Here is a 53,839-nt window from a genome sequence, read left to right as displayed (position 1 = left end):
ACCCCGGTTACGCCCCTGCGTGACGTCATCGAACTGCGGGACGTGTGGTTCCGCTACGAGGAGGGGATGCCCTGGGTGCTGCGCGGCGTCGACCTGCGGATCGAGGCCGGAAAGGCCCTGGCCATCGTGGGGGTCAACGGCTCGGGGAAGTCGACGCTGGTGAAGCTGCTGTGCCGGTTTTACGACCCCACCCGCGGGCGCATCCTCTGGGACGGAACCGACCTACACGACATGGATCCGTCGGATCTTCGACGCCGTATCGCGGCCACCTTCCAGGACCCGATGCGCTATGAACTCACCGCCCGGGAGAACATCGGCATCGGCGACCTGAGAGCCCTCGACGCACCCGGACGGTGCGAGAAGGCGGCACGGCTGGCGGGCCTGCACGAGGACGTCGCACAGCTGCCGCACGGATACTCCACCCTCCTCAGCCGCACGTTCTGGGCCGAGGACGACAACGCATCCGGCGTGCAGCTGTCCGGGGGGCAGTGGCAACGGATGGGCCTCGCTCGTTCGTTCCTGCGCGCGGACGCGGACCTGCTGATCCTGGACGAACCCAGTTCCGGTCTGGACCCGGCCGCCGAGTACGAGATCCACGCCCGGCTGCGGGCCTGCCGCACCGGACGCACCAGCGTGCTGATCTCCCACCGGCTCGGCGCGATCAAGGACGCCGACACCATCGCAGTTCTGGAAGGCGGGCGGATCACCGAGCTCGGCGACCACGCACACCTTCTGGGCCGCCGCGGCACCTATCACCGGCTGTTCACGCTCCAATCCCGTGGTTACCGCGAGCGGTCGGACGACACCGCAGATGAGGAGTCGGACGTGACACTTCCCTTCTCCTTGCCCGGCCCGGGCTTGTGAGGCGGCCGGTGAAGAGGTGCTCCGTGCGCACGGTAGCGGTGACCTTCATCACGCTCGCGTCCCTGCTCCCGACGGCGGCGATCCTGCTCCGGCGTCGCTGCGCCCTTCTTGACGTCAGCGGCTCCAGCATGCATCCCACGTACCGCGATGGGGACCGGCTCCTCGCGTTCAGGGTGCCGGCCCGACTGGTGCGCCGGGGGGCGGTTGTCGCGATCCGGATGCGAGGGGCGGCCGACTCGGGCGACCCGGCCGGCGCGGCCGAGGAGGACGTCATCCCTGGAGACCCCCCACCCACCTTAATGATCAAACGCGTCGTCGCCCTTGCCGGAGAACGGATACCGGGGCCGCTGTGCTCAACGGGCGTTGTGCCGGCCCGGCATGTGTTCGTCGTGGGCGACAACCGTGAAGCCAGTTACGACTCCCGCCATACCGGGCCCGTGCCGGTCGACCTGCTGACCGCAGTGGTGCTCTGCCGGATCCGCCGCGACGCCACCACACGGATCGTGGACCACAGCGCAAGGTGAGTTTGACGGCCGCCACCCGCCGCTCAGGATCTCCCGGCTGCCCGCGGATACGGAGACCGGAGCCCGGCTTGCCGACGACCTGGTGGAAGTGACCTCGCGCCAGCGCAGGGCCGGGTGGCCCGCCTGATCGTGGCGGCCGGCGGGCACGCCGTCGACGTCGCGGAGCTGAACGACATCACGGCCAGCCGCAAGATCAACCGGACCGTGGCCGGGCAGCCACACCAGGCGGCGGCTGAGCCGCCGCTGTATACAGACGACCACAGAACCTGAACCTTGCGCAGCGTAGATGACACGACCTGATCAACCAACCAGCTGACTGACAAAGCCGCAGGCCAAGCCTCTGCTCCAGCACAGCGCCCACAATCACTGCAGCATTGGCACGTTGCCTCCCCCGCCCGCCGACGCACGAAGTACTGATCAGTGCAGGCCAGACCACCAACGGCTGATCAAAAAAACGAGCGGCGGGAACGCCCGCGATACGTCGCGTTCCGTTCATACCGCCGCGTCACGGCGGCACGGACCGCAACGTTCGCCCCCTGCTGGCGCTCGCTGGAGTTCCACGCCTCCACCATGCTCAGCCACCAGGCCGAGCATGTGCGTCCGGCCGAACTGTGCTCCCAGGCACGGGCCAGGGCGGCGGCCGCGAGCGGGCCGGCCGCAACGGCCGGCTTCAGCAGGTACTCCAGGGCTGCGATGGTGTGATGGCGCAACGCCGGGCGGACGGCGGTTCGCGGGTCGGGCTGGCCGGCTGACCCCAGTTGGCCAGCAGCGGTGCGGGCAGGGCCGGTGACCAGTTCCACATCCGCAGCCAGGAGGCAGCGGCTCGACCCGGCTGTCGGCCTCGCTACGTCGGGGACGGCGGGCGGGGCTTGCAGAGAGGGCCGGATCGAGATCCTTCATGACCACGAGATGTCCGTTCTCAGATCCTCAGGATCCAGTGTCTCGTAGGTCCAGGGTCCGGGGCCAAAGCCTGGCTTCATAGTAGGCACCGGCCTGGCCCGCGACGACCCAGCATTACTCCTGACGAGCCGAAGTCAGTGAAGTGATGCGGGGCCGACCACGCTCGTAGCCAGGCGCGACCACGCATCTTTCTGGAAAACCCGGCTCAGGTCCGTGCTCCGGCCCTTCGGCAGTCTGGTCGCGGAACTCACTCATGCGGAGTCGACGCGATTCGGCCTGGCCCTGAAGACGGCGAACCAGGAGAATCCGTGTCGTGTCATTACGTGTACATTTCACAGCGGAAGATCTGGCCCGTACTCGCCTGGCAGACGGCCCTCGACCACTGGTCGAACTGGGTTGCGCCGTCAGACGGCTCCAGACATCGACCCATCGAGTTCGTTTCGATGCATGGAGACAGCGGGCGTTCCTGCGTCTGAATCCGCGCACACGCATGCTTCTCGACCTGTTGCCTGCCACAGGGCGCACAGTTGGCTTCCTCACTCCGGCAGGGAGCGGCAGTCCAGCAAGCCTGATGGAGAAGGTGCGCTGCACTCCTATTGGGCGCGTTCGCGAGGACATGCAGAATTGGGCAGAAGGACAGCAGAAGGTGCCCCTGTGGGCCCAGCGTCTCGTAGACCAGGCTGCCTTACAGCGTCTGGTCGACGTACTCGACCACGCGTACGGCGAGTTAGTGGCACCGCTCTGGCCACAGATCGACCGTCTGGCGCGTGCCGATCATGCCATGCGCGTACGGAGCATGGCTGAAGACGGCATTGAAGGTCTCTTGAAAGGGCTCAATCCGCGCTACATCAAGTGGAATTCGCCCGTGCTGGAGATCAGCATGGCCTCGGGGCGCAGCGGTGACGTTCACCTCTGCGGCCGCGGAATTTTGTTGATTCCTTCATTCTTCGATGGTTCCTTACCAGCCATCGACGAGACCGCCGAGCCACCTTGGCTTCTCTACCCCGTCCACCTCAACGCATGCACGGCAATCCAACCTGTTGTCGTCTCCGCTGCCACGCGGACCGACGTCCCCCAGTCCCTTGGGGCGCTTCTTGGCCGTACCCGCGCCACCGTGCTCTATGTGATTGCTGACCATCCTGGCTGCACCACCACCGAACTCGGTCACCGTGCAGGGATCGCACCAGCCAGCGCCAGTGAACACGCCACCATCCTGAGGACTGCTGGCCTGATCACGACGACCCGTCACCGGAATAACGCCCTGCACACGCTTACCGAAACAGGGATCGCGCTCCTCAACACCTCGACTGCCTCGCCATGAAGCCGCCGCAATCGGCCAAAAAGCAGGCCCGAAAAAAGATCAGAACCGGTCGGTACCTCGACGACGTCGACGGCCGACATGCGAGGCCCCGGAGCAGGACCCCATCGCGGAAGGTATGGCGGCAGCCTCGCGTGGGGCACACCAGATCCCACACCCGCACACGGGCTACCACCGGTCGCCCGTCGACCGGAACGCCGGCCACCGTCCGCCAGTGATAGCCGTGCACCCGTCCCGACGAGGACCCGCACACCGGTCAGAGGCGGTATCCAGCGGCGTCCGGGCCCGCACCACGATCCTCTCACCCTTATCGGCCACATCCTCCATGACCAATGGGGTCACGACTTTCCGTGACCACCGAATATGAGACAGGGCCGAACGATTTATAGCCCCCTGCTCTGCTGGTCAAAGGCGCCTTCTCGTATCTGTTCGGCTGCCGTGGCGTCAGGTGCGGGAAGTTCGTAACCTCCGCCGTGGCGGCGCCGGTAGTGGCAGCGTCGTGCGAGTTCCTGGTGGCGGATCCGCCACCGGGACCAGCTCAGCGACTCTGCATCCGTCAGTTGCGTTCGCGTCACGGGAGAGTATCTGTCGGTAGGCCCCGTCGCGAGGGCGAATCCGAAGATTGATCAGGACTCGATACGCACCGTAGCGCGGCAACCCGACCCGGGACGGTAGTGCCGGGCGCGGCGGAGTGGGGCGCGGGGCGGTGGCGCTGTCGCCGTGCTTTGAACCGTGACCCCCTATCGGTCGATGAAAAGTGACCCCTTCCGTGATCAAGTGATCAGTCTGGCTCCATGGGAGGCTTCGGACGATCGGCCTCGAGCAGTATCTGGAAGCGCTCGCCGAGGAGGAACAGCCGGCCGAGAGGGTCGTTGGCCCGTCGCCGAGGAAGCCGGTGGGCCCGCGCCGTGCGGTGCCGCATCGCCAGAACGCGGCCGGGGTCGAGGACCTGTCGGTCGACTACCAGGCGGTGATGGCAGCCGCGGCCGGGGGTGACGGGCTGAGTGCCCGGCGGGCGGCCGTGGTGCTCGGCTGGGACAGTGCCTCGGCCTCACGCGTCGAGGGCGCGAGAGCACGGTTGAAGAGGCTGGTGGAACGGGGATGGCTGGTGGAGACAAAGCCCGGGAGGTTCACCCTGCCGGCAGAACAGCGCACTGATGAGGCTGTGCGGCCAGGCGGCGGTTCATGAGGGCGATCATCGACCAGCGGATGACGGCTTCGCTCGTGTCGGTGCGTCGTTCGTAGTCCCGGACCAGGCGTCGGCTGCGCAGGAGCCAGGCGAAGGACCGTTCGACGACCCAGCGGCGAGGCAGTGGCTGGAAGCCGCGGACGTCCTCGCTGCGGCGGACGATGTCGAGGACGAGCCCGAGATGCTGGCTGGTCCAGTCGGTGAGGTGGCCGGTGTAGCCGCCGTCGGCCCAGACCCGCGCCAGCCGCCGGAAGTGGCCCGCAGCCTGCGGCAGAAGGGACCGGGCGCCGTCCCGATCGGTCACGGACGCGGGTGTGACCAGCACGGCCAGGAGAAGTCCGAGCGTGTCGGTGAGCAGGTGCCGCTTGCGGCCGTTGATCTTCTTGCCCGCGTCGAAGCCCCGTGAGCCGAAGGTGACGGTGGCGTCCGCCTTCACCGACTGCGAGTCCACGACCCCCGCGCTCGGCTCGGCGCTGCGGCCTTCACCGCCGCGGACGGCTTCCCGCAGCTGGTCGTGCAGCTCGGTGACCAGTCCCGTATCCCGCCAGCGGGCGAAGAAGGCGTAGACGCGCGGCCAGGGCGGGAAGTCCGCGGGCATCGCCCGCCACTTGTTGGCATTGTCGACGAGGTAGCGCACTGCGTCGATCATCTGCCGGTGGCAGTAACCCTCCGGACGCCCGCCGCGGCCCGAAAGCCAGCCCGGAACCGGCAGCAGGTCCCTCACCACGGCCCACTCGGCATCGCTCATGTCCGAGCCGTATCGGGGCCGGCGCTGCGGCCGGTCGACCGCGTTCCCGAACCTGTGGGCGAGGCAGTCACACCCACGAGTGGACGAACTGGACTCGGCGACCACGACCACGCGACACTTCGACAACAGGGCCTCTTGCTTCTCGCTGGACTCGACATCCGCGAGCTACCAAGAGGCCCTTCCTTCATGCACCCACCCCGGACAACTCACCCGAACCCGGCCCCCGTTCGAACCTGTCCGACCGCGCGAGCGGATAGAGAACAGGCACTCAGGTGGCCTGGGTGGGGCCGTAGCTGTCGCCCGGCTGGCCGGCTGCCTGCGGGCCACCCGCGCCGGATCCGAGGACGAGGTAGCCGCGGGCCGCGTAGTAGCCGGTGCAGTCCGGGGTGCATGGCTCTTCCTGGTGGCCGAGGAAGTTGCCGCCGCACACGCAGGATTCGGATCATTCGATGACGATGAACTGGCCCGGGCGGGGGCGCTCCGCGGCGGCCAGAGTGCGCAGGATCCGGCCGACGGGACGGGCCGTATGTGCGTTGCGCGGGTGCTTGCGGGCATGGGCTCTCCAGCGGGCATGGGTGCGGGGGCGCCGGGTGGGTCGGCGCGGTGCGTGGTCGGAGAGTGCGGCTGCTGGGGGTTAGCACGGCAAGACGCGGGCGGGGTGACGCGGGCTGGTGCCGGATCGGTCGCGGCAGGTTGTCCGGGGCGCGGGGTGCGTGTGTTGCGGTCGCCGCGCGGCGTGGTCCGTGGGCGGGGGTCGGCACGGGGGCCGGAAGCTCGCGCGTGGTCCGCGCGTGAGCTTCCGGCCCCTGGGGGTTCTCACTCGGCGTCTTGTGCGTCCTGGTCGGGGCCGTCCTGGGCGGCCAGTTCGGCGGTTGCCTCGATGTCGATTTCGCCGGTGCCGTGGTAGACGATCGTGGTGCCGTCGGGATTGGTCTCGGTGTAGGGCGGGAGGGCGTCGTCGTCGCCGGGATCGTCGGTGCCGTAGGTGCGCCGGGTGCAGTCGGGCGCCGTGCAGCGCCAGACCCTCTCCCCCTCGACCTCGACCGGCTCGGTGGCGGTCGAGCAGTGCGGACAGGGGGGCGTCGCCCGCTCCTGCCACGCCCACAGGCCGCCGATCCGGTAGCGGCCGTCGGCGTCGGGGCGGATGAGGCGGCCCGGGCGTCCAGGGTCGATGCGCAGGCGGGGATCGGAGGAGATGAGCAGTGTGTCGTGCAGCCAGTGGCAGGTGAGGTGGCGGCCGGCGTGGGTGGCGGGCAGGTCGGCGGTGGCCCGGGTGACGCTGATGGGCTGCCACGGACCCCAGGCGCGGGGAACGGGCAGCGCCTCGTACGGGCCGTGCTCGCCGTCGTCGAGGGTGAACAGGTCCGAAAGCGGCGGGGTGGAGTGAAGGGGCGGGAAGCGGGCGGCGGTGTCGGCGGGGACGATCGCGACGGGCGTGTTGCGGAAGACGATGACGCAGTCATTGTGGTCGTCGGCGGGGTCGAGGCACACGTACCGGTCCGCGGCGACACCGCGGGCGCTGGTGTCCGCGCACTCCTCGCACCGTACCGGGCAGGTGCCGAAGCGGCGGGGATGCGCGGTGAACGCCTCGGGGATGTGCTCGGCGTGCCGGATACCGGGGCCGTCGGTGAAGAAGGCGGCGACGACATCGCCGGTGCGCACTTGGTGGGCGGGGACGACGATGAGGTGGGTGTGGTCCATGCCCTCGGGCAGTGGCCCGGTAACGGTTGGTGAGGGTGAGTGCGGGACGTTCAGTGAGCACGAACTGGTCGGTACTGCCAGGCATGGTCAGGATGCGCTCGGGCACGGCGGGAGCCTCTTTCGGGAGTCGTGGACGGTGACGGAATACGGCACGCGGGGCCGGTGACCGGGGCGCGCCGCGGGGTGCCGGGCCGCCCCCCGGGGGTGGGGGCGGCCCGGCGGGCCGGGGGCTCGACCGCACGGTGAGGGGGGTGGTGTGCGGGAACGCCTTCCGGCTGGACCGACACTGCCCCAGACCGGACCAAGCCCCGCAACCAGTGCGGTGGCGGGACGGGCGTGCGGGTGTGCGGGCGTGAGGCGGCCCCGAACCCGGGACGGGGTGCCGGGGGTTCGGGGCCGGGTGGTTCAGGGTGGTCAGCGGGCCGGGATGGACGCCGGGCGGTGGCCGTGGCGGGCAGCGTACGTCTCGGGGTCTGCTTCCGGGTCCTGAAGGAATGCGGTCTCCCACGCGTTGCGGCCTTCTGGGTCGACGTCGCCCCACTCCTGCAAGACGTCAGCCAGTTGGGAGGCGGCAACGGCCCGTTCGGCGGGCGTGAGCTCGACCGGCACGGGCTTGGTCCCGGCGCCCTTCGGATAGGTATTGCGCACCGAGCCCGCGCTGATGGCGTAGAGGAGGTCCTGCACGGTGCGGGCGATGGTCTGCGGGGTGCGGGGCAAGCTGGACATCAGGATGTACCTCGATCCGTAGGGTTGGGAAGGGCCCGGGCAGTAGACCGGGCGCACTATGAAGACGGGGTGCCGGGCCGCCCCGGGGGGTGGGGGCGGGCCGGGGGCTCGACCGCACGGTGAGGGGGGTGGTGTGCGGGAGCGCCTTTCCGGCCCCACCGACACTGCCCCGGACAGGGCCAAGCCCCACAAGGTTCGACCGCGTCACCGACATCACCCCGCTCAGATGCCTCCAGTGAGCTTCGGCTGACCGTCACCGATCACCGGGCCCGCCGATCTGACGGTCGGCGGGCCCGCAACACTCATGTCCCCGAGTGCAGTTGGTCCAGTTCGCTGCCGATCGCATCCCGCAGCGCGTCATGCTGCGGACCGAGCCTGAACCGTTTGTCGCTCCACTGTTCACGCGGATAGAGCCACACCGGCTTGCCCACCATGTCGGCCGGCTCCCACTCGAACCGCGGCCAGACATGCACATGCAAGAACGGGTCCGTGTTCCCCAGGATCTCCAGGTTGACCCGGCGGAAAGCCGGGTCCAGCCGCCGACAGGCCCGCTCGACCGCTTCGCCGAGCTGGTCCATGTCGGATAGGAACGACAGCCGCTTCGCCCTCGGCAGGTCCGACAGCCGCTGCACATCCGGCTCGTCCACGAGCAGAACCGAGTAGCCCGGCAGGAACTGAACGTCCCCGATCACCGCGAACCCCGACGTCAGGCGTCGCAGCACGGTCGGGTTCCCGCCCCTCAGCGCAGCCCCGATCCGGTCCATCCGCCAGTCACCAGTCATGGCCAAAACCTACATTCCGGTGATTAAGACGTTGTCTCACGTGGCAATTTTCGCGAGCTTCTTGCAGCAGGTCAGGGCGGCGGCCAGGCCGAGTAAGGCGAGGAAGTGCGAGCCCTTTTCGTTCGTATCGGACGGTGAGGCGGCGGTAGCCGAAGAGCCTGGCGATCGACCGCTCGACCTACAGCCTCGCCCGCAAGCCGCTCATCCGCGGCATACCCGCCGTCCGGTCCCGCCGGGGACCACGGCGGGACCGCCCCGTCAAACTCCCCGCGGACAAGGCGTACTTCTCCGCCGCACACCTGGCCTGGCTGCGCGAGCGCGGGCTCGTCGCACGCATCGCACGGCCCGGCATCGAGTCCGGCGAACGCCTCGGTCGGCACCGCTGGCGCATGTCACGGAGCACAGGGCGCCGACAGCGGCGCGAACAGGCTCCGATCCGGTCGGCGCCCGTCTTGGGTCCCAAAGCCCCTCCCCAGGGTGCGGCCCTCGTTGGCAGGTGCACAGTAGCCGCCACCACTGACAACGTGAGATGACAAAGCCCGAGGGCCCCCGGCTGGGCCGTCCCTGGGCCGTCCGAGGCCGCTCAACAGTGGCCGATGACAACCAACAATGGGGCCACGCTGAGTGAGCTGAGTGAGTGGGCCAGCTCGCGGGTGACCAATCCCAGTGGCGAGAACCGGCTGGTGGTCAGTCCCCTGCCTCGGCTGCCGGCCTCTTGCTGAGGAACTCCTTCGCGGCCTCAACCGCTTCCCTGTTGAGTTCCTCGATGGAGACTCCCCGGCTCTCCTCCCAGCCGTCCAGGTTGAGCGCGCAGTGGACGAGGGGCTGCAGTTCCACGGGGTAGCCGAGGTCATAGGCGATGTCTGCCCAGATGAGGTGGGTACCGACGGCGGGATCCAGGGATCCGCCGGCGATCTGACGGGCGACCCAGTAGGCCATGGCCCACTTCGCGGCCCGAGGGTCAGCGGGCGGGTGGAAGAGCAGTCCCAACTCTTCGAGCACCTGGTCGAAGAGTGCCGGAGCCTCGGGCTCTTCGCTCCCAAGGAGGCCGGCCAGCATGGCGAGGGAGGGACTCTCGACCCCGGCGATCAGCGCGTCCAGCCCAGCCTGGATGAGCCGGTCGGACCCGACGTGCCTGCCGAATGCCCTCGCGCGCGCGATGTGGCTGAACTGCTGGAGAGCGTCGTCGCGGGTCATCACAGTCTTCTCGGTCGGCCGTTTAGAAAGGAGACTCGCACATTCCCAGAACTCGGAGACCCATATGATCGCCGATGTTGACCGCTCGCCGTAGAGGGGGAACGTGTTGCGAGCTCGAAGGACGGTCCACGTCCTATGCGAGAACGGTCTGCTGGCGGTCGTCGACGTGGAGGACGGACAGGTGCTGGCGTACTGCACCGGCGGACTGATCCTGGACGTGCACGCCAAGACCCTTCCGTCCCTGGTGGACTGGACGGTCAAGGAGGCGAGGCTCGGGCAACCGAAGCTGTCCGGGCCGGGCAAGGACGCCGACCCGCTGCTCGTGCTCACCGCGGCCACGCTGCATCGGATTGGGTCGACGGATGAGGACCGCGTCCGGCACCTGACCGTCGCGCTGCCGCCACGCTAGCCGCTCGTCTCTCCGAGGCCCAGGAGGCCAGAGCCAGCGACCAGCAGCTCGTGACCGAAGGACTCGAGGTGGTGTACTTCCAGAACGGCGGCCGCCGCGCCGGCAGTCTGGAGGAGGTCCGGTTCACGGACGTCCAGCACTTCGGATTCGAGCTTTAGCAGCCGCCTGAACAACCCGCGGGTCCCGCACCTGTGAGTCGGGTAGCCGGATCACGTTGCCGTGATCCGGCTACCCGACTCACAGGACTAAAAGGGTTCGGGGCTCGCTCGCGTATCGCGGAGGCCGTCATGCCTGGAACGTCGTGTCGAGGCCGGACGGCGGGGAGCCGATACGGCGGCTCCGGTCTGCTCGGCGGCAAGCGCCTGGTCGTCGAACTCCCTTAAGAACGCCACAGTCTCAGCGACCGTGGCGACCTTCGTCCACGTCGCCTTGTGCCACCAGCAGGACAGCTCGAAGGGTACGCGCCATGGGGTGCTGGTAAGACTGCTGTTACCGATCCTGCTGGCGAATTCAGGTGGGTGTAGTCCTCTTGAAGGGGACCTGTTTGAGCTGGGGAGCTGCGGGCCAGGTTGCGTCCTGGACGTCGTGTCAGACAGTCTTGACGGACCCACCGTCGATCAGCAGGTCCGTGCCGGACATGCTGGCCGCCAGCGGTGAGGCGAGGTAGGCGACGGCCGTAGCGACCTCGGACGGTTCCAGGAGGCGGCCGATGGTCATGCCCATCGCGGCCGGGATCTGAGCCAGCAGCTGCTCCTGAGTGACCCCCATGGAGCGGGCCAGCTCCGCACCGTAGCCATCCGGGCTCTCCCACATCGCGGTACGCACCGGGCCCGGCGAGATGGTGTTGATGCGCACGCCCTGCGGTCCGAATTCCTCCGCCAATGCCTTGCCGAAGGCGGTCAGCGCGGCTTTCGCGGTGGTGTAGGTGACGGGCCCTGCATGTGGCATCCGGGCGCCGTTGGAGGAGATGTTGATCAGCGCCCCGCGGCGGCGCAGCAGGCTGGGCAGCGCCGCCCGGCTGGTCCGCACGGCGGCCAGGAAGTTCAGGTCGAGGGACTGCTGCCACTGCTGGTCGGTGAAGGAGAGGAAACCGCCGGTTTGGCCTTCTCCGCTGTCGCCGCCGCCGACGTTGTTGACGAGCAGGTCGAGGTCGCCGAGTTCGGTGGTGGCGCGATCGATCAGCCGGGCGGGGGCGTCGGGGGTCAGCAGGTCCACCGGTATGGCCAGGGCGCCGGTTTCCTTCAGCTCCGGGGTGATGGTGCGGGCGGCGGCTACCACGCGAACGCCTTCGGCGGCGAGCGCTTGGACGGTGGCCAGTCCGATGCCGCGGCTTGCGCCGGTGACCACGGCGGTGGTGTTCGTCAGCTGCAGATCCATGGATGTACCCCTGTCGTGGCAATGAACCAGTCGCGACTTCAATGACGCCACAAAGTTAGTAGATGCAACATCAATGATGCAAGTAATCCAGGATCAGCGTCCCTGATGTACTGTCTGGACTATGGAGGCAAGGGGGCGCGCGCTGCGTGCCGATGCGGAGCGGACGGTGCGGACGATCCTGGAGGCGGCCGAACGCGTGCTGGCCGCCGATCCGGCGGCAACCATGGAGCAGATCGCAGCGGCGGCCGGGGTGGCCCGCACCACCGTCCACCGGCGCTTCGCCACCCGCGAGGCATTGGTCGAGGCGCTGGTGACCTGGGCGACCGAGCGGTTCCACCAGGCCGTGGAGGCCGCCCGCCCGCTTACCTCTCCGCCGCTGGTTGCCCTGTACCAGGTGACCGCCAACGTCCTTCAGGTGAAGATCGGCTGGAGCTTCGCGATGAGCCGGACTGCTCCGTCCGACCCCGAAGCGGCACGAGTGCACGCCGACGTCCTGGCCCAGTGCGATCAGCTCTTCCGCCGCGCGCAGGAGGCCGGCCTGCTGTCTGCGGGCACCGATCTGGAGTGGGCCCGCCGGGTCTACTACGCCCTGATCCACGAGGCGGCCGAAGAAGGGCGGGAGGTGGTCGATATCGGCGCCGTCGACCAGCTGGCCGCACGTGTGGTAGACACCCTGCTGCACGGAGTCGGGGCACCGGTGTAGACCTCGCCACGAGGGCCGGTCGGGGGCGTCGGCCCATCCGGCCTTGATGCCAGCGGGCGCCCTCGATCGCGCCGACGCGATCGCCCGGGCCCGCCGCGGTCCGACCTGCAACCTCCCGGATCAACCAATCCCGTCGAGAGAACTGCACCTACTTCGGGTTATGCGACGAGAGAGAGGCCGAGGCGGGCGATGTGGCCAGTCCGGCTGCGGTCGAGCGGGTGGCCGTTCCACCAGGCGACGAGACGGAGCAGGCTCAGCGCGACCGCGGAGAAGGCGTGTGCGAGGTGACTTGGGCAGGCCGCGGTAGTGGGCCCGACGCATGCCGGTGACCGCGACGGCCTGGTGGATGGTGCCCTCGATGTCGGCGCGGGTGCCGTACCTGGTGCGCCACTGCTTGCTGGTCTGTTCGGCGCGAAGTTCCTCTACTTCACCGGCACCGCCGTTCCTCCCGCCCACGGCCTGCGGCCACTCATCCTCGACCGCGACTGGCCAGACGCCTGCGGCAACTGGCCGCTGCCGTCGGCCGCGAGGTCAGACTGGGACAGGGCCACCGTGCACCTCCTGGTCGAACTGGCCGTTTAACCAGGAGAGTTGCACGGTGGCCCGCCTGCTGGGCAGGTAGCGCAAACCCTGTCGCCACCCGCCCCAGGCGCACGCCCCCGCATTGATCGGCTACACCACGAAGCGGGACGCCATCGCGCCGCGCCTTCTGCTGAGCGGACGCCGGCACGGACGGCCGCAACCGGCCACCTCCCGCGAATCCCCGTACGCGGGCGAACGGTGCCGCGTAGGCTGGGAGTTGTCGTCCCGGTGGCCTCCCCCGTGCCACCGGGACGTTCCCTTGTCGGCAGCGGCACCTCTGGTGGATGCCGCCGACCGGATCGGAGCCTGTTCGCGCCGCTGTCGGCGCCCCGTGCTCCGTGACATGCGCGCTCGAGGAGTCCGGCTGGTGCCGCCCCGCAGGGCGGCTCCAAGCACACGCTGACGACCGGGCCACCCGCTCGGACGGCTGCCGCTGGCTGTCCCCCGGCCTGCCCAGACGCCGGCCGCGGGCGGCTATCCGGACGGCTGTCTCCCAGCACCGGCTGCCCGGACTCCTGGCACGCCGGCTCGTCCGGCGCCCGGCGCGGCATGGTGCGCCTTCCCTTCCGTTCCCACGACTGCGGTCATGCCGAGACCACCGCCGCGCGATCACGCCGTCTCACCAGACCCGGGGGTGACCAAGCCGCACAAGTCCCGAAGGCGGTGACGTGGAACGGCCCGCCTCCGGGTGTGCCGGAGGCGGGCCGTCAGGTGGCAGGCGGTGCGGGTCAGGTTGCGGGGCGCTCACGCGCGGACTTGGCTCTGCGAAGCATCCAGCAGGCGTCGTCGGTGTCGCCCCGGTACACCAGGTCAGTCAGCGAGTCACGGTAGGCGATGAGGCGGTTCAGCCTCCCATTGGCCAGGCGGAGTCCTTCCTCGGCGATCTCGCCCCTCCGCCCCTCGGCCTCCAGCCGTCTGATCGCATCGGGGAGCAGGAGGCAAATACCGTCCATGCTCACGCCGCCTTGGCACTGTGGTGGTCCGCTTCCTCGGCGTGGACCCGCAGCGCGTTGCCAAGGAAACGCAGCGGATCATCCGAGACATGCCACTGAGCCCTTTCCAACCTCGACGTGAGTCGGCCGGATGTAGGCTGCCCGCTCTGTCCGGCATGCAGGAGGAGGTTCGTTGGCAGGGGATGGGAGCGCACGGGTGACATCAGCGGAGCCCCAGTTTCCTGTGATCGTCGTGGATGACGATCAGTGGATGTATGTCATCGTGTCCAAGGATCTACTCGGTGAGTACCTTGAGCCCGCGTTCCTGGACGACATCACGGACGCCTTCGATGGGCTCGCCCGGCCCCTGGATTTCGCAGCGCATCCGATGGGAGCCGATGCTGAAGTCCGTGTTCGGGGAGTAGAGCCCGCCTTGGCGCGGCTTCAGATGTGCGCTGCAGCGTTCTTTCAGGTATGGACGCATGACGATCCGCCACAGTGTTCGGCCGATCCTCAGCATTACGTCCGGTCGCTGGTGGAGGCATATGAGCGAGAGCGGGAGCGCCGCAGGAAGCGCCGCTGATCAGTAGTGAAGCTGCAGTGCGAGGACAGCGTGCACTGAGCTTCTTCCAACGTCTCTGGGAATCAGTGCAGTTGTACGTCTGCTTGCTTGATGAGATCGATCGAGTGCTGCGTCGCACCCGAAGACTCAGCCTGGCTGCGCGGGACAAGGACACATGGCCGACCGCACATGGATCGCGCATACGCCAGGCAAGACAGGCAACGATGTGGGGGCGCACGATCGGTGCCACTGGCCTGGGCAGTACTTCCGGTTCGGGGATCTGCAAGGGATGATCAGGGGATTCCGTACACCCGCCCGGTCCAGCTCGCGCTCATCGGAGGATCCCATGTACCGTCGCGCCCTCCGTACACCCACGGCTCTGGCCGCCGTCGCACTCCTGACAGCCGTGGCACCGGCCTGCTCCGGCTCGGCCGAGACGCCAAGGGCTTCCTCGTCGAAGAAGACGACCGCCAACGCTCCGGCCGCATCCCCTGCACAGAGGGTGTCCCAGCCCGACCATGAGCGGCTCGACAACAAGGCCCGCCGCCTGCTCGGCAGCACCGGCCGTCCGAGCACGGACGGCGACGGCTTCATAGCGTCCGGGACGCTCGCGATCCCCGGACAGAACCTGGACGAGACCATCGAGTCCGGCACCGCGCTGCGTGTGGAGGTGGCCTGCGCAGGAGAGGGCACGGTCACGTTCACGGCCCTGTCCGGCACCGCCAGGGCCGTCAGGCGCGTCGACTGCGCGCAGCCGGTAACGAAGGGGTTCCGCCTCACCACGGCAGCGCCGCGCCTCGCGGTCCGGGCGGACTCCGCCACACCCGAAACGGTCGGCACCGCCTACGTGGTGCGCCGCGCCGACTGAGGCTGTCCTTCACTGCGCATCAGCGTGCGGGTGGAAAACGCTCACTGTTCTCCAAGCGGATAGGCTCGGCCAGGCACTGCCGGTGGGAGATGATGGTGTGGCTTCCTGGACCGTCGCTGCTGCGCGAGTCCAGGACGAGGGCGTCCAACGTGATCGGTTCACCACAAAAGTCGCAGCTCCAGACCAGCGATACCAGGTCGGCAGGTCGGATGGTGAGCCGCACTGATACTGGCGGATGCCAGCGGTGGATCTGCTCGATCACTGCATGGATCTGTGAACCGATGGGCGGAAAGAACGCGAGTAGTTCGTCGTGGCTGCTCGTGGTATGGGAGAACTGCTGGATCATGTCGATAGGGCAGTGGTGTTGCGACGACCCCTTGAACCCAAGCCGCGGGTGGGCCTCGTGCACGCGGGCGGGGGTGTCTGTCAGCTGGCGCGGATGCTCGCGGTTTCGGTGACGGTCAGAGTGTGCGCGGGCAGCGTCGCCCGTCCTTCGACCATCGCCTGGTACATGCGGTGGACGCCGTCGATCAGCAGGGCTGCCGGACGGCCGGCGAACTCCTTCGGGTGGATGCCGGGCCCGGGGCGCAGCGGGGCCTCGCCGGTCGGGGCACCCGGGGGGATCCTCGGCCGTGTGCGGAACAGGCGGCGCGGAACGGGCACCGCGCCCCCGTAACCGGCTAATTATCCTGTTCTGAGCGGTCGCTCGCGCGTACCCTGGCCGTCTTCCTATAGAGGCCGGGTGGAGGTTGCCACAGTTGAGCGACATATCAACTCTCCCTTGTTAGACAGGAGTTGCAGCCGATCAGTTCGTAAAGCCCGTAGTCTGAACTCCTTGTGACGGCCGGCGTGGAGTGCGTGCAGGTTGCGGGCGGGAGGGGAGGGCGCGTGTCGACGACCGTACTGTCCGGACGCTATCGGCTGATCGGGCGGGTCGGTGCTGGTGGCATGGGTGTGGTCTGGCGGGCTGAGGACCTGGTGCTCCACCGCGAGGTCGCGGTCAAGACCGTGGCTGGTCCCGGGGTCACGGACGACGCCGCCCAGCGGTTGGAGCGCGAGGCGCGTGCCGCGGCCGGACTCTCCGACAATCCGCACGTGGTCACCGTCCACGACTTCGGGCGGGACGGTGACACGCTCTTCATCGTCATGGCACTCGTGGCCGGCCGCCCGCTCGACCGAATTCTGGCCGCGGACGGTCCGCCCGCCGCGGCTCGTGCCGTCGACTGGGCCCGCCAGGTCTGTCTGGCTCTGGAGGCGGCGCACGCTCAGGGGGTCGTCCACCGGGACATCAAGCCGGCGAACGCGATCCTGGGGCCGGACGGCACGATCCGCGTGCTGGACTTCGGAATCGCCTGGTTCCATCCCGATCTGGGTCTAGACCGGCTCAGCAGGGCCGGCGGCGTGCTGGGCAGTGTCCCCTGGATGTCGCCGGAACAGGCACGGGGGGAAGAGGTGGGACCCGCCTCCGACCTGTACTCATTGGGCTGCCTTCTGTATCAGCTTCTCACCGGGAAGCCGCCGTTCGGCGACCGGGAGGCACTCGCGCAGATCGTCGCGCACGCGTCGGAAGTGCCCGCGCCGCCCTCGGCGAGCAGCCCAGGTGCCCCCGCAGACCTGGACCTCCTGGTCGCGGAGCTGCTCGCCAAGTCCCCGGAGAACCGTCCCGCCTCGGCAGCCGAGACCGCCGCTCGGCTCGGGGCGCTGGCTCGGCAACTGGGCGCGGAGGAGACGGTCGGCCGACGCCCCGTGGAACCGCCACCGGTCCCGCCTGCCCCGTCCGCCCCCGCTCACCTCAAGGAGCGGCCCGTTTCACGCCGGACCGTGCTCTTTGGCGTGGTGGGCGTCGCGACGGTGTCCACGACTGTGGTGGTTGTACCCAAGGTGCTCAAGGGCAGCGCCGGCGACGACGGGAACGGCGAGAACGGCGGCAAGTCCGGTTCCCCGAAGGCTCTCACGCCACGTTGGAAGCAGGCCGTGTCCGAGGTTGCGATCGACGTGATCGGCGGGGACGTCCTCACCAAGGCTTCTGGCGAGGACAGGTGGGTACTGCGAGACCTGGGAACCGGCGAGGAACGCTGGCGGACCGATGAGGGTGCGCAGGATGTGCTGACAGGCCCAGGTGGCCGCCTCTACTTGAACGATTCCCATGCCAGCCTGTTACAGGTCGACCAGGCCGACGGTTCCACCCGATGGATGTTCACTCCGCTCCAGAAGAGCGATGTGACCAGCGGTCTCAGCGCCAAAGCGGCCAGGGACATCGTCTACGTGGCCTCGGGCCAGCACGTCTACGCGGTGTCGGCGGAGTCAGGCACAGAGGTCTGGCGGCACACGGGACGTGAACTGAGCGCCTACCTGTTGTTGTCGCAGGCGGACGGGCTGATCCTGGTCTGTGACAACTGGCAGACCTGGGTTGCCCTGGACCTTGATACGGGAGACGAGGTCTGGTCCTGGCAGTTCGCATCGCAGAGCGAGCCCGGCGAGAAGATCCTCGGATTTCACGGGGCTGTCGACAACCGCATCTATCTCCGGCTCGGAAATGACACCAAGGTGCTCGATCCCGCTTCGGGCAAGGTGCTCGCCACCTACGCGAATTGGACGGCGGAGCTGGTACCCGAGCTGAAGCTGTTTCTTGCGAACGACAGTGGGGGCCAGGGGGCGGCCGCATGGCGGGCCGGCAGCAACAGAGCCCTGTGGTCGGTACCGGACGCCGTGATCGTGGCGCTGCGCGGGGAGACCGTAGTGCTGCATCAGTACGACACCAAGACCAAACAAGGATCTCTGTCGGGGCGGGACGCCACCAGCGGCAAGGAGCAATGGCGTCACCGCGATTTGTTCATCCCTGCCGCATACAGCGACTTCCCGCCGTACCTTCCGGGCGACGCGCCGCTGATCGTCGCCGCTCTCGATGGTGATCACGACGCTTTTCAGAGCCTCGATCCAGTTACGGGGAACCTCGGTCCATTGCGCACGGTGGCCGAGTCGCGCGTGACCGATGTGCGGACCCTGGGCGGCAAGGTCTTCTTCAACGGTGCTGATCCGGAGGAGAAGCCGAAGAAGAATCGGCCCCCGGAAACCCCGAGACCGCACCGGCTCTTTGCATTCGACCCCGGGCAGTTCACCTGACCTCGGTCGTCCGTAATGCCAGTTGACAGGGCCAGACCCACCGGAAGGAGGCGGGTGCTGCGGACCGTCCTGGGTGGATAGCCACAGTCGTCAAGGACATGGGAAAGACAGGCAGTCGAGGCCGGGCTTCGCCCGGCCTTGGTTCCTTTGGTGACCATCACGTGCGGGTTGGCCGTCTGCCATGCCTCGCGGTGGGCCAGGCAGCGTTGCAGCACCGTCCAGGAGGCGGGATCCAGCACGGGACGGGATGGGGTCGCTTGCCGAGCCGGATCGTCTGAGCCGCCCCGTGGATGTCGGTGATCTCCAGCTTCCGGAGCTCGGCGCTGGAGGCACCATGCAGTAGAGCGAGCATGCCGAGCAGAAGTGGCTGAAGATCTGGGCATCCACGCGGGGACGCTGCACAGCTGGGTGTCGCGGGCGCGGCGCAACAGGTCGTCGCCTTGGTCGTGTCGACGATCAAGTTTTTCCCCAGGTTGGGCGGTTTGAGCGTCATGTAATTCCCTATCCCGGATTCTCCTGATTGGCCATGGGTAGGGCGGAGGTCGGGATCGAGGGACCTGGTCGTCGCGGAGCTGGTCAAGTTCTGCGCCCCGTGGTTCGGATGGCCGATGGGCAGCCCGGATGGCGAGGAGAACGTTCGTCGTGGTCGACATCACCGAGATCTACGTCCACTGGTACGCGGGCCGCTCGAAGAGCGAGCCGGGCCGTGGGCTCGATCGGGGAAGCCGGACGGAACACGGGGCGGCGGGCAGAGCGGGCGCGGTGGTCGGCGAGGCGGGCCGATGCGGTACACGGGGTATCGCGCGCCTGACCCACGCGTATTGGAGCCGGTCTCCCCCTGCTGCGGGCAGACAGGAGGGGGCGGCACACAGCCGCCCCGGCCTACGCGGGCCGGGGGCCGGGGTTGGTGCTGCACTCGCGCGGTCAGGCGGCCTGGGTGCCGGTGCGGGCGGCGAGTTGGGGGGCCATCGCCCTTTGGATGACGGCCGCGGTGAACTTCGGCGGCATCGCGTTGCCGATCTGCTCGTACTGCTTGGTCCGGAGGCCCTGGAAGGGATGGCCGGGCGGGAACGTCTGGAGCGTGGTCGCGTCGACGACGGACACCCGGATCATGTCCTTGCGGCCGCCGCGGTAGGCGGGCAGTTCGTCGGCGGCCATCAGCCGGGTTCTGACGATCCAGCGGCCCGCGTCGCTTTCTCCGTACAGGGTGGCGCGGCTTCCGGAGCCGCCGACGCAGGAGGGGTCCGGGCCACCGGCTGCGGTGCCGATCGCGACGGTGAGCGCGGGGCGCTGGGTCATCCCCCAGCCGAGCGCCTGGGCCGTCGACACCCAGGGCAGCAGATCCTGGTTGCCGCCGTCCTGGTCGGTGGTACGGCTGGAGCGGCGGTGGGTCGGGGCGGGCAGAGCCGCCTCGTCGTCTCGGCGGACCACCAGCACGGCGCGGGCGCGGGTCTGCGGGACGCCGTACTCCTCGGCGTTCATACGGGCGGTGACCACCGTGTAACCCTCGTTGCGCAGGATGAGGGCCATCGCCTCCCACGGGCAGTACGGTGGGGCACCTGCTCCAGCATCACTAAAATTTGATCGGCTGATCGAGGAGGGGCTGTGTGCCAGTTAGCCAGCGACTTACAACCCGGAAGATCTTGAGATCCTCGCCGAATGGTGCGAGGACGCCGAGACGGCCGTCCCCCTCTAGCCGTTTCCTGCTCCTGGGGGCTGCTGCCCTGGGCCACGTCGAACCAGGGCACTTTCTCTGGACCACCGATGAGGCCGGCCCCGATGGGTGGACTGTCACTGTGGCCTCTCGCAATGGCGGCTGGTGGCACTACGCCGGAGGCGCCGTTCAGTTCCTGGCGGACCTGATCAGCGGGTCTCTGGAGCTGTGGGAGTTGCCGTCGATGCGGCCTTCCGTCGAGGCTTCGGAGCGAACTGAGACGGTCTGCATCTGTCCGGGCGGCGGCGCGAGACGAGGGCGGCGGCCATGCCGACGCAGACGAGGAAGTGCGCAGCCTTGCGTTCGTGGCTCGCGGTTGGCGTCCTCGGCGGATATGTGGTTCAGGGCGTGTGGACGATGGCTCCGGAGACGAACCACTGCGGCGGATCCACGGCTGGGGTCGGCTGGTGGTGGCCTCAGGCCGGCTGTTGACCTCGACCGGGTCAAGGTGCCGCAGCTGCGGTGAAACGTTCTTCCGCTACTCCTCCTCTGTTCGCTTTGCCTCGCTACTCTCCTCTCGCCCGGTCCTGTACAGGAGAGGTACGTCCATGAGCGCCCCGGTCCACCGCACCTCAGCACGGCAGTCCGGGACTGTCCTGACGCCGGGTCGGCAGCGCTCGGACCGGATCCGGGCCGGGAGCGTGTCCGGCACCTCGGCGGAGCGCGCCCTCCTCGCGGTCCAGTCCAGCGCCGGCAACCGAGCCGCGACCGCGATGGTGCAGCGCGCCAGGAACGCGGCGAAGGGCAAGGCGCCGGAGAACGGCGACGCGTCCACCGGATCGAAGAGTTATCGCGACCGGATCGCCGCGATCCTCGACAGGCTCAAGAAGAATTTCGAATTCATCGACACCTTCGTCAAGGGCGTCCAGGTTCCCGCCAACGCGGGCTTCTCCCAGCACGCCTCCGCCACGGTCAACGACAGCCTCAAACACTCCGCCGCCGTCTCGGGGGGCGCCGCCGGCTCGGAGAGCCTCGTCGCCGAGACCATCGGCGCCATGCTCGGTGGCATGGAGGCAGCCAAAGCCAAGAAGGACGCCGAGAAGCACAAGAGCGGGGCCGCCTTTCACGGGGCGGACAAGAAGTTCACCTCCAAAACGAGCGAGGCGGTCGTCAGTGCCGCCAGCGCGGGAAACAACGCCCTCGGTGTCGCCAAGGAGCTGACCAAGGCCGAGAAGGCGGCGCACGCCATGGAAGCGGCCGAGGTGAGCGGTATCGGCTCCAGTGTCGTCGGCGCGGTGAAGGGAGCGCGTGCCGCGCGCCGCTTCGGACTGACGGCCCGCAAATACCATGCCCTGCAGGGCATCGAGAAGCCCGACCGCAACGACGAGGGGGCCCTGGCCCGGCTGAACCAGGCGCGGGAGAACGCCGAATGGGCCGCGGCCGAGGCATACGTCGCGCTGGATGCCCAGTGGGGCCACGAGGGCGAGGACAGGCTGGAGCGCGTGTCCGAAGCCATCGACGCGGCCTGGGCAGCGATGGGCGACGCCCGTGACGCCGCCAGGGACGTCCGGCGCGCCGAAGACGTGAACACGATGAACACGGTGCTCACGTACGCGCTCGCCAAGCAGCGCAACAAGATGGGCAAGCAGGCGTTCACAGCCGTGGGCGAGTCCACCAAGGCCGCGGGCGGCGTTGTGACGGCGATCGCCGCCACAGCGGGAGGAGCCGGACTGGCGAGCAACCCGATCGGCTGGGGCCTCGCCGCGGGTGCGGCCGGCCTCATCCTCGGCGTCACCGCCTACAAGGCGGCCCGTGCGGGCATGAAGCGCTACGACGGGGCCCGCCACCCCGAACGCTGGGCGGCGGAGGGCGAGACCCCGGGGGAGCCCGCCTCCCGCGAGGACGCGCTGAAGGAGGCCCTGAAATTCTGGAAGAAGGTGGAGAACGGCGAACGCCAGGCCATGGCGCGCAGAATCTATGCCTTGGCGGCGGGTCCGGACATCAAGGGCAGCGGCGACACGACGGCCGAGATGCGCGAGTCGGCCAGAGTCCTCCTGATCGCACTCAAAGCAGGACCCGCCAACCAGCGACTGACCCCTGAGGCGTGGGAGGACTCTCTCAACGACCCGGCGAAGACCGCCGCTTGGGTCAAGGAGATAGCGGAACAGCTGTCCTCGGCGTGACCGGGAAGCACGACCGCGTCGCTCGCCGGGTGCGGTGGCCGCGCGCATGGGATCGCCGCGCGGCACGGACCCGGGCGGCCAGGGCTCCGGCGGCGAGGCGGGCCCGCTCGTACGGGGGCGCGGACCGCTTGCGGGTCAGCGGGCGCAGCACGGCCTGGTCCTCGGCGTCGGCCGGGCACAGGGCGCGCAGGTCGGCTGTCATCCTCCGGCCGCGTCCGACGGGGCGGGTGTGGCCGTCGACGGCCGCCTGCACGATCCGTTCGTCCAGGCCGGCTTCGTGGGGACGGCCTGGCAGGCCAGCGCGTAGGCGGCCCGCTCCCCTGGCGCGTGCCCGTGCTTCTCTTCGTACTTGGCGGTGAGGACGGGCAGCGCGTCCTCGATCTGCCGGCGGCGGGTGGACTGCCAGCCGATCCGAACAGCAGGAAGATCCTCTGTCCTGACCGGATCCACTCCGCGCCCGCCCAGCACGCTGCGGCGGCGTGCCGCTGCGAGCAACTCGTCACGCGCTCTGCGAACGACATGCCGGGACGACTCGCGGAGCGGGCAATCCCAGGTCGGTAGCCCGTGCTGAAAGGACTCGCGGTGCCCTCACCCACTAGGTCGCGGACACAGGCCGGACGCCGGTGCTACTGCAGATCGTCGAGGAGCCCGTCCAGGGCCTTCTTGAGGGCTGCGGCATTGGCCGGATCGAACCAGGTGGTGCGGATGCGCTCGTTGTTTCCTTTGGGTGTCTCGTGGTCGGCGGCGAGTCGGTGCAGGGGGCGGGTCTCGTCACTCAGGGAGCGGCCGACGTTCTGGAAGAGGCCGCGTACGTACCGGTCGGCGGCGTCGGGGGCGATGCCGTGGCCGGTGGCCCACTCAGTGAGCGTGGCCAGGTAGGCGTAGTGAGCGGTGAGTGTCCCGGTCAATGAGGAGAAGACGTTGAAGGCGTCCTCGTCCGCGGCGGGGAGCACTCCGCCCAGCTGTTCAAAGAGAGAGTCCACCACTGGGTGCGAGGGGCAGGTCACGGTGACGGAGCGGCGCTCGCGCACGGCAGGCAGCGGGATGGCGCGGACGATCGGGGCGCCGGTCGAGAGGGTTCCGCGCAGGTCGTCGGTGGCGACGCCGGCCATCAGGTTGACAACGGTCATGTCGTCGTCGATCTTCAGCCCGGCGAGTGCATCGAGGTGGTCCTGGCGCCGCACGGCGATGATCACCACCTCGGAGCGGTCCACCACCTCCTGGTTGCCGGCGCACACATGGACGCCCTCGAAACGCTCGGACAGTTCGGCGGCCGTGCGGGCCCCCCGGGGAGAGAGAAAGACGTCGGGCGACGCACCGCCCCCGTTGCGCAGGCCCTCGACGATGGCCCGGCCGATCTCGCCCACTCCGATGATGCCGATGCGCTGCACTGTGCCTTCCTCCATGGTGTGCGGTGGTTTTTGCCGTGTTGGTTCGGGTCTGTATGGTCGTGATGGTTGCCGTCGCCCTCGCTTGCGGAGCCGAACGGAGGCGGCGTCACGTCAGTCGCGGTCTTCTCCACAGCAGTGCGACCGCGACGTCGCCTGCCAGGCAGGGCATCATCCCAGCCCATCGCCAGCGGAAGGCCGGTCTCGCCTCAGGTGTCCCTGGTGAGCAGCCCGGTCAGTCCGAGGCCCGCGCCGATCACGGACATCACGGTCGCGGTGGGGCGGGCCCACCGCTTGCCTGCCCTGACAGCCCAAGCCGTCGTGAGCCAGGCGAGGACGCCGAGCACTCCGAGGACGGACAACACGACCAGGTAGGTGGTGACGACCGAGTCGACCCGCGCTCGGGAGTACGTGGGGTAGCCGGCCCGGATGTGGTCGGCCAGCAGATGGGTGGTGGCGCAGTCGACGTACGGGGCGATCGTCGCAAGGCAAGTCAGCGCGAGGCCCGCGTACAGTGCTCGCAGCGCCCCGCGTGCACAGGGTGGGTTCGTCATCAGGGTGCTTTTCTTCGTGGGCCGATCAGTGCGGTGCCGTGGTCGCTGTACCGGGCCTCGTGGCCCGCTGTCGGGCACGGCGGAGTCGATGTCGCTGAGGTTGTTCGCGATCAGGTGCAGATCGAGGGCAGCCAGTTGTCGCGCAGACGCGGGCAGCGGGAGCCGGGCCTCGACGGTACGGCGAACTCCGGACTTGGTGGCCGGCACGTTCCGGTCGTGGTAGGGCGCGGGGGTCTAACCGAGGAGTTCCTCGTTCACTCCGTCGCCGAAGAAGTCGCCGATGCCGCACATCGTGCCACCCGCATCGAGCGCCCCTCGTGCAGTTGCCGCGGCCTCGTGCAGCTGCGGTGCCGTAACTGCCGGTCATGTCCATGAACCGCGGGTGGGACGGCACGGTTCTGCGTCATCGGGTGCGACGGTGGGCACGCAGAGCATTCTTTCGTCACTGTGCCAGGGCCGTGCGGAGGAACTGGAGGATATCCGTCTGAGCGGCCTCGGCCTGGGGTTCCACGCCGGGCAGCGTGAGGAACGCGTGCTTTGCGCCCGGGTATTCGCAGAGTTGGACGGGCGTGCCGGCCGCACGCAGCCGATCGGCGAAGCGGCGGCCGTGGTCGGCGACCGCGTCCGAGGTGGGCACCACCACGAGCGCCGGGGCAAGCCCCCTCAGGTTGTGCGCGTACAGCGGCGAGACCGTGCGGGCGTCGTATCCCGGCGGGACGGAGAGCTGCCGGAGGAAGCGCAGTAGCGGCAGGGCCCGGGTCGGGCTGTAGGCGTACTCCGTCATCGAGGCGTAGTCGAACATCGTCCTCGTCACGTCGGTTACCGGGTTGACCAGCACCTGCGCCCTGAGCTCCATGCCCGCCTCTCGGGCCCGGACGGCCGTCAGGGCGCTGATCAGCGCGCCACAGCTCTCGCCGAACACCGCTGTGCGTGCCGGGTCGGCGCCCCACCGCGCGGCGTGCCGCACCACGTGCACGAGCACGTCCCAGCCGTCCTCGACGGCGTTCGCGAGCGGGCTGCCGGGGGCGAGGAGGCGGTGCTCGACGGAGACGACGAGCGCGGGCAGTCGGGCGGCGAGATGGCTGTTGGTCCAGTCGCACTGCGCCGCCGTGCCCACGAAGCCGCCTCCGTGGACATGGACCACGAGCGGCAAGTCGGTCCGGACAGTGGCCTCGCCGTTTCCGGTCAGGGCCGGCCGGTAGACCCGGACCGGTAGGTCGCGGCCGGGGAGCGCGATCTCCTGCCAGTCGATCGCGGCACCGGGGTGCGGCTCCCCCAGGATGCTTCGCGCCGCGCCCGAGGCCCGGAAGCGGTTCTCCGCGTCGCGATAGGCGAGCAGTTCCTCGGTTGTCATCGCCGAGAAGTCCGGCTCCGGGGGCCGTGTGACAGTCGTGGTCTCACCCATGTGTCCTTCTCCCCTCCCGGCCAAGTCCCGGGTCAGGCTTCGTGGTTGAAGTGCATCGCCCTTATTGTGCACGCACCGCGTGCATCGGCAAGTGCATAGGTTAGACTCAAGCTTGGCGAGAGGGGCGAGATGACGGGCCGACGGCGATGGTCGACCGAGGAGATCCTGGACACGGCGGCAGAACTGCTGCGCACGAGCGACGCCGAGTCGTTCAGCGTGCGCAAGCTCGCCGCGGCGCTCGGGACCGACTCCTCCAGTCTCTACCGGCACTTCCGCAACAAGACCGAGCTGCTGCGAGCGGTCGCCGACCAGATCCTGTTGGCCGCCATGGACGGTTACCAGTCCGAGGGCGACTGGAAGCAGCGCGTCACCGCCCTCGCCCTGCATCTGCGCGAGGCCTTCGGCGAGCAGCTCCAACTCGCCGCGGTGTGGGGACGCTACGGGTCGGGCGGCACCGGTTCCCGTCTGGTCATGGAGGAGTTGCTGCAGGCCCTGCGCGCGTCAGGCCTGCCCGACGAGGACGTCCCGGCACGCTACCACCGCATCGTGATCCTCCTCGCCGCGCTGATCTCCTCCGAGGCCGGGATCGGCACCCTCACCTCCAAGGAGTACGAACAGGGCATGGAGCAGTTCCGCGTCGCGGTGCTCGGCGCCGACCCCGAGCGCTTCCCCGCTCTCGCCCACTTCGCCCGCGACATCCGCCCGCTCGGAGCAGACCGCCGCGCCGCGTTCGAGGAGATCCTCGCCGCCCACCTCGCCGACATCGAGGCCCATATCCCCCTGCCGTGACGAACTACGGGTGCGATGCGGCCAGGCCAAGCCGCTGCCGCAGGCCGAGCCCCAGCCGCCCGAGCAGCGATCCGGAGAACACACCGGCCCGCCCGAGGCCGGTCCGCCGTTCGGCGAGCCGGGCCACCGAATACTGTGCCGGGTCGACGGCGACGGTGGCGTCGCCGGTCGCGCCGACGGAGGTGCCGACGACGAGGTCAGGGTGCATGGCCGCGGCGAACAGCGCCTTCAGCATGCCGACCCCATAGGCGCCGAGAGCACCGCCGGCGCCCAGTACGAAGGCACGGGTCGGCGGGCGGGCCGGGCCGGCTGTCCTTTGTGGACGAAGGGTGCCCCGGCCTTGCGCCGCCAATCGCCGGGGAACCATCCGGGCGGGAGAGCCGCGTTGCCCGGTGCTCCGCGGCGTACCGCTCGGCGGGCGCCATGGGGGCGGAGCCGCGGGAGGCAGGCGCGCCTCCTGTCAGCGGGGCGGCGGTCCCGGCAGGACGCGCTGGAGGGCTTCCCAGCTGATGTGGCTGGCTCTCTCGGCCGCTTCGGCCTTACCGCCGCCGCGCAAGCCGAACAAACGTTTGGCGATGAGCAGATAGACGCTGATCGCCGCGTTGATGATCAGGGTGAGCACCTTGGTCGGCGTGACGCGTCCTTGGGCCAGCTCGTAGATCTCCGGCACGAGCAGGACGGTGGTGGCTACGAAGGTCAGGTACTCCGCCCAGCGCTTGGTCAGCCACAGCCCGACCGCCTCGACGCCTTCGAGCACCGCGTAGGCGCCGAGAACGAGTCCGACAGCCCACAAGGTCGACGAACGGGTGGCGAAGGCCTTGCCAAGTTCGCCCAGCAGTCCCTGTCCGGCTCTGCCTGTCGGCCCGCCGACGCCGTTCTGCGGCAGGTCCATCGTCCGGTAGAAGGGGCCCCTCAGGTAGCGGCGTTCGTGCGCGAGGACGAGGACGGCGATCGAGAGGACAGCCAGCACCAGGAAGTGGACCAAGCGGTCGAGCGCGATCAGGCGGAGCACGTAACGGTCTCGCAGCGGCTTCCCGCGCAGCGGGATCTCGGTCTCCTCGCGCCCGGGTGGCAACTCCCGGCCCGAATGCGCCGCCGGCCGCACCACCGGCAGCCAGGCGTCACAGCGCAGGCACCGGTGCCAGCGAAGTCCGTCCCCGTAATCCCTGACCAGCAGCGCGTCCTCGCCGCGCACCTGTGCCGCGTCCGTTCCCTCCAGACGGTGGCCCCGCCGTGCGCACTCCAGGAGTTCGTACCAGAAGAACGCGTGTCGCAGGGGGGCGGAATCGTAGCGGGGTCTTCGGTCATGGACCGTATCGTCGCGCCTCAGTGGCACCGGCACGGCCCGACCGCGCCGTGGTTCACCCCGGCGCAGGCCAACGTCGCGAGGCTGCTGGAGGTGCCGGGCCGGCCCGAGCGGGGACTGCCGCGCGGGCGGGCAGGCAACGGTGGTAGGCCTCGCACCGCGCCGGCGGCGCCGGGTTCACTGCCGGGCTCCGGTCACTGCTGATGGTCATGGCTCAAGGGCAGGCGGTCCGGAAGACCGCCCGGGGCCCTCGCGCCGCGTCAGCGCGCGCTCACGCACCTCGCCGGCGGCGGCCGTGTCAGCGCCACATGTAACCGAAGAACCAGCCGAGCACCGAAACGGCCTCCTCCGTCAGTTCCGGGTGGCGCTTGTGCATCTCCCCGCGGAAGTGCGCGGTGCCGGAGGACAGGTTGTGGCCCGCCCACTCGATGTCGAACGCCGCGGCCTCACCGACGATCTCCTTCGCGTAGGCCACCAGCTCCGGGCCCTCCTGCCGTCCGAACCGGGCCAGCACCGCGCCTTCGTCCCGCTGTGGGGAGGACGACTCGCCCCGCCCCGGGAACACCGTGATCGCGGCGCTACCTTTCGAGAAGCAGGTCGGTGACGGGCACCATTCGGAGGCTGTTGTTTGGACCGACGATGACTTTGAGGGCTGGAAAGTAGTCAAGAAGGAGGCAGCGGCCACATGGGGGCACGACGCCTCGGCCGCGGCCACCGACGGCGACGATGGTGTCCAGGTCATAGGCGCCCTGGGCGGCAGCGGCGCCGATCAGGACCAGCTCCGCGCAGGGGCCTCCGGTGAAGTGATAGGCGTTCACCGCGGTGGATCGACGCCTTCGGCTTCGGAGGGATCAACGCCGTCGCGATCGTGGAGGCAGCCCGATGACCAGCACGATCACCGCGCACACCAGGAGGGGCCCGAAAGCCCGGGAGGTCGTCGTCACGGGCATCGGCTCGGCCCTGCCCGGAGTCGCGACGTACAGCGACCTCCTCGGACCCCTGCCGGGGGTGGGCGGCTTCGACCCGGCCACCGGACTCACCGGACGCGAGCTGCGCCACAAGGACCGTGCCTCGCGGCTCGCCCTGCGCGCCGCCGAGTTCGCCCTCCACGACGCGGGACTGACCGACGCCGACAGCACGTTCACGGGCGCTGCCGAGGCCACCACCGTCGTGGTCAGCACCAACCTGGGCAACGCGGACAGCATATGCAAAGCCACCGACACCGTCGCCCGAGCAGGCGTCATGGGCCTCAGCCCCTTGGGCCTCCCCCAGACATCCAGCAACGTCATCTGAGATCGAAGATCGACCTGGAGTCGTGTCCGCGTGCCACCCTGCCTGATCAACGTCCTCGCGTGCCACTGCGAAGACGCTGATGCATCCGGCCTGCCCGTCCGCGGCGCGGCCCTGCGCGCGGCCTTGGCGGCGGTTCAGGCGGCCGACGTGATCGCTCGGGTGACGGCCGTGATCGCCGGGGCGGGGTGGCCGGAGAGGCGTGCCACGAGCACCCGGCGGATCTCGGGGGGTGCGCCGTCGACGCGCAGCAGACTCACCCCGGGCGGCAGCACCGGTGAGAGCTCGGACGGCACCGTGGTCACGCCGAAGCCGCCCGCGACCAGATGGAGCTTCGTCAGCCAGTCGCGCGCGGAGTGGACGACGCGCGGCCGTCCGGGCAGGCCGGGCCAGACGCCGAGCAGCGGCTCGGAGTTCGACGACGGGGTGGCGATCCACGCGGCGTCGACCAACTCGTCGACGTGCACCGTGGTGCGTCCGGCGAAGTCTCCGGTCGAAGCCACCGCCACGACCAGTTCGGTGTCCGCGACGGTCTCGAGGTGCAGGCGCGGCAACTCGCTGTCGAAGGGCCGGTGGGGTGGGCGGGAGGTCAGCACGGCGAGGTCGAGCGAGCCCGCGCGCAGCGCCCGGATCAGGGTGGGTGTGGTGCCCTCGCGGGTGGTGACCGTGATCTGCGGGTCGGCCGCCGCGAGGTGCAAGAGTGCGACGGGCAGGATCGTCGAGCCCGCGCTCAGGACTGCCCCGAGCCGCACCAGTTCGGTCCGGGCAACGGTGCCGGTGAGCTCACGCTCGGCCGCTGCGAGTGAGGCGAGGACCGTATGGGCGTGCCGCAGCAGGGTCAAGCCGGATGGGGTGAGTCGTACCCCGTCCGGGCGGCGTTCGAACAGGGTGGTGCCGGCGCTGCGTTCGAGGGCGGCGGCCTGGCGTGAGACGGCCGACTGTGTGTAGCCGAGTCGGTCGGCTGCCGCGGTGAAGCTGCCGGACTCGGCGATCTGCCGCAGGACCCGCAGTCCGGTGCTGGAGATATCCATGCAGCCTACGCATACCATAGATGCGAGATCATCGCTTCCCGCATGGCCTGTCACGCTCCTAGTGTCGATCCCACGAGCACGGACGAACACGGAGGTCATCACGTGCGAGCAGCAGTTCTGGCGCAGTTCGGCGCCCCACTCATGGTGCGGGAGGCGCCGGACCCCGAGGCCGGGGGCGGTGAGGTGGTGGTCGAGGTCCTTGCCGCCAACGTGGCGCCCTACGCGGCCGAAGTCTTCAGCGGCAAGCGGAAGTACCCCCTCGTCCCTCCCGTCGTGCCCGGTGTCGGCGCGGTGGGGCGGATCGTCCACATCGGCCCTGACGCCACCCGGCTGCGGGTCGGCGACCTGGTGTGGTGCGACTCGACGGTGCGCTCGCGGGACGACGTCCTGACGCCCGACATCACGCTCCAGGGCTGGAGCTCGCGCGGCGAGGGCGGCGCGCGGCTCGCCGAGTACATGCACGACGGCGCGTTCGCCGAGCTCATGCGGGTCCCGACGGAGAACGTCTTCCCGCTGCCCGCCGCGGCAGGGGACGATCCGGCCCGCTGGGCCGCACTCACCGTGCACGCCATCTCCTACGGCGGGCTGCTGGCGGGCGGCCTCGCAGCCGGCGAGACGCTGCTCGTCAGCGGGTCCACCGGCAACCTCGGCAGCAGCGCGGTCGCGGTCGCGCTTGCAATGGGCGCGGGCCGCGTGGTCGCCCCCGGCCGCAACCAGGCCGCGCTCGACCTCCTCGCCGACCGGTTCGGTCCGCGTCTGCGCCCGATCCCGCTGACCGGAGACGAGGCCACCGACCGCGCGGCGATGTCCGCGGCAGCCGACGCCCCGATCGACATGGTGATCGACATGCTCCCGCCGAGCGCACCCAGCTCGGCCTCGCGCGCGGCAGCCATGGTCGTGCGCGAGTACGGCCGGGTCGTCCTCATGGGCGGCGTCGGCATGCTCGGTGGTGACGACCTCGCGCTCCCGTACCCATGGATCATGCGCAACTCGATCACCGTGCGCGGGCAGTGGATGTACCCGCGCGCCGCCAACATCGGCATCATCCGGCTCCGGGCCTCGGGCGCTTTGGATCTCGCCCCCGAACGGGTCCGCTCGTTCGGCCTCGACGCCGTCAACGACTCCATCGCGTACGCCGCCGCGCACGGTGGCCCGTTCGACCGCACCAGCCTCACCCCATCGGCCGGCTGACAAGGCCCACTGATCACCACCCGCTCAGGGCTGATGCGCTCTCAGACGTCATCCGCTCCGAACGTGATCGTTCGGTTCGGCCTGGGTGGGAATGAGTGGTGCCTCGCGGCGGGAGAGATGGGTGTGTTCGTCCGCTCTTCTCGGTCGTGGAGGTGGCTGATGCCGTCGGTGATCGCTCTGTTGGAGGCTCGGGAGACGGGGATCCGGGAGGAGGTGGCGCGGTTGCGTGCCGCGCTCGATGAGGCGGAACGTGCGCTTCAGCGTCTGGTGGATGCCCGGGTCACGGTGACGGAGGTGCTGACCGTGGCGCCGGCCCCGGCGCCGGGGTCTTCGCTGAAGGGGGCGGTTGCGGGATCGACGGTGCCGCACCGGACCGAGGGCATGGCGGTATCCGTGCCGGCAGTGGATTACCAGCACATCGTGGAACTGCTGGAGTCGGACGTCGGGCGGGAGGGTATGCGCTGTCAGCAGCTGGCTGCGGCGCTGGGGCTCCAGGTGGTGCCGGCGAAGGTCGAGGGGGTGCGGTCGAAGGCGAAACGGCTGGCGGAGCGGGGCTGGATCCGGCAGGTGCGGCCGGGGGTGTTCACCGCTTCGCCGCAGAGCGGCTGAACCCTGCCGAGTGCCGGCCGGCGAGGCGGCCGCTCATGAGCATCGTCATCGACCACAGCACCATGGCCTCGTGCATGACGGGCAGCGTCTCGTAGTCCCGGACGAGACGACGTGAACGCATGAGCCAGCTGAGCGTCCTTTCCACCACCCACCTGCGCGGCAGCACCACGAACCCACTCGTGTCTTCGGTACGTCGGACGATCTTCAGGGTGAGACGGAGGTTCTCGGCCGCCCAGTCGACCAGCCGTCCCGCGTATCCGCCGTCCGCCCACACCAGGCGGATCGAGAAGTACTTCGTGCGCAGCCCGTCGAGCAGTCCGACAGCGGCATCGCGGTCCTGGACACTCGCCGCGGTCGCCGTGACGGCCAGGACGAGGCCGAGGCAGTCGACCACCAGGTGCCGCTTGCGGCCGCCCACCTTCTTCCCGCCGTCCCAGCCGGACGTCGAGCGCGGGATGTTCGCAGCCGCCCGCACGGACTGCGGGTCCACGATCGCGGCCGTCGGGTCCACCGCGCGGCCTTCCTTCTCCCGCACGCGGTCGCGCAGCCGGTCGTGGAACTCGCCGAGCAGACCCGCCACCTGCCAGCGTCGGGCGAAAGCGTGCGCCCGCCGGTACGGCGGGAAATCCGCCGGAAGACCGGCCCACTTGACGCCGTTGTCGACCACGTAGCGCACCGCGTCCAACATCACGCGGTGGCAATAGCTCTCCGGCCGGCCTCACCGGCCCTGGAACCATGCCGGAACCCGCAGCAACGGCCGGACGACCTGTCACTCCGCGTCCGTCGGATCCGAGCCGTAACACCGCACACGTTCCGGCCCGTCAGCCGCATTGCCGAACCTGTGCGCGAGACAGCCACACGATGGAGACGGCGAGTTGGACTCCACGGAAGCGACCACGAAAGACTGCAGCAACAGGGCCTCCCGGTGCTCGTTGGCTTCGACAACCCCGAGCTACCGCGAGGCCCTGCCTTCATGCACCGACCGCACCCCGATCACCCGAACAAGACCCCTGTTCGACCCCACAACCTGCTGATCGGTATGCGGATGACGTCTTACTCCAGCGGTTCGTGGTTGACCCAGATGACCTTGTACGGGTGGCGGCCCTGCCATCGCTTGATGAGGTCGACTGCCCCGGGCATGGTGAAGGTTGCGTTGAGGGCGTCGAGGTCGGTCAGGCACAGTTGCAGGATGGCGCTAGCGACGGCTACGGGGGCGTGGTCGTCGCCCGGGACGCGGATGTGATGCCGGGCCGCGACCGACTTGACCAGACCGGACCCCGTCACGAGTTCCTCGAACTCCTTGAGGTACTGGTTCAGCTCACTTTCGGGAATCGGATTGTCGAACGCAACGATCATCGTGTGGTGAATCATGCCTCTAGGGAACAGGCGTTTCTCCCGCCCGTCCAAGATCTGTCCGTTCTCGTTCTATGCCTGCTGGGAATGGATTGGGCGGTAGTCTTTCGGCATGGCCGAGCTGGAGACCCGCGAGCTGGAGTACTTCGTCGCCGTGGCCGAGGAGCTGCACTTCGGTCGCGCCGCGGCGTGCCTGGGGATCGCGCAGCCGGCTCTGTCCAAGGCGGTCCGGCGCCTGGAATCCAGGATCGGGGTGAAGCTGCTGGAGCGCTCCAGCAGGAACGTCACCCTCACACCCGCCGGCGAGGCGCTCCTGCATCATGGCCGGCACGCACTCAATGCCGTCAGTGCGGCCGTCGAGAAGGCCCGCAGGGCCGGTGATCGGCAAGCCCGTCTGCGCCTGGTGATCAAACCCGGCGGTGACGCGAACCTGCTGTCCGGCATCTTGGCTGCCTACGGCGGGCGGCCCGACGCCCGCCAGGTGGACATCCTCTTCGGCGGAGCCACGGACCGCGCCGATTACGTCCGCGATGGCCGCGCTGATGTCGCCCTGCTGTACGCGCCGTTCGACGACATGACCGGCCTGGACCACGAAACTCTTACGGTCGAAGGGCGCGTCGCGATCCTGCCGCCGGACCACCGGCTCGCCTCCCGCTCGCAGGTCACGCTCGCCGATCTTGCCCAGGAGACTCTGCCACGCTGGAAAGGCGTACGCTGGACCGGAGCGCCCGAGGCTGGGCAGGGGCCCGAGGTGACGGACCTGGCCGAAGCCCTGCACATGATCAGACTGGGACGTACCATCGCGATGCTTCCCCGTTCGCTGGCCCAGCCCATGCACTCCGACCTCGCCTACCGGCCCGTGATCGACGCCCCCAACAGCGAACTGGTCCTTGCATGGTCGCAGGACAACCGCCGTCCCCTGGTCGCCTCCTTCGTCATCGCAGCCGTAGACGCTGCCCGGGCGACTTGAGGATGCGAATGAAGCTCCGCCATCTTGAAGTGGCCGGTCAACGGGGTGGCGTGACCCCGTTTCGGGGTGCTCGTGCTGGTCGTGGGCGGCAGTCTGGGGTGTAGATCGTCTGGCAGGGCGGTTTTGCGGTGATTTCACCGGGTCATTTGGGAGCCACCGCTCCGGTGCGAGTGGGAGCCAGAGTTGGGCTGTTCGTGGTGGTGATGTACTCGCGTGCGGTGGGTGTTCTCCGGCGAGTTCGGGAGCCGCTGATCGGGTGACGTTCCCAGCGGAGCGGGGTGTCTGGAGCCGCAGCCGTGGGGGTTTCGATATGTTCCGGGGGTGGGTCCTGGGCTGCCTCCCTGACAAGACGTGGCCGGGGCCCGTCTTTGTTCAGGCCCCGGACGGGAAGCTCTCGTCGGGAGTCTCCGTCGGCGGGATGCTGTGGTCGCGGCGGCATTCCATCAGCAGATGTGTCCCCTGCCGGCTGACCTGGCGGAAGCCCGCTTTTGTCCAGGCCCGGATGGCGTGGGTGTTGGATGCTTCGGGATCGACGGTCACCTGCGTCCAGTCCAGGACCGTATGAAGATGCCGGACGAGTGCGCGGGCGGCGTCGGGGCCGAGGCCTTTGCCCTGGGCCTGGGGCAGGAGGATCATGTCGATGCCGCCCTGGCCGGGGCCTGTGGGCGCGTACTGGGCATAGCCGACCGGGATGGTCTGGGCGAGGATCAGGAAGGACTCCACGTCGGGGCGGCGTCGTCCCGTGTACTTCGCGGCGACTTCGTCGCGGGTGAGGGGCTGCCCGCCCCAGTTCCGTACGAATTCCGGGTCGGCGAACCAGTCGGCGAGTAGAGGCAGATGTGCTTCGGTGGCCGGGATGAGGCAGGTCAGGTCGCCTTCGATGACGCTGTTTTCCTGCTTGTCGTGCATTGCTGTGCCTCTCCCGGCGGGCGTTCTTCCGGGTTCATTGTCCTGGGAAGAGGGATTCCTGGGTGGCCTGGAAGCGGTAGGACTCGGTGCCGGTCTGGATCAGGGTGCAGCGGAAGGTGATCCGGTCGGCGATGGCCGCGCAGAGCCGGGCATCACCGAAGGTCTTGTCCCACTCGGTGAACGGTGAGTTCGTCGCGACCGCGGTGGCTTTGCTTCCTCACGCTCGGTGAAGATCTGGAACAGCAGCTTGGCGCCCTTGCGGTCCAGGTTGAGGTAGCCGAACTCGTCCAGGCACAGAAGATCGATCTTGCTGTAGCGGGCGATGACCGAGGACAGGCGGCGGTTGCCGTCGGCCTCGGCGAGCTCGTTGACCAGCGCACTGGTGGTCGTGTAGCGGACCGAGAGGCCGGTCTCGGCGATCGCGGTGCCGATCCCGATCAGCAGGCGGGACTTGCCGGTGCCGGAGTCGCCGATCAGCACGAGGGGGCGTCCCTCTTGACCAGCAGGATCTCCAGGTAGTGATCCAGGATGTCGTGGTAGGTGTATCGGCGCGTCAGCCGCGGGTGACGGGCGACGACCTTGCGCCCGTCGAAGACCCACAGCTCGTTCGCCCGCAGTTTCACCCGCACCTTGGTCCCGATGAACTTCGCCGGGACCGAGTAGTAGCACTGCCGGACCGTGATCCGCGAGTTGCGTGCGACGGTGGGAGTCAGGTCGATCCCGCAGTCGTAGTCGTCCGCAGGCAGCGGCCGCAGCCTCTCCCGCTCGGCCTCAACGTCGTCGACACCGATGCTGAGCAAGATCCGCGACGCTTCCCGGTCCCCCGGGTTCGCCTTGGCCACCAGCCCGAGGTCGGTGTCGCCGATGCGCAAGCCGAGGTAGAAGACCGGGCCTTCCTCCGGCACCCGGAAGATCTCCTCGGCGCCGAACAATTTCGTATAGAAGCCGAGCAGGACGTCGTGGTCGGCAGTCAAGATCACTGGCTGGATGGTGGACATGGCACTCCAGTCGATCACCCCGATGACCGCACCTGACAGTCTGCCCCTGCACGCCCTCGCCGAGGAGAACCTTGCCGCGGCGAGTCCCGATCTGCCGCGCGCGATGATCAAGACATTCGCTGACGCGCTCATGTCGGCGGAGGCCGACGCGCTCTGCAACGCCGAGTACGGGCAGGTCAGCGACGAACGCGTCAACCACCGCAACGGCTACCGCCCACGCGATAGGCGCGGCGAGGACGGCGGCGGGCCCGATGGTGCCGGGGCGGCGCGCTTCGGTGCCCCAGAGCCGTCCGCGTCAGCCGTGCGCCCGTGATCAGCGCGCCGGCCTGGCCCCGCTGCCAGGCCCCCCGACCGGTCTCGGCAGCCCGGCGGCGGGACCGGACCGTGCGAAGCCGGCCGTCAGCGTCGGTAGCCGGTAGCGGTGCAGGCGCCGACCACCCACCCGTGACGCCCGCGGGCGGGACCGGACATGACTTCACCGTCGGCCCACCAGACGTCATCGACCGTGCGCCAGCACTGCGCATAGAGGTCGGTGCCCCTCGGCAGGACGGTCAGCACACGGGCGCGCGTGCCGCGGTCCCCACGCAGTCGGACGGCGTCCGTGGTGTGCAGCTGCACTGCGGCAGCCTTCGTGTTGCACGCCTTGGGGCGGGGACCCCATGCGTCGGCGTCGGCCGTCGCCGGGGAGGTGCACACCACTGTCATGGAAGGGCCCGAACGGCAGCCCCAGGCTCGAGTGGGAGATCGACTACAGCAGACTGAACGAGTTCAACGCCCTGACCGTCGCCCGTACCTGGATACCCAAGCCGTGAGGAGGCTGAGTGCCATGCCCCCGACACTCCATCAGGAGTACGACGTCCGTGTGCTCGCGGTACGGCCCTGGGGGCTGGACGTGGTGCTCCCGGACGGCACCGCGGGCCTGATCGACAACACGAAGGACCCGCGCTGGCCGGACGGCGACCAGCAGGCGGCTGTCGGAACGGTGGTCCGCGCCGTCGTCCTGGACGACGAACGGGACCCCGTCCGGATGAGCGCCCTCGACGACGACCGGGCCGTCGCCCAGGTCCTGCGGGATGCCGCGGGTCGTTAGCCGCGGGGCCCAGGGGCCGTGCTCCCGGGAGAGATCCCGGGAACGGGGCCCTCGGCGTGAGGGGCCGGGCCACCGCCGGCGTGACGTTGGCCGTGAACAGACATGCTCCGGCGAGGGCCAGTGACGGTTCGGCCGGGGCCGCCCGACGCGGGTCCGCGGCTGTACGTGCGCGGGTGCCATGCGGTCGAGGTCGCCTTGATCTTCTTCGGCCGGCCGGAGTTGTCGACGTCGACCCTCTGCACCGTCCCGCCCGGGTAGGCGGTCGTGGTGCGGACGTCGTTGTTGTTGTACTTGTACGTCGTCACCGTGCGGGGGTCCTTCAGCTCGGCGAGCTTGTTGACCTCGTTCCAGGTGTAGTCGAGAAGACGCTGGTAGCCGCGACTGTGGGCCGGTGCGTCGGTGGTCTCCAGGACGGCACCGATGGGACTGACGGCTGCTGCGGCTAGGGTGTCGCGGTGCGTGTCGACGCCGATGACGCCGTCGACGTGTTCTGCGAGCATGGTCACGCGGTTGTTCTCCTCCGGGCGGACGGACCGTGGTCGGCGTCGGCCTGGGTGGAATCACCACGTGGCGGAACTGTGATGAGTCACGCCGTGAGGCGGCGGACAAGCTGCTGATCAATCCAACGGGTGGGCCGCCGACGCCCGCGTCCGGCAGACATCTCGGGGGAACGGCAGTCCCTGACGGGACGCCAGTTGTTTCGCGAGTCATGCCGGATCACGAGCGCCGAGCCTGGGCCTGGACGTCGGCAAGCAGACCCATCACGGCCACGGTCTGCGGCCGGGAAGACGGTCTTCGACAAGCCGCTGCCGAACGGCGAACCGAAGCTGCGGGCGGTCTTCGACAAGCTGAAGGCCAAGTTCGGCACCGTCCTTGTGGTCGTGGACCAGCCCGCCTCCATCGGCGCCCTGCCGCTGACCGTCGCCCGGGACGCTGGCTGCCAGGTCGCCTACCACGAAGTCGCTGGCCGCCGTCCACGAACAACGCCGGGCCCTGGAGACCAGGATCGAGGCACTGCTGGAGGCTCACCCTCTTTCCCAGGTCCTGACCTCGATGCCCCGCATCGGCGTCAGGACCGCCGCAGTCCTCCTGACCACCGTCGGCGACGGCGGCTCCTTCCCGAGCGCCGCCCACCCGGGGTCATGCATCGGGCTGTGCCTCTCATCCAGCGCGGTCAGGAGACGGCCTTGTCGAGGACGTCGGCGAGTTCGGCGGGCGCGGACAGCATCGGCCAGTGCCCGGTGGGCAGGTCGAAGCGCTGCCACGGCGGCTGGTTCAGGTAGGCCAGCATCGGCACCCCGGCATCCAGCAGCCCCATGAAGTCATGGCACGCGATCAGGACACGGACCACACCGGGACCGGGCTCGGCCGGGCCGTCGAGACGCTGGGTGAAGGCGCCAAATGGCTGAGGGGTGGCACGCGCGCGCAGAGCGTCCCGCTGGCCCTCATCGAGCCCGTCGAGGCTGCTGGACAAGCCCAGGACCTCAAACGGCGGCATCGGCAGCCGCCATCCGTCGCCGGAAGCGGAGACCTGGTGACGTAGCTGGTCCGCTGCCTGCGGTGGCATGAGGTCGAGCATGCACATGCCCGCTGCGAATGGGGCGCTGTCCACGTAGATCACGCGTTCCAGCCGGTCGCCGAGACGTCCGGCTGCCCCGGTGACCGGGGCAGCCGCGTAGCTGTGGGCGACCAGCGTGACGTCGCGCAGATCGTTCCGCTCGACGAATCCGGTGATGTCCGCGATGTGCGTGTCCAGGTCCGTCTCGGGTCCGCCCTGGTCTGCGTGCTCGGCCAGGCCCGTCAGTGTCAGCGGCAGCGCCGTGTGGCCGTGCTCCCGCAGAGCTCGGGCGGTGTCTTCCCAGACCCATGCCCCGAGCCAGGCGCCGGGAACGAGTACGAAAGTGGCCATGTGATCTCCCTGAAGTGAGGTGCTGCGGGGAGCGTAAAGTCGATACAGGACAGAATCCGCCCTGAAATGCCGAGTGATCCATGTCGCATCCCCTGACCCGTGTGCTGACCCTGCTGGAACTCCTCCAGTCCAACCCCCGGCTCACCGGGATGGAGCTGGCCGAACGGCTGGACACCGACGTCCGCACCGTGCGCCGGTACACCGCGCACCTGCGGGAACTGGGCATCCCCGTGGAGGCCGAACGCGGCCGCTACGGCGGCTACCGGCTGGCCCGCGGCTACCGCATGCCACCTCTGGTCCTCACCAACGACGAGGCTCTCGCCGTCGTTCTTGGCCTGCTCGCGGCAGAACGTCTGGGCATGGGCACCGCCGCGCCGGCCAGTGCCGGCGCCTTGGCCAAGATCGAGCGGGTGCTTCCGCACGCCCTGCGCGAACCGCTCGCCGCCATGCGGGACACCCTGTCCTTCACCGCCGACGCCGTGATCGGGCAGGCACCTGGAACCGGCGTCCTGCTGGCACTGGCCCAGGCCTCCCGCGCCCACACGACCATCGGTATCAGCCACCAGTCCTGGCGCCAGGAACACACCGAACGCGACATCGACCCTTACGGCGTGGTCTTCCACACCGGCCGCTGGTACGTCGTCGGCCACGATCACCTCCGCGACAGCCTGCGTACCTTCCGCATCGACCGCATCGCCTCCGTCACCGCTCGAGCCGACCGCTTCACTGCACCCGACGGCTTCAACCCCGTCGCCCACCTGACCTCGACCCTCGCTCAGGGGCCCTACCGCTGGCAGGTCGAGGTGACGATCCATGGCCCCCTCGATATGATCGCCCGCCGGCTACCCCGTTCAGCGGTGACCCTCACCGCCCAGCCCACCGGCGTCCTGATGCACGCGCGGGCAGAACGGCTGGACGGTATGGCCCACATGCTCGCCTCCCTGGAATGGCCCTTCACCATCCACCATCCCGACGAACTACGGCAGGCGCTCAAGAATCTGGCCGCCCAACTCACCGCAGCCGCCCAGCGGAAACCGGAAGAACTACCGCAGTAAAGCCGGATTTACTGCGGCGGAGCCCCTGCCGTGATCACCGCGACCTGCGGCGGGCCATTCCTGCCGCCGGGGCGAGGTAGGGGCCTGACCCCGGAAGTTGGACACGGAGTTATGCGACTTGCGTCAGCGTAGTTGATGTTCGGTCGAGTGCGTGTTCGTAGATGGGGCTGCGGTGTCCCAGGCGGCTGTGGCGGCGGACGGTGTTGTAGCGGTGCAGCCGACGGAAGAGTTCGAGGCGTCGCGCTCGCTTGACCAGCTCTTTCGGTTCTGGAGGGTCTCGCGTTTCATGGTCGCGTTCCAGCTCTCCGCCGCGGCGTTGTCCGCGCTGGAGCCGACGGCGCTCATGGACTGCCGAACGAACAGGCTCATCGCCTACTCCTAGGTTCCGCGGAGGGGACAGGCCCTGCCGGGCCTGCGCCGGCGGCGACGGCACGGCACGCGAGTTGCAGGGCGAGGCGTACCTCCGGGTCGGCGAGGTCGGCGCCGGTGAGTTCGGTGACCCGGCGGATCCGGGCGCCGACGGCGTTGCGGTGCAGATGCAGGGCCTCGGCGGCGCGGGCGGGCGAGTTGTTGTGGTCCAGGTACGCCTGGAGGGTGCGCACCAGCGGCCCGGCCCGTTCCGGGCCGAGGGCCAGCACCGGTGCGAGGAGTTCCTTGACCGCCTCCCGGGCCGAGTCGGACGCGTACCACTCGGTAAGCATGCGGTCCAGGCCGGCCGCGTCGTGGACCACCACCGGTGCGGCCGGGTCCCGCAGCAGTGCGGCCGCCGCCTCGCGGGCGGTGGCCCGGATGCCCAGCACGCCGCGGTGGGCGCCGCCGACACCGCAGCGCAGGGCCGCGGGATGGTCGCGCTCCAGGCGGCCGGCCAGCCGGCGCACGTCGTCGCCCAGCCGCCGGCGTTCCTCGGGGCCCGGCCCGATCTGCCAGGTGGCGAGCAGGATAAGCGCCTCGTCGGCGAGGGCGGCGTTCCAGCGGATGGCCGGGGCGCCCGCCTCGGTGTCGCCTGCCGACCAGTCCCGCAACAGGATGAGGGCTTCCGACATGACCGGTTCGAGCGCCTCATAGCGCTCGCCGGGCCCGCCTGTCTCGAGGCGTAGCGCGATGTGGTGACCGTCCACCGGCAGGCCCAGCGCCCGGCCGCGGGCCGCGAGGCGGGCGGTCCGCTCCCGGGGCGCCACCAGGATCTCCGCCAGCAGACGGCCGCGCGAGCGTACCGGTACATCTCCGCGGCCGCCGCCCGCCGCGGCCAGCGCCGCCATCGCCAGCACCGACCGCACCGCCTGTCCGGTGTGACCGCTGGCGCGCAGCGGCGCGGCGAGCCGTACCTCGCCGTCCGGGCCCGCAGCCGAGGCACCCGCCTCGCCCGGACCGGCCAGGCGGACCTCGACCGGCACGCCCAGCGCCCGCGCGGCGACCTGGGCCGCGCCCGCCGGGTCCCCCGCCACGCCGGGCAGTGCGGCGGCCGCGGCGGACACCCGGGCCAGCGCGTCGGCCGCGTCCCCGGCCACCGCCCGCTCCACCGCCACCACCAGGGCCGCCAGGTCGCCGTCCGCCGCGAGCAGCGCCACCCGGCCCCGTTCCGCCAGTGCCCGCACGGTCGCCGGCAGCGGCGGCGGCGCGCCGCGGTCCGCGGGCGGGCCGTCCGTCGCCGCGGAGCCGGTCCCCGCCGGGGTGCCCGGTCCGCCGTCCATGTCCGTGGTGCCGTGCCCGGCGGTGAGGACCACGGCCGCCGCGCCCGCGGCGGCCGCCTCGCGCAGGGCGACGTCCAGCAGGAGGCCGGGGACCGGCGCGGTGAGCACGACGAGCGAGCCGCCGGGTGCCTGCACGAGGCCCTCGCGCCGCGTCTCCAGGCGGGCACCCGTGACGGGCCGGGCGTCCAGGGGGCCCGCGAGGTGGCGCACGTCACGCAGACCGGGCGCGGAGAGCAGATCGGTGAGGAGGACCATGGCCACAGTGTGCCCTCGGCACATCCGGGTGGTGAACGGTGTGCTGCGGGCCACTGAAAGCGGACGGAATGCTTCCTATGGTTCCTCTCATGGACCTCGACGCCGCGGCGCTCGCCGCCTTCGCCCGGGGCTGCGCCTTGCTGGGTTCGGGGGGCGGCGGCCCCGTCTCGGTGACCCTGCCGGTCGCCGCGCAGGCTCTGGAGGAGTGCGGCCCCGTGCCGGTCGCCGACCCGCGCGACCTGCCCGGTGATGCCCTGGTGATGCCGTTCAGCCTGGTGGGTTCGCCGGCCGTGGCGGCCGAGCGGATCGGCGGCCGCGACGAGCCGGCGCGGCTGCGCGACCGGGTGGAGCAGCTCCACGGCCGGCCCGTCGCCGCCGTGTTGAGCAGTGAGATCGGCGGCCTCAACGGGCCCGCCGCCCTCGCCTGGGCTGCCCGGCTCCGGCTGCCGCTGCTGGACGCCGACAGCATGGGCCGGGCCTTCCCGCGGATGAACCAGAACGTGCTGGAACTGGCCGGGCTGCGGCCCGGGCCCGCCGTGCTGGTCGACGAGTACGGCCACACCGCGGTCCTCGACCACGTCGACGGCGTCCACCTGGAACTCCTGGTGCGCGGTGTCGTCGACGCGCTCGGCGGCCGCGCCGCTTCCAGCGACTACCCCCTCACCGCGGCCCTGGCCGCCGTGCACGCGGTCCCCGGCACCGTGACCCGCGCTCTGGCTCTGGGCCGCGGTGAGGTGCCCGCCCCGCTGCTCACCGGCAAGGTGGCCGACCTGCGCCGGGCGGGCGAGGCCACGCACGTGCTGCTGGAGGGCACCGGTGGCGACGACGGGCGGCTGCTGCGGCTGGAGGCCCGCAGCGAGTTCCTGGCGGTCGTGGAGGACGGCGCCTGCCGTGCCCTGGTACCCGACGTGATCTCCCTGGTGGACAGCCACACCGGCTGGGCCCTGCCGGTGGAGGAGATCCGCTACGGGCTACGGGTGGCACTGCACGTGCTGCCGGGGGCGCCTGCCTGGTACACCCCGGCAGGACTCTCCCTAGCCGGTCCGGCCGCGTTCGGGCTGACCGGACTGGTCCGCCCGGCCGCCACCGCGTCCGCCGCGGACGCCCGGTGACCCCCGGCGGCGGCACCCGGTGGGCCGGGACCCGGTCCGCCCGTGCCCGCACCGCGCCACCCGCCCGCCGCACCGCGGCCCGGGCCGACCGCACCGGTCCGGCGGCCCGTGCCGCCCGCGCACCCGTCCGCCGCACCGTCACCGCGCCCACCGGAGGTGCCCGGTGATCCTCGGCATCGACATCGGGTCCACCAGCACCGACGCGGTGCTGCTCGACGACGGCCGGGTGGCCGCCACCGCGAAGGTCCCGTCCCGGGCCGGCGACCCGGTGGCCTCCTTCCTGGCCGCCGCCCGGGCCGTCCCGGCCGCCGCCCGCGCGGACGTCGGCCAGGTCGCGCTCGGCCTGCGGGCCGCCGCCGGGGCCGTCGCCGCCCGGCGCGGCCTCGGCCGGGTCGGCGTGCTGCGCATCGGCACCGCCGACGCCGTACGGCCGCTGTACGGATGGCCCGCCGACCTGCGGGCGGCGGTGCTGGCCGGCGTGGCGGAGGCCGGGGGCGGCGGCGGCCTCGGCCCCGGTGCCGCCGTGCCCCTGGACCGGGACGCGGTGGCACGGTTCGGCGACCGGCTCGCCGGACGCGCCGACGCCTTCGCGGTGAGCGCCGTCTTCGCGCCCGCCGACGGCAGCCAGGAGCGCGAGGCGGCGGAGATCCTGCGGGCCCGCACCGACGTGCCGGTCCTGCTCTCCGGGGAGGTCGGCCCGCTGGGCCTGCTGCACCGGGAGAACGCCACCGTGCTGGACGCGGCCCTCAGTTCCCTCGTCGACGGCATCGCCGGCCGGGTGGAGGAGGCCCTGCCCCGGCTCGGACTGGCACCGGGCGCCGCGGTGTTCGTCACCCGGCACGACGGCACCCTCATGACCCTGGACTATCTGCGCCGCCAGCCCGGCCTCAGCCTCGGCTCGGGCCCCGCCTGCACCCTGCGCGGCGCCGGTCTGCTGGCGGGCAGCGAGGACGCCGTGGTCGCCGACATCGGCGCCCGCCGCGCCCGGGTGGGCACCCTGAGCGGCGGCTACCCGCAGGTCTCCGGCACCACCGAACTCATCGGCGGCGTCCCCGTCAACCTCCGCTTCCCCGACCTGATCACGGTGGACGCCCGGGCCCACCGCGACCTCGCGGAGGCCGCCGACCGCATGCGCCCGGGCGCCGGGCACTTCCCGCTGATCCTGGTCGGTGGCGGCGCGGACGACGTACCGGACGTGCCGGGTTTCCCCGTCGTGCGGCCGCCGCACGGGGCGGTGGCGGGCGCGTTCGGCGCCGCGGCCAGCCCGGTGGGCGGTCACCACGAACGGATCGTCCGCCCCGGCACGATCTCCGCCGAGGACGTCCGTGCGGAGGTCCTCGACCTCGCCCGGGCCGGCGCCGTCCGCGCCGGGGCCGACCCGAAACGCCTGTCCACCGTGCTCGAACCCGACCTGCCCGTCCCGTACCTGCCCGGCGCCGTGCTGGTCAGGGCACGGGCCGCGGGACCGCCACTGCCCCTGTGACACCGGCCGCCGGCCGCCCCCGGCCACGCCTTCCGTCCCTGGCGGCGGCCCACCGACGAGCCGCCGTACACCGTTCATCCCCGTAGCGAGGACCACCATGCCCAGACCACAGGGCGCCCCGGAGACGACCGGGGCCCGCACCGACGAGGAATACCCGCTGGAGAGGGTGCCGCGCGCGGCCCGCCACTCCTGGTTCGGCGTCGCCGTGCAGCGCTTCGGGCAGCTCTCCGACCTGACCCAGTTCCTGCTCGGCGCCACCCTGGGCGCCGGCCTGTCCTTCTGGGGCGCCTTCTGGGCGTTCACCCTGGGCTCGGTGATCCTGGAGGTCGTCTGCATATTCGTCGGCATCGCCGGCATGCGAGAGGGCCTGTCCACCTCGACACTGGTGCGCTGGACCGGCTTCGGCCGCTACGGCGCCAGCCTGATCGGCCTGGTCATCGCGGTCTCCCTGTTCGGCTGGTTCGGCGTGCAGACCGCGGTGTTCGCCGCCGGCCTGCACCAGTTGGTCGGCGCGGTTCCCATGTGGGCCTGGTGCCTGATCTGCGGGCTGGGCGTCACCGCTCTCGTGCTGCGCGGGTTCCGGGCGATGGGCTGGACCGCGTTCGTCACGGTGCCCGCCTTCCTGGGTCTGGCCGGCTGGGCGATGGGCGTGGAGTTCGCCCGCCACGACATGCTCGACCTGGTCCACGCCCAGCCGTTCGGCACCCACCTGTCCGTCGCCACCGGAGCCACCATCGTGGCCGGTTCGTACATCGCCGGAGCGATCGTCACCCCGGACATGACCCGCTTCAACCGCAACGCCGGTGACGTCGTCAAGCAGACCGTCATCGGCATCTCGCTCGGCGAGTACGTGCTCGGCCTGGCGGGCGTGCTGCTCGCCTACGCCGTGAAGTCGTCCGACCTGATCGCCATCATCACCTCCTCCTCGGGCGTGGCCGGTGTCATCGTCCTGGTCTCGGCCACCGTCAAGATCAACAACTGGAACCTGTACTCGGCCACCCTCGGCCTGGTGAACGCCGCCGAGGCGCTGCTGCACCTGCGCCTGAACCGGGTCGCCGTGACCGTGGCCCTCGGTGTGCTGGGCTCGGGCGCGGCCGCCGCGGGCATCCTGGACCGGTTCACGACCTTCCTGACCGTGCTGGGAGTCCTCACTCCGCCGGTGGCCGGGATCATGGTCGCCGAGTACTTCGTGGTCAAGCAGTGGCGGCCGCACCTGGACGCGTCCCGGGCCCGCGGCCGGCTGCCGGAGACCGAACCGGGCTGGGTGCCCGCCACCCTCGCGCTGTGGCTGGTCTCGTCGGTCTTCGGCTGGTTCTGCGACCACTACCAGTGGTGGGGCGTGCCCGCACTCAACTCCCTGGTCGTGGCGGGCCTCGGCTACGTCGTGCTCGGCCGCCTCGGCCTGGTCCGCTCCTTCGGCGACCGGCCGACCGTGCAGCCCGCTCGGCCCGCCGCCCAGATCGAGGCGGAGGCCGCGGCGGCCGCCCGCCACCCGGCCGCCGTCTGACCCGATCACCGGGGCCGGCCGCCCCGGACCCCCGCCCCACCCGTACGGACGAAGGAACACCATGCGCATCGGCATCGACGTCGGCGGAACCAACACCGACGCCGCGCTCCTCGGGGACGACGACCGCGTCCTCGCCGCCGCCAAGACGCCCACCACCGCGGACGTCACATCCGGCGTCGGCGCCGCGATCCGGGCCCTGAACCCGCCGGTCGGCGACATCACCGCGGTGATGATCGGCACCACGCACTTCCTCAACGCCCTGATCGAGGGCGCCCGGCTCGCCCCGGTCGCCGCCGTGCGGCTCGGCCTGCCCGCCACCGCGGCGCTGCCCCCGATGACGGACTGGCCCGACCGGCAGCGTGCCGCGGTCGGCGGCCACGCCTACCTCTGCCACGGCGGGCGGGAGTTCGACGGCCGGCCACTCTCCCCGCTCGACACGGACGAACTGCGCCGCACCGCCGCCGACATCGCCGCCCGCGGGCTGACGTCGGTCGCGATCTCCTCGGTGTTCTCCCCGGTCGCCGAGGAGGACGAGCGGCGCGCCGCCGAGATCCTCGCCGCGGAACTCGCCCCCGGCACCCGTTTCTCCCTCTCCCACGAGATCGGCCGGGTCGGGCTGCTGGCCCGGGAGAACGCCACCATCGTCAACGCCGCGCTGCGCGACCTCGCCGACCACATCGTGGAGTCGTTCGGGAAGGCGCTGGCCGAGGCGGAGATCACCGCCCCGTTCTTCCTCTCCCAGAACGACGGCACCCTGATGGACGTCGGCCACGCGCGGACCTACCCGGTGGCCACGTTCGCCTCCGGGCCGACCAACTCCATGCGCGGCGCGGCCTTCCTGTCCGGCCTGGCCGACTGCGCCGTCGTCGACGTCGGCGGCACCACCGCGGACATCGGCATCCTCACCGGCGGCTTCCCCCGCGAGGCCGCGGGCGAGTCGGAGGCCGCCGGCATCCGCACCAACTTCCGCATCCCCGACGTCCTCTCGCTCGGCATCGGCGGCGGCTCCCTGGTCGACGGGGACGGCGAGACCGGGCCGCGCTCCGTCGGCTACCGGCTCACCGAGGAAGCGCTCGTCTTCGGCGGCTCCACCCTCACCGCCACCGACCTGGCCGTCGCCGCGGGCCGCGCCGAGGTGGGCGACCCGGGCCGCGTCGCCCACCTCGACCGGGCCTTCGCCGAACGCGCCCTGACCCGCATCGCCGGCCGGCTCGCGGAGGCCGTCGACCGGATGCGCACCTCCGCCGCGCCGCTGCCGGTGGTGGCCGTCGGCGGCGGCTCGATCCTCGTCCCCGAGGCCCTGCCCGGCTTCGACGACGTGCGCCGCCCCGCCAACTTCGGTGTCGCGAACGCGGTCGGCGCCGCCATCGCCCAGGTCGGTGGCGAGGTCGACCGGGTCTTCCGGGTCCGCGAGGGCCACCGCGAGGAGGTGCTCGCCCAGGCCCGCGAGGAGGCCACCGGCCGCGCCCTGGACGCCGGCGCCAAGGACGGCACCGTCCGGATCGTCGACATCGAGGAGGTGCCGCTCGCCTACCTCCCCGGCGGGGCCACCCGGATCCGCGTCAAGGCCGTCGGCGACCTCGATCTGCACCGCATCCAGCACGTCACGAACACCGGAGCCCCCACCCATGCGTGAGATCACCCTCGACAACCTCGACGACATCGCCCGCGGCGCCGGCATCCTCGGCACCGGCGGCGGCGGCGACCCCTACATCGGCAAGCTCCTCGCCCGCGAGGCGATCCGCGCCCACGGCCCCGTCACCGTCGTCGGCATCGACGAGGTCCCCGGCGACGCCCTGGTCGTCCCGGTCTCCGGCATGGGCGCCCCGACCGTGCTGCTGGAGCGCGTCCCCAACGGCGGTGAGGAACTGACCGCGCTGCGCGCCCTGGAGAAGCACCTCGGCCGGTCGGCGACCCATCTGGTGCCGATCGAGATCGGCGGTGTCAACTCCATGCTGCCGATCGCCTGCGCCGCGCAGGCCGGGCTGCCGCTCGTCGACGGCGACGCCATGGGCCGTGCCTTCCCCGAGGCGCAGATGGTGCTGCCCGGTCTGATCGGGGTCGCCAACACCCCGATGGCGCTCGCCGACGACAAGGGCAACACGATCGTGGTGGACGCCGTCTCCAACCACGCCGCCGAGCGCATCGCGCGGGCCGTGTGCGTGGAGCTCGGCTGCCAGATCTCCTGCGCCGACACCGTCCTGCGGGGCGACCAGCTCGCCGCCGGCCTGGTGCCCGAGACGCTCACCCTGGCCGAACGGCTCGGCGCCGCCGTCCGCGAGGCCCGCGCGGCGCACGAGGACCCGGTCGTCGCCGCGGTCACGATGCTGGGCGGCATCCGTCTGCTGACCGGCAAGGTCGTCGACGTCTCCCGGCGCACCGAGGGTGGCTTCGCCCGTGGCCGGGCCGTCCTGGAGGGCATCGGCGAGGACACGGGCCACACGCTGGAGCTCGGCTTCCAGAACGAGCACCTGCTGGCCGTCCGCGACGGTGTCACCGTCGCCACCACGCCCGACCTGATCTGCGTGCTCGACAGCGAGACCGGCGACCCGGTGACCACCGAGGGCCTGCGGTACGGGCTGCGGGTCTGCGCCCTGGTCGCCCGCTGCGACCCGCGCTGGACCTCCGAGGGCGGCCTTGCCCTCGCCGGGCCGCGTTACTTCGGTTACGACACCGACTACCTGCCGTTCGGCAGCACGCTCTGACCAGCGCCTCCCGCTCCCCCGTGCCCCCGCTCCCGCGATCCGGCGCGCTTGCGGGGTGCACCTCCCCGGCTGCCCGGTACGGGCCGCCGGTGTCTGCGGCGGTGACCATCACGCCCAGGAGCAGGCCGAGCGTGTCGACCACGACGTGCCGCTTTGCGGCAGCAGCTCGAGGGGGTGATCTGGCGGTTACCAGGGCTATAAGGACACCGTGATCATCCACGGGGCGGTGAAGGACATCACCGTCGAGGTGGTCCGCCGCAACCCCGGCGACGAAGGCAAGGGCTTCGTCCCGCAACCGAAGCGGTGGGTCGTCGAGCAGGTCAACGGCACCCTCATGCTGCACCGGCGCCTCGCCCGCGACTACGACCACCGGCCCGACAACGCGGCCTCCCGCGTCTACCCACAGGCCGCGTCGGGGACCGCCTCGTCGTGTACAGCAACATCTCCTCCACGTGATCACTGCGACAGGCGTCGACCGCCTGCCGGAAGAGACCTCCGCACGTGGAGGGCCGTATCGGCGAGCGTTCGGCGGGAACAGCCAGCGTGCTTTCGGCGACGGCCCGGTCCCCTCTCCATGTCACCGATCGGTCACCCCGACGTGAAGTCTGATCCGGGCGGGCAGTCCCGGCTGGTCGAGGAAGTCCCGTAGATGGGGCAGCGCCTCCGACTCGATCCTGTCCAGCGCCATGCGCACCTCGGTGTCCGCCGCGAGGGTGACTCGCAGGGCAAGGTGCGGATAGCGGGAGCTGTGCGTCAGCCGAGCGCGGGCCTGGTGGACGCCGCGGTAGGACTCGATCTCGTCCTCCAGCGCCCCGGTGACGGCAGCGGCGCTGAGCGTGGTGGCCCCCTTGCTACGGTCCGCCTCGACCGGCAGGCTGCGCACGTCGTCCGGCCGCAGCTGCGCCACTACGGCAAGCAGGCCAAAGACGGTGAAGAGTGCGCCGACGAAGCCGATCAGCGGCCATAGCCACAGCGACGTGGCGGCATAGTGGCGCTCCGCGACAGTGAGCAGAGGTGCGGAGGGCCCTGCCGAGTCCAGGAGCCCGCAGCCATACAGGAACGCCAGGACTCCCCCAGCCAGCAGGAGAAGTCCGGTCAGGGCGAGTGCGATGCGGTTGGCTCTGTCGAGGTGTCGAATCATGGTTTCCCCCTGGCCGTCCGTACCCTCACGGTCACCTTGTACGAAGATGCGGTGCGGAGTGCCGTGAGCCGCTCGCGGGTGATATCAGTGATTCGTTCGTGCAGGTCCTGTCGTTCGCGCAAGGGGGTGGTGACCTTCACTTTCACGCGGCGGCCGCGCAGCCGTACGCGGTGGTGGTCGACTCCGTCCACTCGGCCGACCGCTCCGTCGACACTGCGGCGCAGTCCGCGCCTGGTCAGCAGGGTGCGGTTGTGCTTGTCCGTGCTGGTCACCCGAACAGCCCGGCGATGCCCGCGCGACAGGGCTGCCCACAGGAGGAACAGACCGGCGAGGGCCGTCGCGGCCGCCACTGCCATGATGGCGTTGTCGCCCCACCGGTTGCCCTCGAGTTCGGTGGTGATGGCGCGTTGCGGCCAGACCACCGGGGGATTTCCCGTGCCGACCGCCACCACGTCCACGGCCAGCGCCGCGCCGGCCGCGGCAACGATCAGAGAGATCAAGGCAACCAGCATCCTGCGCACGACACGCCTCATCGCACTCTCCGGGAGGGGTGAGGCGCCGACGCGAGTTGGGTGACGTCGATGTCGACATGATCCACGTGCAGACCGGTGAGGCTCTCCACCCGCTCGATGATGTGGTCGCGCAGCCGGCGAGTGGTAGTGCGGACCGAGCACGGCCAGACGAGGGACACCGTGACGGACAGGGACGTGGCGTCTCCACCGACCCAGGCGGTTACGGGGGACGCTCGCTGCATCCCTTCGCGACCGACAGGGACGCCGAGCACGCGCGGAGCGACGCCCCCGGCCCGGCCCGCCTCCCGTACGGCCCGCGCGGCGATCTTCTCCACCACCCGTTCGCCGATGACCGTGCGTCCCGGGCCCTCACCCGGCGCAGGGTCGGGCTCTTCGCTGACGGTGGGACCGGCGTCGCTGCCGCTCATCCGCGGATCCTCGAGCGATGGGTACCGGCGCGGTAGGCGTCGCGGGACGCCTTCAGATCGAACCCGCCCTCAGCGATCCAGCCGACGAGCAGGCCGATCAGTCCGAGGCACAGAACGACGAAAAAGGGGACGACGCCGCCGAAGGCTCCGGCGAAGCCCAGAGCCACGCCGAATGCCAGACCGAGAGCAGCGGGGGACGGGGACACAGCACACCTCGCACAAGAAGATCGTGGGTTTCAGCAGGCGGATCCGCCTGCCGGAGGGTCGTCGGGAACAAGGTCTTCGACGACTACGTCGACCACGGCATCCGGTGCCGCGGCGGTGACGGCGTCCCTCACCTGAGCGCCGATTTCCGCGATGGGGTGGCCATAGCGGCCCACGACGTGCACTCGGACCGTCCTACCGGACAGCTCAACGCCGGGTACTCGCCGTCCGGGCAGGTAGACCGACGCGCCGTACGGTCCGGCGGTCAACCTGCTGACCAGCCGGCAGCCAGCTGCCGCCGCGGCGATCCGCCCCGGGTCGAACTCGCGGCCGTCCGCCGTCGGGCCGCCGCTCCCGGCGGCAGTACCGCCGCGGTCGGGCGGCCCGTTCACTGCACCCGTGGGCCCGTTGACGCGCCTTCCTCCTCCTCGGCTTCGGGCAGACGGACGTCGTCAACGGCGATGTTCACCTCCACCACCTCCAGGCCGGTCATGCCCTCGATGGACTTGATGATGTTGCGCCGCACGCCGTTCGCCAGGTCGATGATCGAAACGCCGTATTCACAGACGATGACGATATCCACCGCTGCCTGGGTCTCCCCCACCTCCACGGTCACTCCTTGGGTGATGCTGGGACCGCGCGACCCGGGTATGCGCTCACGGACGGCTCCAACGGCCCGTGACCCACCGGTGCCGAGGTTGTAGACACCGTCGACCTCGCGCGCGGCTATACCGGCGATCTTCTGCACCACCACATCGGAGATGGTGGTCCTGCCGTGTTCGGTCACCAGATCCCCACGCCCGTCACCGAACCGGTTTCCGGTCAAGCCTGCCTTCGGCGTCGACTCTGTCGATGGAGTGCTCATCGCCTGTGCTCCTAGGTGCAGGGGAATTTAATCCTTTATGTCACGAGATGGCGAGCTCTGCACCGTGACTTCCCCCGGCCAGGCGTGCTGAGTAGGTGTTTTCCTTCTTCGAGCTGACGAGGCCGAACTGTCCAAGGCGGTCCGGATGCCGGAGTGTGCCCGGTTGGCTTCGTAACCGAGAGTGGGTGAACCCTGCGTCGCCGCGCTGCGCGGCTTTTGCTAGAGGGGGCCCGTCACATAGGGAGTGAGAACAGCCGTACTGGCCCTGAGGGCCACCGGGCATCGTCGCGCAGGGGCGTCACCATGGTCCGCAGCGGCATGGTCACGAGGCGGCCTTCGGGTTGTTCGACGAGTACGTCCTTGTCAAGCGGGTGCCATCCGAGGCGCTGGTAGAGCGACACGAGGGGAGGCCGGCAGAAGAGGAGTGCGTGGTGAGGACCCATCGTTCGGGCGTGCTCCAGGGCAGCTGTGACGACGAGGCGAGCGAGGCCCTGACCTTGCCTGCCGGGTGAGACAGCCACCCCACCGACGCCCACCACCTCTGTCTCGGCGTCGCCGATCGCAACAGGCAGTCGCAGCAGGCCGGCGTGTGCCACGAGGCGGCCGTCGTGCCGGATGCCGAAGTGCTCTTCTTTCGGCAGCCAGGTCAGACCGGTCCAGGCGACACCGAAGGGATCATCGCTGATGCCAAGGATCTCCTCCTGGTCCGCCTTCATGTACTGGGCGAGCCGCACCACAGTCGGTGCCACAGGGGATCGGTTCTCAGTCATTCCCACATGATGATCTCTCCGCCGAGCACTGGCCTAGTGCTGTGAGCGCGCAGGTTCACCGGGTTCGCTGGCCGCTGCGACCGCTGGACTGGTTGGATTACGGCCGACAATGAGGTGTTCGGTCCGGGGCGTGCAAGGTTCGCCCGCGATCCTGCGTCGGGAGGGCACATGCAGCGCGGCGAGGTCTGGTTGGCGGACTTTGACGAGCGGCGGCCGGTAGTGCTGCTGTCAGGAGACGAAGCGTCCGGGTTCCGAGCGATGCAGGTCGTCGCTCCTGCGGGGACCGAGATCAGCGGTGTGGCCGTCGAGGTGGCAGTGGGGGCGCCCGAGGGGCTGCCTCTCGAGGGCGTCCTTCGAGTGGCGCTGCCACGTCCCGGTCTTGTCCCGTGCACTTGGCTGGTCACGTTGGCCCAGGAAGATCTGACCGAGCAGGTGGGAGTCTTGTCGTCAGCGAAGCTCGGCGAGATCGAGGATGCCCTCCGTGCCGGTGGACTCGAGCAGGCGGCGCACTAGGCTGCTCGCCGACCTCACCGTGAAGCACGGATGCCTCCGGTTCTCGCAGGTCAACGTCCGATGCCCGCTGGGAGTTGATCGAACCGGTGCTGTCAGCCTGGCGCTTCGAACGTCGCGGCAGGGCCCTGGACTTCGGCCGTCCGCCCGAGCACGACCTGCGCGACATCATGGACGCGATCCTGTACGTGGACCGCACCGGCGTGCAGTGGCGCTACCTCCCACACGACTTCCCCCACTGGAACACGGTCTACGGCTACTTCACCAAGTGGCAGCGGGAAGGCGTGTTCGCCCAGCTAAACGGCCTGCTCAGGCAACTGCTGCGGCAGAAAGAGGGCCGCGACAGCGAACCAACGGCCTGTGTGATCGATGCCCAGAGCATCAAGACCTCCACCAGCGTTCATGCCTCCAGTCAGGGCATCGACGCCGGAAAGAAGATCGTCGGCCGCAAGCGGAGCATCGTCACC

Annotated in this window: 57 protein-coding genes and 12 pseudogenes (1 of these 69 cut by a window edge); 30 read left to right on the top strand and 39 right to left on the bottom strand. The window is 70.2% G+C overall.

What is annotated here, in order from left to right:
* The 3 genes from ACF061_RS37660 to ACF061_RS37650 all read left to right on the top strand — a co-directional run.
* On the top strand, window positions 1-864 hold the final stretch of the coding sequence (locus tag ACF061_RS37660) for an ABC transporter ATP-binding protein (protein ID WP_392271523.1). The gene continues 936 nt to the left of window position 1, outside the view; 864 of the gene's 1,800 nt are visible here — the last part of the coding sequence; the start codon falls outside the window, past its left edge; its stop codon occupies window positions 862-864.
* 23 nt (window positions 865-887) lie between these two features.
* Window positions 888-1,388 (top strand): S26 family signal peptidase, encoded by a 501-nt coding sequence (locus tag ACF061_RS37655; protein WP_392271522.1) that lies wholly within the window; start codon window positions 888-890, stop codon window positions 1,386-1,388.
* A gap of 114 nt (window positions 1,389-1,502) precedes the next feature.
* Window positions 1,503-1,658: a hypothetical protein gene (locus ACF061_RS37650; RefSeq protein ID WP_392271521.1), complete on the top strand. Its 156-nt coding sequence runs from the start codon at window positions 1,503-1,505 to the stop codon at window positions 1,656-1,658.
* A 176-nt stretch (window positions 1,659-1,834) separates the two neighbouring features.
* On the opposite strand, the gene ACF061_RS37645 is transcribed toward ACF061_RS37650, so the two are convergent.
* On the bottom strand, window positions 1,835-2,188 hold the full coding sequence (locus ACF061_RS37645) for a hypothetical protein (protein ID WP_392271520.1): 354 nt from the start codon (window positions 2,186-2,188) through the stop codon (window positions 1,835-1,837).
* Window positions 2,189-2,778: 590 nt separating this feature from the next.
* Between ACF061_RS37645 and ACF061_RS37640 the strand changes: the two genes are divergently transcribed.
* Complete coding sequence (locus tag ACF061_RS37640; protein ID WP_392271519.1) at window positions 2,779-3,609, top strand: ArsR/SmtB family transcription factor; 831 nt, start codon at window positions 2,779-2,781, stop codon at window positions 3,607-3,609.
* 88 nt (window positions 3,610-3,697) lie between these two features.
* Here ACF061_RS37640 and ACF061_RS37635 read toward each other — a convergent pair.
* Window positions 3,698-3,993: pseudogene (locus ACF061_RS37635) on the bottom strand (hypothetical protein); the annotation flags it as partial.
* A 412-nt stretch (window positions 3,994-4,405) separates the two neighbouring features.
* Between ACF061_RS37635 and ACF061_RS37630 the strand changes: the two are divergent.
* Window positions 4,406-4,795 (top strand): annotated as a pseudogene (locus tag ACF061_RS37630) (hypothetical protein); the annotation flags it as partial.
* Here ACF061_RS37630 and ACF061_RS37625 read toward each other — a convergent pair.
* The 6 genes from ACF061_RS37625 to ACF061_RS37600 all read right to left on the bottom strand — a co-directional run bounded on the left by ACF061_RS37625 (window position 4,737) and on the right by ACF061_RS37600 (window position 9,949).
* Window positions 4,737-5,543, bottom strand: a complete 807-nt coding sequence (locus ACF061_RS37625) for an IS5 family transposase (protein ID WP_392271518.1) — start codon at window positions 5,541-5,543, stop codon at window positions 4,737-4,739. The pseudogene ACF061_RS37630 and the gene ACF061_RS37625 overlap by 59 nt on opposite strands.
* Window positions 5,544-5,811: 268 nt before the next feature.
* A complete protein-coding gene (locus ACF061_RS37620; protein ID WP_392271517.1) occupies window positions 5,812-5,973 on the bottom strand; it encodes a hypothetical protein in 162 nt (53 codons plus the stop codon).
* Window positions 5,974-6,359: 386 nt separating this feature from the next.
* Entirely contained in the window at window positions 6,360-7,244 is an 885-nt protein-coding gene (locus ACF061_RS37615) for a hypothetical protein (protein WP_392271516.1), read from the bottom strand.
* 414 nt (window positions 7,245-7,658) lie between these two features.
* Complete coding sequence (locus ACF061_RS37610) at window positions 7,659-7,970, bottom strand: hypothetical protein (protein ID WP_392271515.1); 312 nt, start codon at window positions 7,968-7,970, stop codon at window positions 7,659-7,661.
* 302 nt (window positions 7,971-8,272) lie between these two features.
* Window positions 8,273-8,752, bottom strand: coding sequence for an HIT family protein (locus tag ACF061_RS37605; RefSeq protein ID WP_392271514.1), 480 nt, complete (start codon window positions 8,750-8,752; stop codon window positions 8,273-8,275).
* A gap of 687 nt (window positions 8,753-9,439) precedes the next feature.
* Window positions 9,440-9,949 carry a hypothetical protein gene (locus ACF061_RS37600; protein ID WP_392271513.1) on the bottom strand — a complete coding sequence of 170 codons (510 nt, stop codon included), beginning with the start codon at window positions 9,947-9,949 and terminating at the stop codon, window positions 9,440-9,442.
* Between the two features lie 139 nt (window positions 9,950-10,088).
* Between ACF061_RS37600 and ACF061_RS37595 the strand changes: the two are divergent.
* Window positions 10,089-10,325: pseudogene (locus ACF061_RS37595) on the top strand (transcriptional regulator); the annotation flags it as partial.
* Window positions 10,299-10,516, top strand: a pseudogene (locus ACF061_RS37590) (XRE family transcriptional regulator); the annotation flags it as partial. The pseudogenes ACF061_RS37595 and ACF061_RS37590, both read left to right, overlap by 27 nt.
* Before the next feature lie 430 nt (window positions 10,517-10,946).
* On the opposite strand, the gene ACF061_RS37585 reads toward ACF061_RS37590, so the two are convergent.
* Window positions 10,947-11,735: an SDR family oxidoreductase gene (locus tag ACF061_RS37585; protein ID WP_392271512.1), complete on the bottom strand. Its 789-nt coding sequence runs from the start codon at window positions 11,733-11,735 to the stop codon at window positions 10,947-10,949.
* 121 nt (window positions 11,736-11,856) lie between these two features.
* Here ACF061_RS37585 and ACF061_RS37580 point away from each other — a divergent pair, with 121 nt between their 5' ends.
* Window positions 11,857-12,438 (top strand): TetR/AcrR family transcriptional regulator, encoded by a 582-nt coding sequence (locus ACF061_RS37580; RefSeq protein WP_392271511.1) that lies wholly within the window; start codon window positions 11,857-11,859, stop codon window positions 12,436-12,438.
* Window positions 12,439-12,744: 306 nt separating this feature from the next.
* Entirely contained in the window at window positions 12,745-13,020 is a 276-nt protein-coding gene (locus ACF061_RS37575; RefSeq protein WP_392271510.1) for a hypothetical protein, read from the top strand.
* A 728-nt stretch (window positions 13,021-13,748) separates the two neighbouring features.
* Here ACF061_RS37575 and ACF061_RS37570 read toward each other — a convergent pair.
* Complete coding sequence (locus ACF061_RS37570; RefSeq protein WP_392271509.1) at window positions 13,749-13,973, bottom strand: hypothetical protein; 225 nt, start codon at window positions 13,971-13,973, stop codon at window positions 13,749-13,751.
* Between the two features lie 232 nt (window positions 13,974-14,205).
* On the opposite strand from ACF061_RS37570, the gene ACF061_RS37565 reads away from it, so the two are divergent.
* Together ACF061_RS37565 and ACF061_RS37560 are read left to right on the top strand one after the other, a co-directional pair.
* The gene (locus ACF061_RS37565) at window positions 14,206-14,535 is read left to right on the top strand and encodes a hypothetical protein (protein WP_392271508.1); all 330 of its coding nucleotides are present in this window, start codon (window positions 14,206-14,208) and stop codon (window positions 14,533-14,535) included.
* Window positions 14,536-15,016: 481 nt separating this feature from the next.
* Window positions 15,017-15,382, top strand: a complete 366-nt coding sequence (locus ACF061_RS37560; RefSeq protein ID WP_392271507.1) for a hypothetical protein — start codon at window positions 15,017-15,019, stop codon at window positions 15,380-15,382.
* Window positions 15,383-15,401: 19 nt separating this feature from the next.
* Here ACF061_RS37560 and ACF061_RS37555 read toward each other — a convergent pair whose 3' ends face one another.
* Window positions 15,402-15,728 carry a hypothetical protein gene (locus ACF061_RS37555; protein ID WP_392271506.1) on the bottom strand — a complete coding sequence of 109 codons (327 nt, stop codon included), beginning with the start codon at window positions 15,726-15,728 and terminating at the stop codon, window positions 15,402-15,404.
* 80 nt (window positions 15,729-15,808) lie between these two features.
* Window positions 15,809-16,045, bottom strand: coding sequence for a hypothetical protein (locus ACF061_RS37550; RefSeq protein ID WP_392271505.1), 237 nt, complete (start codon window positions 16,043-16,045; stop codon window positions 15,809-15,811).
* A 225-nt stretch (window positions 16,046-16,270) separates the two neighbouring features.
* Here ACF061_RS37550 and ACF061_RS37545 point away from each other — a divergent pair, with 225 nt between their 5' ends.
* Entirely contained in the window at window positions 16,271-18,505 is a 2,235-nt protein-coding gene (locus ACF061_RS37545; protein WP_392271504.1) for a protein kinase, read from the top strand.
* Between the two features lie 924 nt (window positions 18,506-19,429).
* On the opposite strand, the gene ACF061_RS37540 is transcribed toward ACF061_RS37545, so the two are convergent.
* A complete protein-coding gene (locus ACF061_RS37540) occupies window positions 19,430-20,035 on the bottom strand; it encodes a DNA cytosine methyltransferase (RefSeq protein ID WP_392271503.1) in 606 nt (201 codons plus the stop codon).
* Window positions 20,036-20,767: 732 nt separating this feature from the next.
* Between ACF061_RS37540 and ACF061_RS37535 the strand changes: the two genes are divergently transcribed.
* Window positions 20,768-22,342 carry a hypothetical protein gene (locus ACF061_RS37535; protein WP_392271502.1) on the top strand — a complete coding sequence of 525 codons (1,575 nt, stop codon included), beginning with the start codon at window positions 20,768-20,770 and terminating at the stop codon, window positions 22,340-22,342.
* 25 nt (window positions 22,343-22,367) lie between these two features.
* Here ACF061_RS37535 and ACF061_RS37530 read toward each other — a convergent pair.
* The 4 genes and pseudogenes from ACF061_RS37530 to ACF061_RS37515 form a co-directional block, all read right to left on the bottom strand.
* Window positions 22,368-22,753, bottom strand: a pseudogene (locus ACF061_RS37530) (conjugal transfer protein TraA); the annotation flags it as partial.
* A gap of 215 nt (window positions 22,754-22,968) precedes the next feature.
* A complete protein-coding gene (locus ACF061_RS37525) occupies window positions 22,969-23,748 on the bottom strand; it encodes an NAD(P)-binding domain-containing protein (RefSeq protein ID WP_392271501.1) in 780 nt (259 codons plus the stop codon).
* A gap of 191 nt (window positions 23,749-23,939) precedes the next feature.
* Complete coding sequence (locus ACF061_RS37520) at window positions 23,940-24,284, bottom strand: hypothetical protein (RefSeq protein ID WP_392271500.1); 345 nt, start codon at window positions 24,282-24,284, stop codon at window positions 23,940-23,942.
* 442 nt (window positions 24,285-24,726) lie between these two features.
* Window positions 24,727-25,689: an alpha/beta hydrolase gene (locus tag ACF061_RS37515; protein WP_392271499.1), complete on the bottom strand. Its 963-nt coding sequence runs from the start codon at window positions 25,687-25,689 to the stop codon at window positions 24,727-24,729.
* 129 nt (window positions 25,690-25,818) lie between these two features.
* Here ACF061_RS37515 and ACF061_RS37510 point away from each other — a divergent pair, with 129 nt between their 5' ends.
* Window positions 25,819-26,478 (top strand): TetR/AcrR family transcriptional regulator, encoded by a 660-nt coding sequence (locus ACF061_RS37510; protein WP_392271498.1) that lies wholly within the window; start codon window positions 25,819-25,821, stop codon window positions 26,476-26,478.
* A 4-nt stretch (window positions 26,479-26,482) separates the two neighbouring features.
* Here ACF061_RS37510 and ACF061_RS37505 read toward each other — a convergent pair whose 3' ends face one another.
* From ACF061_RS37505 to ACF061_RS37490, 4 genes and pseudogenes are all read right to left on the bottom strand, one after another.
* Window positions 26,483-26,845, bottom strand: coding sequence for a patatin-like phospholipase family protein (locus ACF061_RS37505; RefSeq protein ID WP_392271497.1), 363 nt, complete (start codon window positions 26,843-26,845; stop codon window positions 26,483-26,485).
* A 93-nt stretch (window positions 26,846-26,938) separates the two neighbouring features.
* Window positions 26,939-27,820: a DUF2127 domain-containing protein gene (locus tag ACF061_RS37500; protein WP_392271496.1), complete on the bottom strand. Its 882-nt coding sequence runs from the start codon at window positions 27,818-27,820 to the stop codon at window positions 26,939-26,941.
* A gap of 262 nt (window positions 27,821-28,082) precedes the next feature.
* Window positions 28,083-28,298 (bottom strand): hypothetical protein, encoded by a 216-nt coding sequence (locus ACF061_RS37495; RefSeq protein ID WP_392271495.1) that lies wholly within the window; start codon window positions 28,296-28,298, stop codon window positions 28,083-28,085.
* A 64-nt stretch (window positions 28,299-28,362) separates the two neighbouring features.
* Window positions 28,363-28,608: pseudogene (locus ACF061_RS37490) on the bottom strand (cytidine deaminase); the annotation flags it as partial.
* A gap of 58 nt (window positions 28,609-28,666) precedes the next feature.
* Between ACF061_RS37490 and ACF061_RS37485 the strand changes: the two are divergent.
* Window positions 28,667-29,077, top strand: a complete 411-nt coding sequence (locus tag ACF061_RS37485) for a beta-ketoacyl synthase N-terminal-like domain-containing protein (RefSeq protein WP_392271494.1) — start codon at window positions 28,667-28,669, stop codon at window positions 29,075-29,077.
* Between the two features lie 134 nt (window positions 29,078-29,211).
* Here the strand turns inward: ACF061_RS37485 and ACF061_RS37480 are convergent, their stop codons facing one another.
* Window positions 29,212-30,105 (bottom strand): LysR family transcriptional regulator, encoded by an 894-nt coding sequence (locus ACF061_RS37480; RefSeq protein ID WP_392271493.1) that lies wholly within the window; start codon window positions 30,103-30,105, stop codon window positions 29,212-29,214.
* Between the two features lie 102 nt (window positions 30,106-30,207).
* Between ACF061_RS37480 and ACF061_RS37475 the strand changes: the two genes are divergently transcribed.
* Both ACF061_RS37475 and ACF061_RS37470 read left to right on the top strand, forming a co-directional pair.
* Window positions 30,208-31,296 carry an alcohol dehydrogenase catalytic domain-containing protein gene (locus ACF061_RS37475; RefSeq protein ID WP_392271492.1) on the top strand — a complete coding sequence of 363 codons (1,089 nt, stop codon included), beginning with the start codon at window positions 30,208-30,210 and terminating at the stop codon, window positions 31,294-31,296.
* Between the two features lie 159 nt (window positions 31,297-31,455).
* Window positions 31,456-31,905, top strand: a complete 450-nt coding sequence (locus ACF061_RS37470; protein ID WP_392271491.1) for a hypothetical protein — start codon at window positions 31,456-31,458, stop codon at window positions 31,903-31,905.
* Here the strand turns inward: ACF061_RS37470 and ACF061_RS37465 are convergent.
* Both ACF061_RS37465 and ACF061_RS37460 read right to left on the bottom strand, forming a co-directional pair.
* A pseudogene (locus tag ACF061_RS37465) lies at window positions 31,880-32,611 on the bottom strand (IS5 family transposase); the annotation flags it as partial. The gene ACF061_RS37470 and the pseudogene ACF061_RS37465 overlap by 26 nt on opposite strands.
* A 347-nt stretch (window positions 32,612-32,958) precedes the next feature.
* Window positions 32,959-33,261 (bottom strand): hypothetical protein, encoded by a 303-nt coding sequence (locus tag ACF061_RS37460; protein WP_392271490.1) that lies wholly within the window; start codon window positions 33,259-33,261, stop codon window positions 32,959-32,961.
* A gap of 109 nt (window positions 33,262-33,370) precedes the next feature.
* On the opposite strand from ACF061_RS37460, the gene ACF061_RS37455 reads away from it, so the two are divergent.
* Window positions 33,371-34,228, top strand: coding sequence for a LysR family transcriptional regulator (locus ACF061_RS37455; protein WP_392271489.1), 858 nt, complete (start codon window positions 33,371-33,373; stop codon window positions 34,226-34,228).
* 372 nt (window positions 34,229-34,600) lie between these two features.
* On the opposite strand, the gene ACF061_RS37450 is transcribed toward ACF061_RS37455, so the two are convergent.
* The 4 genes and pseudogenes from ACF061_RS37450 to ACF061_RS37435 all read right to left on the bottom strand — a co-directional run.
* Entirely contained in the window at window positions 34,601-35,137 is a 537-nt protein-coding gene (locus ACF061_RS37450; RefSeq protein ID WP_392271488.1) for a GNAT family N-acetyltransferase, read from the bottom strand.
* A 34-nt stretch (window positions 35,138-35,171) separates the two neighbouring features.
* Window positions 35,172-35,617 (bottom strand): annotated as a pseudogene (locus tag ACF061_RS37445) (ATP-binding protein).
* Entirely contained in the window at window positions 35,611-35,883 is a 273-nt protein-coding gene (locus ACF061_RS37440) for a hypothetical protein (RefSeq protein ID WP_392271528.1), read from the bottom strand. Before ACF061_RS37440 ends, ACF061_RS37445 begins: the two are co-directional and overlap by 7 nt.
* Window positions 35,881-36,135, bottom strand: a pseudogene (locus ACF061_RS37435) (VOC family protein); the annotation flags it as partial. The gene ACF061_RS37440 and the pseudogene ACF061_RS37435, both read right to left, overlap by 3 nt.
* On the opposite strand from ACF061_RS37435, the gene ACF061_RS37430 reads away from it, so the two are divergent.
* On the top strand, window positions 36,125-36,448 hold the full coding sequence (locus tag ACF061_RS37430) for a transposase (protein ID WP_392271487.1): 324 nt from the start codon (window positions 36,125-36,127) through the stop codon (window positions 36,446-36,448). The pseudogene ACF061_RS37435 and the gene ACF061_RS37430 sit on opposite strands and share 11 nt — an antisense overlap.
* Window positions 36,449-36,534: 86 nt before the next feature.
* Here ACF061_RS37430 and ACF061_RS37425 read toward each other — a convergent pair whose 3' ends face one another.
* On the bottom strand, window positions 36,535-36,753 hold the full coding sequence (locus ACF061_RS37425) for a hypothetical protein (RefSeq protein WP_392271486.1): 219 nt from the start codon (window positions 36,751-36,753) through the stop codon (window positions 36,535-36,537).
* A 208-nt stretch (window positions 36,754-36,961) separates the two neighbouring features.
* On the opposite strand from ACF061_RS37425, the gene ACF061_RS37420 reads away from it, so the two are divergent.
* On the top strand, window positions 36,962-37,225 hold the full coding sequence (locus ACF061_RS37420) for a hypothetical protein (RefSeq protein WP_392271485.1): 264 nt from the start codon (window positions 36,962-36,964) through the stop codon (window positions 37,223-37,225).
* On the opposite strand, the gene ACF061_RS37415 is transcribed toward ACF061_RS37420, so the two are convergent.
* Window positions 37,222-37,731: a hypothetical protein gene (locus ACF061_RS37415; RefSeq protein WP_392271484.1), complete on the bottom strand. Its 510-nt coding sequence runs from the start codon at window positions 37,729-37,731 to the stop codon at window positions 37,222-37,224. The two genes, ACF061_RS37420 and ACF061_RS37415, sit on opposite strands and share 4 nt — an antisense overlap.
* A 226-nt stretch (window positions 37,732-37,957) precedes the next feature.
* On the opposite strand from ACF061_RS37415, the pseudogene ACF061_RS37410 reads away from it, so the two are divergent.
* Window positions 37,958-38,458 (top strand): annotated as a pseudogene (locus ACF061_RS37410) (transposase); the annotation flags it as partial.
* On the opposite strand, the gene ACF061_RS37405 reads toward ACF061_RS37410, so the two are convergent.
* A complete protein-coding gene (locus ACF061_RS37405; RefSeq protein WP_392271483.1) occupies window positions 38,400-39,134 on the bottom strand; it encodes an alpha/beta fold hydrolase in 735 nt (244 codons plus the stop codon). The pseudogene ACF061_RS37410 and the gene ACF061_RS37405 overlap by 59 nt on opposite strands.
* 80 nt (window positions 39,135-39,214) lie before the next feature.
* Between ACF061_RS37405 and ACF061_RS37400 the strand changes: the two genes are divergently transcribed.
* The gene (locus tag ACF061_RS37400) at window positions 39,215-40,189 is read left to right on the top strand and encodes a helix-turn-helix transcriptional regulator (protein ID WP_392271482.1); all 975 of its coding nucleotides are present in this window, start codon (window positions 39,215-39,217) and stop codon (window positions 40,187-40,189) included.
* A 123-nt stretch (window positions 40,190-40,312) separates the two neighbouring features.
* Here the strand turns inward: ACF061_RS37400 and ACF061_RS37395 are convergent, their stop codons facing one another.
* The gene (locus ACF061_RS37395; protein ID WP_392271481.1) at window positions 40,313-40,558 is read right to left on the bottom strand and encodes a hypothetical protein; all 246 of its coding nucleotides are present in this window, start codon (window positions 40,556-40,558) and stop codon (window positions 40,313-40,315) included.
* Entirely contained in the window at window positions 40,555-42,135 is a 1,581-nt protein-coding gene (locus ACF061_RS37390; RefSeq protein ID WP_392271480.1) for a PucR family transcriptional regulator, read from the bottom strand. The genes ACF061_RS37395 and ACF061_RS37390 overlap by 4 nt, the downstream gene beginning before the upstream one ends.
* 89 nt (window positions 42,136-42,224) lie before the next feature.
* On the opposite strand from ACF061_RS37390, the gene ACF061_RS37385 reads away from it, so the two are divergent.
* From ACF061_RS37385 to ACF061_RS37360, 6 genes and pseudogenes are all read left to right on the top strand, one after another.
* Window positions 42,225-43,247: a DUF917 domain-containing protein gene (locus ACF061_RS37385; RefSeq protein WP_392271479.1), complete on the top strand. Its 1,023-nt coding sequence runs from the start codon at window positions 42,225-42,227 to the stop codon at window positions 43,245-43,247.
* A 163-nt stretch (window positions 43,248-43,410) separates the two neighbouring features.
* The gene (locus ACF061_RS37380; RefSeq protein ID WP_392271478.1) at window positions 43,411-44,730 is read left to right on the top strand and encodes a hydantoinase/oxoprolinase N-terminal domain-containing protein; all 1,320 of its coding nucleotides are present in this window, start codon (window positions 43,411-43,413) and stop codon (window positions 44,728-44,730) included.
* A gap of 97 nt (window positions 44,731-44,827) precedes the next feature.
* Entirely contained in the window at window positions 44,828-46,237 is a 1,410-nt protein-coding gene (locus ACF061_RS37375) for a purine-cytosine permease family protein (protein ID WP_392271477.1), read from the top strand.
* Between the two features lie 61 nt (window positions 46,238-46,298).
* Window positions 46,299-47,873, top strand: a complete 1,575-nt coding sequence (locus tag ACF061_RS37370) for a hydantoinase/oxoprolinase N-terminal domain-containing protein (protein WP_392271476.1) — start codon at window positions 46,299-46,301, stop codon at window positions 47,871-47,873.
* Window positions 47,866-48,942, top strand: coding sequence for a DUF917 domain-containing protein (locus ACF061_RS37365; RefSeq protein WP_392271475.1), 1,077 nt, complete (start codon window positions 47,866-47,868; stop codon window positions 48,940-48,942). Before ACF061_RS37370 ends, ACF061_RS37365 begins: the two co-directional genes overlap by 8 nt.
* Window positions 48,943-49,132: 190 nt before the next feature.
* Window positions 49,133-49,342, top strand: a pseudogene (locus tag ACF061_RS37360) (IS5/IS1182 family transposase); the annotation flags it as partial.
* A gap of 177 nt (window positions 49,343-49,519) precedes the next feature.
* On the opposite strand, the gene amaP reads toward ACF061_RS37360, so the two are convergent.
* The 6 genes from amaP to ACF061_RS37330 form a co-directional block, all read right to left on the bottom strand.
* Window positions 49,520-50,083, bottom strand: coding sequence for an alkaline shock response membrane anchor protein AmaP (gene amaP, locus ACF061_RS37355; protein WP_392271474.1), 564 nt, complete (start codon window positions 50,081-50,083; stop codon window positions 49,520-49,522).
* Window positions 50,080-50,595, bottom strand: a complete 516-nt coding sequence (locus ACF061_RS37350) for a DUF6286 domain-containing protein (protein ID WP_392271527.1) — start codon at window positions 50,593-50,595, stop codon at window positions 50,080-50,082. Before ACF061_RS37350 ends, amaP begins: the two co-directional genes overlap by 4 nt.
* A 17-nt stretch (window positions 50,596-50,612) precedes the next feature.
* The gene (locus tag ACF061_RS37345) at window positions 50,613-51,023 is read right to left on the bottom strand and encodes an Asp23/Gls24 family envelope stress response protein (RefSeq protein ID WP_392271473.1); all 411 of its coding nucleotides are present in this window, start codon (window positions 51,021-51,023) and stop codon (window positions 50,613-50,615) included.
* Window positions 51,020-51,190 (bottom strand): hypothetical protein, encoded by a 171-nt coding sequence (locus ACF061_RS37340; RefSeq protein WP_392271472.1) that lies wholly within the window; start codon window positions 51,188-51,190, stop codon window positions 51,020-51,022. The genes ACF061_RS37345 and ACF061_RS37340 overlap by 4 nt, the downstream gene beginning before the upstream one ends.
* 425 nt (window positions 51,191-51,615) lie before the next feature.
* Window positions 51,616-52,092, bottom strand: a complete 477-nt coding sequence (locus tag ACF061_RS37335) for an Asp23/Gls24 family envelope stress response protein (RefSeq protein WP_392271471.1) — start codon at window positions 52,090-52,092, stop codon at window positions 51,616-51,618.
* Between the two features lie 233 nt (window positions 52,093-52,325).
* Window positions 52,326-52,862 (bottom strand): GNAT family N-acetyltransferase, encoded by a 537-nt coding sequence (locus tag ACF061_RS37330; protein ID WP_392271470.1) that lies wholly within the window; start codon window positions 52,860-52,862, stop codon window positions 52,326-52,328.
* 168 nt (window positions 52,863-53,030) lie between these two features.
* Between ACF061_RS37330 and ACF061_RS37325 the strand changes: the two genes are divergently transcribed.
* Window positions 53,031-53,375, top strand: a complete 345-nt coding sequence (locus ACF061_RS37325; protein ID WP_392271469.1) for a type II toxin-antitoxin system PemK/MazF family toxin — start codon at window positions 53,031-53,033, stop codon at window positions 53,373-53,375.
* Between the two features lie 56 nt (window positions 53,376-53,431).
* A pseudogene (locus ACF061_RS37320) lies at window positions 53,432-53,839 on the top strand (transposase); the annotation flags it as partial.

It is taken from the genome of Streptomyces sp. NPDC015220 (assembly GCF_043079345.1).
In the GTDB taxonomy this organism is placed as follows: domain Bacteria; phylum Actinomycetota; class Actinomycetes; order Streptomycetales; family Streptomycetaceae; genus Streptomyces.
Note: the sequence above shows the minus strand (reverse complement) of the source record. Positions and strands in the feature narration are given on the sequence as shown.

Excerpts from the sequence above, each read along its gene's own strand:
- ACF061_RS37625 (WP_392271518.1), bottom strand. The coding sequence starts at position 5,543 with ATGAGCGATGCCGAGTGGGCCGTGGTGAGGGACCTGCTGCCGGTTCCG.
- ACF061_RS37485 (WP_392271494.1), top strand. The coding sequence starts at position 28,667 with ATGACCAGCACGATCACCGCGCACACCAGGAGGGGCCCGAAAGCCCGG.
- ACF061_RS37330 (WP_392271470.1), bottom strand. The coding sequence starts at position 52,862 with ATGACTGAGAACCGATCCCCTGTGGCACCGACTGTGGTGCGGCTCGCC.
- ACF061_RS37505 (WP_392271497.1), bottom strand. The coding sequence starts at position 26,845 with ATGGTTCCCCGGCGATTGGCGGCGCAAGGCCGGGGCACCCTTCGTCCA.
- ACF061_RS37420 (WP_392271485.1), top strand. The coding sequence starts at position 36,962 with ATGCCCCCGACACTCCATCAGGAGTACGACGTCCGTGTGCTCGCGGTA.
- ACF061_RS37430 (WP_392271487.1), top strand. The coding sequence starts at position 36,125 with ATGGTGGACATGGCACTCCAGTCGATCACCCCGATGACCGCACCTGAC.
- ACF061_RS37570 (WP_392271509.1), bottom strand. The coding sequence starts at position 13,973 with ATGGACGGTATTTGCCTCCTGCTCCCCGATGCGATCAGACGGCTGGAG.
- ACF061_RS37390 (WP_392271480.1), bottom strand. The coding sequence starts at position 42,135 with ATGGTCCTCCTCACCGATCTGCTCTCCGCGCCCGGTCTGCGTGACGTG.
- ACF061_RS37555 (WP_392271506.1), bottom strand. The coding sequence starts at position 15,728 with ATGATCCAGCAGTTCTCCCATACCACGAGCAGCCACGACGAACTACTC.
- ACF061_RS37470 (WP_392271491.1), top strand. The coding sequence starts at position 31,456 with ATGCCGTCGGTGATCGCTCTGTTGGAGGCTCGGGAGACGGGGATCCGG.
- ACF061_RS37605 (WP_392271514.1), bottom strand. The coding sequence starts at position 8,752 with ATGACTGGTGACTGGCGGATGGACCGGATCGGGGCTGCGCTGAGGGGC.
- ACF061_RS37370 (WP_392271476.1), top strand. The coding sequence starts at position 46,299 with ATGCGCATCGGCATCGACGTCGGCGGAACCAACACCGACGCCGCGCTC.
- ACF061_RS37480 (WP_392271493.1), bottom strand. The coding sequence starts at position 30,105 with ATGGATATCTCCAGCACCGGACTGCGGGTCCTGCGGCAGATCGCCGAG.
- ACF061_RS37510 (WP_392271498.1), top strand. The coding sequence starts at position 25,819 with ATGACGGGCCGACGGCGATGGTCGACCGAGGAGATCCTGGACACGGCG.
- ACF061_RS37640 (WP_392271519.1), top strand. The coding sequence starts at position 2,779 with ATGCTTCTCGACCTGTTGCCTGCCACAGGGCGCACAGTTGGCTTCCTC.
- ACF061_RS37350 (WP_392271527.1), bottom strand. The coding sequence starts at position 50,595 with ATGCTGGTTGCCTTGATCTCTCTGATCGTTGCCGCGGCCGGCGCGGCG.
- ACF061_RS37515 (WP_392271499.1), bottom strand. The coding sequence starts at position 25,689 with ATGGGTGAGACCACGACTGTCACACGGCCCCCGGAGCCGGACTTCTCG.
- ACF061_RS37540 (WP_392271503.1), bottom strand. The coding sequence starts at position 20,035 with ATGGCCCTCATCCTGCGCAACGAGGGTTACACGGTGGTCACCGCCCGT.
- ACF061_RS37385 (WP_392271479.1), top strand. The coding sequence starts at position 42,225 with ATGGACCTCGACGCCGCGGCGCTCGCCGCCTTCGCCCGGGGCTGCGCC.
- ACF061_RS37600 (WP_392271513.1), bottom strand. The coding sequence starts at position 9,949 with ATGACCCGCGACGACGCTCTCCAGCAGTTCAGCCACATCGCGCGCGCG.
- ACF061_RS37585 (WP_392271512.1), bottom strand. The coding sequence starts at position 11,735 with ATGGATCTGCAGCTGACGAACACCACCGCCGTGGTCACCGGCGCAAGC.
- ACF061_RS37345 (WP_392271473.1), bottom strand. The coding sequence starts at position 51,023 with ATGAGCGGCAGCGACGCCGGTCCCACCGTCAGCGAAGAGCCCGACCCT.
- ACF061_RS37335 (WP_392271471.1), bottom strand. The coding sequence starts at position 52,092 with ATGAGCACTCCATCGACAGAGTCGACGCCGAAGGCAGGCTTGACCGGA.
- ACF061_RS37615 (WP_392271516.1), bottom strand. The coding sequence starts at position 7,244 with ATGGACCACACCCACCTCATCGTCGTCCCCGCCCACCAAGTGCGCACC.
- ACF061_RS37455 (WP_392271489.1), top strand. The coding sequence starts at position 33,371 with ATGGCCGAGCTGGAGACCCGCGAGCTGGAGTACTTCGTCGCCGTGGCC.
- ACF061_RS37375 (WP_392271477.1), top strand. The coding sequence starts at position 44,828 with ATGCCCAGACCACAGGGCGCCCCGGAGACGACCGGGGCCCGCACCGAC.
- ACF061_RS37365 (WP_392271475.1), top strand. The coding sequence starts at position 47,866 with ATGCGTGAGATCACCCTCGACAACCTCGACGACATCGCCCGCGGCGCC.
- ACF061_RS37405 (WP_392271483.1), bottom strand. The coding sequence starts at position 39,134 with ATGGCCACTTTCGTACTCGTTCCCGGCGCCTGGCTCGGGGCATGGGTC.
- ACF061_RS37400 (WP_392271482.1), top strand. The coding sequence starts at position 39,215 with ATGTCGCATCCCCTGACCCGTGTGCTGACCCTGCTGGAACTCCTCCAG.
- ACF061_RS37325 (WP_392271469.1), top strand. The coding sequence starts at position 53,031 with ATGCAGCGCGGCGAGGTCTGGTTGGCGGACTTTGACGAGCGGCGGCCG.
- ACF061_RS37460 (WP_392271490.1), bottom strand. The coding sequence starts at position 33,261 with ATGATCGTTGCGTTCGACAATCCGATTCCCGAAAGTGAGCTGAACCAG.
- ACF061_RS37520 (WP_392271500.1), bottom strand. The coding sequence starts at position 24,284 with ATGACGAACCCACCCTGTGCACGCGGGGCGCTGCGAGCACTGTACGCG.
- ACF061_RS37580 (WP_392271511.1), top strand. The coding sequence starts at position 11,857 with ATGGAGGCAAGGGGGCGCGCGCTGCGTGCCGATGCGGAGCGGACGGTG.
- ACF061_RS37395 (WP_392271481.1), bottom strand. The coding sequence starts at position 40,558 with ATGAGCCTGTTCGTTCGGCAGTCCATGAGCGCCGTCGGCTCCAGCGCG.
- amaP (WP_392271474.1), bottom strand. The coding sequence starts at position 50,083 with ATGATTCGACACCTCGACAGAGCCAACCGCATCGCACTCGCCCTGACC.
- ACF061_RS37525 (WP_392271501.1), bottom strand. The coding sequence starts at position 23,748 with ATGGAGGAAGGCACAGTGCAGCGCATCGGCATCATCGGAGTGGGCGAG.
- ACF061_RS37610 (WP_392271515.1), bottom strand. The coding sequence starts at position 7,970 with ATGTCCAGCTTGCCCCGCACCCCGCAGACCATCGCCCGCACCGTGCAG.
- ACF061_RS37535 (WP_392271502.1), top strand. The coding sequence starts at position 20,768 with ATGAGCGCCCCGGTCCACCGCACCTCAGCACGGCAGTCCGGGACTGTC.
- ACF061_RS37450 (WP_392271488.1), bottom strand. The coding sequence starts at position 35,137 with ATGCACGACAAGCAGGAAAACAGCGTCATCGAAGGCGACCTGACCTGC.